The organism is Nonomuraea sp. NPDC050643 (assembly GCF_040654715.1).
In the GTDB taxonomy this organism is placed as follows: domain Bacteria; phylum Actinomycetota; class Actinomycetes; order Streptosporangiales; family Streptosporangiaceae; genus Nonomuraea.
Window position 1 is genome coordinate 228592 of sequence record NZ_JBFAIM010000001.1, and the last position, 55440, is coordinate 284031.

At 71.2% G+C, this 55440-nt stretch carries 54 protein-coding genes and 3 tRNA genes (2 of these 57 cut by a window edge); 40 read left to right on the forward strand and 17 right to left on the reverse strand.

Translation table 11 applies throughout. The features are described 5' to 3' along the window. Both AB0I15_RS00965 and gltX read left to right on the forward strand, forming a co-directional pair. Positions 1-708, forward strand: the 3' portion of a protein-coding gene (locus AB0I15_RS00965) for a fumarylacetoacetate hydrolase family protein (protein ID WP_358088083.1). It extends 69 nt beyond the left edge of the window; 708 of the gene's 777 nt are visible here — the last part of the coding sequence; its start codon lies beyond the left edge, outside the window; it ends in the stop codon at positions 706-708. Then, a complete protein-coding gene (gltX, locus tag AB0I15_RS00970) occupies positions 701-2074 on the forward strand; it encodes a glutamate--tRNA ligase (RefSeq protein ID WP_358088086.1) in 1374 nt (457 codons plus the stop codon). Before AB0I15_RS00965 ends, gltX begins: the two co-directional genes overlap by 8 nt. Here the strand turns inward: gltX and AB0I15_RS00975 are convergent. After that, positions 1968-3212, reverse strand: coding sequence for an MATE family efflux transporter (locus AB0I15_RS00975; protein ID WP_358088089.1), 1245 nt, complete (start codon positions 3210-3212; stop codon positions 1968-1970). The two genes, gltX and AB0I15_RS00975, sit on opposite strands and share 107 nt — an antisense overlap. 52 nt (positions 3213-3264) lie before the next feature. On the opposite strand from AB0I15_RS00975, the gene AB0I15_RS00980 reads away from it, so the two are divergent. Both AB0I15_RS00980 and AB0I15_RS00985 read left to right on the forward strand, forming a co-directional pair. Next, entirely contained in the window at positions 3265-3810 is a 546-nt protein-coding gene (locus AB0I15_RS00980) for a PadR family transcriptional regulator (protein WP_358088092.1), read from the forward strand. A gap of 17 nt (positions 3811-3827) precedes the next feature. Beyond that, complete coding sequence (locus AB0I15_RS00985) at positions 3828-4646, forward strand: NAD(P)H-binding protein (RefSeq protein ID WP_358088095.1); 819 nt, start codon at positions 3828-3830, stop codon at positions 4644-4646. Here AB0I15_RS00985 and AB0I15_RS00990 read toward each other — a convergent pair. Further along, positions 4639-6609 carry a M3 family metallopeptidase gene (locus tag AB0I15_RS00990; protein ID WP_358088098.1) on the reverse strand — a complete coding sequence of 657 codons (1971 nt, stop codon included), beginning with the start codon at positions 6607-6609 and terminating at the stop codon, positions 4639-4641. The genes AB0I15_RS00985 and AB0I15_RS00990 overlap by 8 nt on opposite strands. A 166-nt stretch (positions 6610-6775) precedes the next feature. Here AB0I15_RS00990 and AB0I15_RS00995 point away from each other — a divergent pair. Beyond that, positions 6776-6847 (forward strand) — tRNA-Gln (locus AB0I15_RS00995). A 37-nt stretch (positions 6848-6884) separates the two neighbouring features. Here the strand turns inward: AB0I15_RS00995 and AB0I15_RS01000 are convergent. Next, positions 6885-7811, reverse strand: a complete 927-nt coding sequence (locus tag AB0I15_RS01000) for an alpha/beta hydrolase (RefSeq protein ID WP_358088102.1) — start codon at positions 7809-7811, stop codon at positions 6885-6887. A gap of 110 nt (positions 7812-7921) precedes the next feature. On the opposite strand from AB0I15_RS01000, the gene AB0I15_RS01005 reads away from it, so the two are divergent. From AB0I15_RS01005 to AB0I15_RS01025, 5 genes are all read left to right on the forward strand, one after another. Beyond that, positions 7922-9151 carry a sensor histidine kinase gene (locus AB0I15_RS01005; RefSeq protein ID WP_358088104.1) on the forward strand — a complete coding sequence of 410 codons (1230 nt, stop codon included), beginning with the start codon at positions 7922-7924 and terminating at the stop codon, positions 9149-9151. A gap of 134 nt (positions 9152-9285) precedes the next feature. Beyond that, a complete protein-coding gene (locus AB0I15_RS01010) occupies positions 9286-9894 on the forward strand; it encodes a response regulator transcription factor (protein WP_358088106.1) in 609 nt (202 codons plus the stop codon). A 482-nt stretch (positions 9895-10376) separates the two neighbouring features. Next, on the forward strand, positions 10377-10958 hold the full coding sequence (locus AB0I15_RS01015; protein WP_358088108.1) for a hypothetical protein: 582 nt from the start codon (positions 10377-10379) through the stop codon (positions 10956-10958). Between the two features lie 79 nt (positions 10959-11037). Then, positions 11038-11113, forward strand: a tRNA-Glu gene (locus AB0I15_RS01020). Positions 11114-11131: 18 nt separating this feature from the next. Further along, positions 11132-11204: transfer RNA gene (locus AB0I15_RS01025), tRNA-Glu, on the forward strand. A gap of 247 nt (positions 11205-11451) precedes the next feature. On the opposite strand, the gene AB0I15_RS01030 is transcribed toward AB0I15_RS01025, so the two are convergent. After that, positions 11452-13170 (reverse strand): hypothetical protein, encoded by a 1719-nt coding sequence (locus AB0I15_RS01030; RefSeq protein ID WP_358088111.1) that lies wholly within the window; start codon positions 13168-13170, stop codon positions 11452-11454. A 58-nt stretch (positions 13171-13228) separates the two neighbouring features. Beyond that, positions 13229-13945 carry an IclR family transcriptional regulator gene (locus AB0I15_RS01035; protein ID WP_043618626.1) on the reverse strand — a complete coding sequence of 239 codons (717 nt, stop codon included), beginning with the start codon at positions 13943-13945 and terminating at the stop codon, positions 13229-13231. 62 nt (positions 13946-14007) lie between these two features. On the opposite strand from AB0I15_RS01035, the gene leuC reads away from it, so the two are divergent. From leuC to AB0I15_RS01055, 4 genes are all read left to right on the forward strand, one after another. Beyond that, on the forward strand, positions 14008-15393 hold the full coding sequence (gene leuC, locus AB0I15_RS01040) for a 3-isopropylmalate dehydratase large subunit (RefSeq protein WP_358088114.1): 1386 nt from the start codon (positions 14008-14010) through the stop codon (positions 15391-15393). 11 nt (positions 15394-15404) lie between these two features. Then, positions 15405-15992, forward strand: a complete 588-nt coding sequence (gene leuD / locus AB0I15_RS01045; protein ID WP_358088117.1) for a 3-isopropylmalate dehydratase small subunit — start codon at positions 15405-15407, stop codon at positions 15990-15992. Next, a complete protein-coding gene (locus AB0I15_RS01050) occupies positions 15971-16210 on the forward strand; it encodes a hypothetical protein (protein ID WP_358088120.1) in 240 nt (79 codons plus the stop codon). Before leuD ends, AB0I15_RS01050 begins: the two co-directional genes overlap by 22 nt. 99 nt (positions 16211-16309) lie before the next feature. Then, a complete protein-coding gene (locus AB0I15_RS01055) occupies positions 16310-16609 on the forward strand; it encodes an HU family DNA-binding protein (RefSeq protein ID WP_358088123.1) in 300 nt (99 codons plus the stop codon). Between the two features lie 45 nt (positions 16610-16654). Here AB0I15_RS01055 and AB0I15_RS01060 read toward each other — a convergent pair whose 3' ends face one another. Beyond that, positions 16655-16861, reverse strand: a complete 207-nt coding sequence (locus tag AB0I15_RS01060) for a hypothetical protein (protein ID WP_358088126.1) — start codon at positions 16859-16861, stop codon at positions 16655-16657. 52 nt (positions 16862-16913) lie between these two features. On the opposite strand from AB0I15_RS01060, the gene AB0I15_RS01065 reads away from it, so the two are divergent. Continuing rightward, complete coding sequence (locus AB0I15_RS01065) at positions 16914-18113, forward strand: MFS transporter (RefSeq protein WP_358088129.1); 1200 nt, start codon at positions 16914-16916, stop codon at positions 18111-18113. Between the two features lie 4 nt (positions 18114-18117). On the opposite strand, the gene cofC is transcribed toward AB0I15_RS01065, so the two are convergent. Further along, the gene (gene cofC / locus AB0I15_RS01070) at positions 18118-18753 is read right to left on the reverse strand and encodes a 2-phospho-L-lactate guanylyltransferase (RefSeq protein WP_358088132.1); all 636 of its coding nucleotides are present in this window, start codon (positions 18751-18753) and stop codon (positions 18118-18120) included. A gap of 128 nt (positions 18754-18881) precedes the next feature. Between cofC and AB0I15_RS01075 the strand changes: the two genes are divergently transcribed. The 3 genes from AB0I15_RS01075 to AB0I15_RS01085 all read left to right on the forward strand — a co-directional run bounded on the left by AB0I15_RS01075 (position 18882) and on the right by AB0I15_RS01085 (position 21718). Further along, positions 18882-19544 carry a lysophospholipid acyltransferase family protein gene (locus AB0I15_RS01075; RefSeq protein ID WP_358088135.1) on the forward strand — a complete coding sequence of 221 codons (663 nt, stop codon included), beginning with the start codon at positions 18882-18884 and terminating at the stop codon, positions 19542-19544. Between the two features lie 4 nt (positions 19545-19548). Next, a complete protein-coding gene (locus AB0I15_RS01080) occupies positions 19549-20559 on the forward strand; it encodes an NAD(P)H-dependent glycerol-3-phosphate dehydrogenase (protein ID WP_358088138.1) in 1011 nt (336 codons plus the stop codon). Between the two features lie 64 nt (positions 20560-20623). Beyond that, positions 20624-21718 carry a D-alanine--D-alanine ligase family protein gene (locus AB0I15_RS01085; RefSeq protein ID WP_358088141.1) on the forward strand — a complete coding sequence of 365 codons (1095 nt, stop codon included), beginning with the start codon at positions 20624-20626 and terminating at the stop codon, positions 21716-21718. A gap of 102 nt (positions 21719-21820) precedes the next feature. Here the strand turns inward: AB0I15_RS01085 and AB0I15_RS01090 are convergent, their stop codons facing one another. Continuing rightward, positions 21821-22255 (reverse strand): DUF3515 family protein, encoded by a 435-nt coding sequence (locus AB0I15_RS01090; RefSeq protein ID WP_358088143.1) that lies wholly within the window; start codon positions 22253-22255, stop codon positions 21821-21823. A 13-nt stretch (positions 22256-22268) separates the two neighbouring features. After that, on the reverse strand, positions 22269-22502 hold the full coding sequence (locus AB0I15_RS01095; protein ID WP_106249262.1) for an Lrp/AsnC ligand binding domain-containing protein: 234 nt from the start codon (positions 22500-22502) through the stop codon (positions 22269-22271). A gap of 47 nt (positions 22503-22549) precedes the next feature. On the opposite strand from AB0I15_RS01095, the gene AB0I15_RS01100 reads away from it, so the two are divergent. The 3 genes from AB0I15_RS01100 to thiD all read left to right on the forward strand — a co-directional run bounded on the left by AB0I15_RS01100 (position 22550) and on the right by thiD (position 26312). Continuing rightward, on the forward strand, positions 22550-23518 hold the full coding sequence (locus AB0I15_RS01100; protein ID WP_358088146.1) for a thiamine-phosphate kinase: 969 nt from the start codon (positions 22550-22552) through the stop codon (positions 23516-23518). A 230-nt stretch (positions 23519-23748) separates the two neighbouring features. Continuing rightward, on the forward strand, positions 23749-25500 hold the full coding sequence (locus AB0I15_RS01105) for a hypothetical protein (RefSeq protein WP_358088149.1): 1752 nt from the start codon (positions 23749-23751) through the stop codon (positions 25498-25500). An 8-nt stretch (positions 25501-25508) separates the two neighbouring features. Next, entirely contained in the window at positions 25509-26312 is an 804-nt protein-coding gene (gene thiD / locus AB0I15_RS01110; RefSeq protein ID WP_358088152.1) for a bifunctional hydroxymethylpyrimidine kinase/phosphomethylpyrimidine kinase, read from the forward strand. Positions 26313-26580: 268 nt separating this feature from the next. Here thiD and rpmB read toward each other — a convergent pair whose 3' ends face one another. Continuing rightward, on the reverse strand, positions 26581-26766 hold the full coding sequence (gene rpmB, locus AB0I15_RS01115; RefSeq protein WP_049556934.1) for a 50S ribosomal protein L28: 186 nt from the start codon (positions 26764-26766) through the stop codon (positions 26581-26583). Between the two features lie 200 nt (positions 26767-26966). On the opposite strand from rpmB, the gene AB0I15_RS01120 reads away from it, so the two are divergent. The 8 genes from AB0I15_RS01120 to mutM all read left to right on the forward strand — a co-directional run bounded on the left by AB0I15_RS01120 (position 26967) and on the right by mutM (position 34873). Next, positions 26967-28511: a DAK2 domain-containing protein gene (locus tag AB0I15_RS01120; protein WP_358088155.1), complete on the forward strand. Its 1545-nt coding sequence runs from the start codon at positions 26967-26969 to the stop codon at positions 28509-28511. 66 nt (positions 28512-28577) lie between these two features. Beyond that, on the forward strand, positions 28578-30752 hold the full coding sequence (gene recG / locus AB0I15_RS01125) for an ATP-dependent DNA helicase RecG (RefSeq protein WP_358088158.1): 2175 nt from the start codon (positions 28578-28580) through the stop codon (positions 30750-30752). Positions 30753-31067: 315 nt separating this feature from the next. Then, positions 31068-31634, forward strand: a complete 567-nt coding sequence (rsmD, locus tag AB0I15_RS01130; RefSeq protein WP_358088161.1) for a 16S rRNA (guanine(966)-N(2))-methyltransferase RsmD — start codon at positions 31068-31070, stop codon at positions 31632-31634. A gap of 14 nt (positions 31635-31648) precedes the next feature. Further along, the gene (gene coaD / locus AB0I15_RS01135; protein WP_358088164.1) at positions 31649-32125 is read left to right on the forward strand and encodes a pantetheine-phosphate adenylyltransferase; all 477 of its coding nucleotides are present in this window, start codon (positions 31649-31651) and stop codon (positions 32123-32125) included. Between the two features lie 72 nt (positions 32126-32197). Further along, positions 32198-32749, forward strand: a complete 552-nt coding sequence (locus AB0I15_RS01140; RefSeq protein WP_358088168.1) for a YceD family protein — start codon at positions 32198-32200, stop codon at positions 32747-32749. A 1-nt stretch (position 32750) separates the two neighbouring features. Further along, positions 32751-32930 carry a 50S ribosomal protein L32 gene (gene rpmF, locus AB0I15_RS01145; protein WP_033409409.1) on the forward strand — a complete coding sequence of 60 codons (180 nt, stop codon included), beginning with the start codon at positions 32751-32753 and terminating at the stop codon, positions 32928-32930. Between the two features lie 213 nt (positions 32931-33143). Then, on the forward strand, positions 33144-33863 hold the full coding sequence (rnc, locus tag AB0I15_RS01150; RefSeq protein WP_358088749.1) for a ribonuclease III: 720 nt from the start codon (positions 33144-33146) through the stop codon (positions 33861-33863). Between the two features lie 164 nt (positions 33864-34027). Beyond that, complete coding sequence (gene mutM / locus AB0I15_RS01155; RefSeq protein ID WP_358088172.1) at positions 34028-34873, forward strand: bifunctional DNA-formamidopyrimidine glycosylase/DNA-(apurinic or apyrimidinic site) lyase; 846 nt, start codon at positions 34028-34030, stop codon at positions 34871-34873. On the opposite strand, the gene AB0I15_RS01160 is transcribed toward mutM, so the two are convergent. After that, entirely contained in the window at positions 34821-36017 is a 1197-nt protein-coding gene (locus AB0I15_RS01160; protein ID WP_358088175.1) for an MFS transporter, read from the reverse strand. The genes mutM and AB0I15_RS01160 overlap by 53 nt on opposite strands. A gap of 92 nt (positions 36018-36109) precedes the next feature. Here AB0I15_RS01160 and AB0I15_RS01165 point away from each other — a divergent pair, with 92 nt between their 5' ends. From AB0I15_RS01165 to AB0I15_RS01190, 6 genes are all read left to right on the forward strand, one after another. After that, positions 36110-37012: a LysR family transcriptional regulator gene (locus AB0I15_RS01165; RefSeq protein WP_358088178.1), complete on the forward strand. Its 903-nt coding sequence runs from the start codon at positions 36110-36112 to the stop codon at positions 37010-37012. A 12-nt stretch (positions 37013-37024) separates the two neighbouring features. Next, on the forward strand, positions 37025-37303 hold the full coding sequence (locus tag AB0I15_RS01170; RefSeq protein WP_358088181.1) for an acylphosphatase: 279 nt from the start codon (positions 37025-37027) through the stop codon (positions 37301-37303). A 189-nt stretch (positions 37304-37492) separates the two neighbouring features. Then, entirely contained in the window at positions 37493-37687 is a 195-nt protein-coding gene (locus AB0I15_RS01175) for a hypothetical protein (RefSeq protein ID WP_103959037.1), read from the forward strand. A gap of 175 nt (positions 37688-37862) precedes the next feature. Next, positions 37863-41576 (forward strand): chromosome segregation protein SMC, encoded by a 3714-nt coding sequence (smc, locus tag AB0I15_RS01180; RefSeq protein WP_358088184.1) that lies wholly within the window; start codon positions 37863-37865, stop codon positions 41574-41576. A gap of 53 nt (positions 41577-41629) precedes the next feature. After that, on the forward strand, positions 41630-42805 hold the full coding sequence (ftsY, locus tag AB0I15_RS01185) for a signal recognition particle-docking protein FtsY (protein ID WP_358088187.1): 1176 nt from the start codon (positions 41630-41632) through the stop codon (positions 42803-42805). A gap of 270 nt (positions 42806-43075) precedes the next feature. Continuing rightward, entirely contained in the window at positions 43076-44752 is a 1677-nt protein-coding gene (locus AB0I15_RS01190) for a tetratricopeptide repeat protein (protein WP_358088189.1), read from the forward strand. Between the two features lie 21 nt (positions 44753-44773). Here the strand turns inward: AB0I15_RS01190 and AB0I15_RS01195 are convergent, their stop codons facing one another. From AB0I15_RS01195 to AB0I15_RS01205, 3 genes are read right to left on the reverse strand one after another with little or no spacing between them, the layout of a single operon-like run. Further along, on the reverse strand, positions 44774-45589 hold the full coding sequence (locus AB0I15_RS01195; RefSeq protein ID WP_358088192.1) for an ABC transporter ATP-binding protein: 816 nt from the start codon (positions 45587-45589) through the stop codon (positions 44774-44776). Continuing rightward, positions 45586-46629 (reverse strand): iron chelate uptake ABC transporter family permease subunit, encoded by a 1044-nt coding sequence (locus AB0I15_RS01200; protein ID WP_358088194.1) that lies wholly within the window; start codon positions 46627-46629, stop codon positions 45586-45588. The genes AB0I15_RS01195 and AB0I15_RS01200 overlap by 4 nt, the downstream gene beginning before the upstream one ends. Continuing rightward, the gene (locus tag AB0I15_RS01205; protein ID WP_358088196.1) at positions 46629-47663 is read right to left on the reverse strand and encodes an iron ABC transporter permease; all 1035 of its coding nucleotides are present in this window, start codon (positions 47661-47663) and stop codon (positions 46629-46631) included. Before AB0I15_RS01205 ends, AB0I15_RS01200 begins: the two co-directional genes overlap by 1 nt. Before the next feature lie 99 nt (positions 47664-47762). Between AB0I15_RS01205 and AB0I15_RS01210 the strand changes: the two genes are divergently transcribed. The 4 genes from AB0I15_RS01210 to AB0I15_RS01225 all read left to right on the forward strand — a co-directional run bounded on the left by AB0I15_RS01210 (position 47763) and on the right by AB0I15_RS01225 (position 51783). Further along, complete coding sequence (locus AB0I15_RS01210) at positions 47763-48734, forward strand: iron-siderophore ABC transporter substrate-binding protein (protein ID WP_358088198.1); 972 nt, start codon at positions 47763-47765, stop codon at positions 48732-48734. Between the two features lie 196 nt (positions 48735-48930). Continuing rightward, positions 48931-50910 carry a DUF6571 family protein gene (locus tag AB0I15_RS01215; protein WP_358088201.1) on the forward strand — a complete coding sequence of 660 codons (1980 nt, stop codon included), beginning with the start codon at positions 48931-48933 and terminating at the stop codon, positions 50908-50910. Beyond that, complete coding sequence (locus AB0I15_RS01220; protein WP_358088203.1) at positions 50907-51464, forward strand: hypothetical protein; 558 nt, start codon at positions 50907-50909, stop codon at positions 51462-51464. The genes AB0I15_RS01215 and AB0I15_RS01220 overlap by 4 nt, the downstream gene beginning before the upstream one ends. A 13-nt stretch (positions 51465-51477) precedes the next feature. Further along, complete coding sequence (locus tag AB0I15_RS01225; RefSeq protein ID WP_358088205.1) at positions 51478-51783, forward strand: hypothetical protein; 306 nt, start codon at positions 51478-51480, stop codon at positions 51781-51783. Here AB0I15_RS01225 and AB0I15_RS01230 read toward each other — a convergent pair. After that, complete coding sequence (locus AB0I15_RS01230; RefSeq protein WP_358088208.1) at positions 51780-52853, reverse strand: PLP-dependent cysteine synthase family protein; 1074 nt, start codon at positions 52851-52853, stop codon at positions 51780-51782. The two genes, AB0I15_RS01225 and AB0I15_RS01230, sit on opposite strands and share 4 nt — an antisense overlap. A gap of 248 nt (positions 52854-53101) precedes the next feature. Here AB0I15_RS01230 and AB0I15_RS01235 point away from each other — a divergent pair, with 248 nt between their 5' ends. Continuing rightward, the gene (locus AB0I15_RS01235) at positions 53102-53686 is read left to right on the forward strand and encodes a sigma-70 family RNA polymerase sigma factor (protein WP_358088210.1); all 585 of its coding nucleotides are present in this window, start codon (positions 53102-53104) and stop codon (positions 53684-53686) included. Here the strand turns inward: AB0I15_RS01235 and AB0I15_RS01240 are convergent. Both AB0I15_RS01240 and AB0I15_RS01245 read right to left on the reverse strand, forming a co-directional pair. After that, positions 53683-54591, reverse strand: coding sequence for a sensor histidine kinase (locus AB0I15_RS01240; RefSeq protein WP_358088213.1), 909 nt, complete (start codon positions 54589-54591; stop codon positions 53683-53685). The genes AB0I15_RS01235 and AB0I15_RS01240 overlap by 4 nt on opposite strands. 54 nt (positions 54592-54645) lie before the next feature. Further along, positions 54646-55440: the 3' portion of a DMT family transporter gene (locus tag AB0I15_RS01245; protein ID WP_358088216.1), read on the reverse strand. 45 nt of this gene lie beyond the right edge of the window; 795 of the gene's 840 nt are visible here — the last part of the coding sequence; the start codon falls outside the window, past its right edge — the gene reads right to left on this strand; the stop codon is at positions 54646-54648.

Genomic DNA, 55440 nt, shown 5'->3' on the forward strand with positions numbered 1-55440 from the left:
GAGTTCATCTCCGGGATCTCCGGCCACCCGTTCGGCCAGGTGCAGTTCACCGGCGAGCGCTTCCCGCTGTCCCAGGTGAAGCTGCTGGCCCCGATGCTGCCGAGCAAGGTCGTCGCCATCGGCAGAAACTACGCCGAGCACGCGGCCGAGCTGGGCAACGAGGTGCCCGAAGAGCCGCTCATCTTCATGAAGCCGTCCACCACGGTGATCGGCCACGGCGAGAACATCGCCTATCCCACGTCGCTGTCCGACCGCGTCGACTACGAGGGTGAGCTGGCCGTGGTGATCGGCAGGCTCTGCCGGGAGGTGCCGGTCGAGCGGGTCAAGGACGTCATCTTCGGCTACACCTGCGCCAACGACGTGACGGCCCGCGATCTGCAGAAGAAGGACGTGCAGTTCACCCGGGCCAAGGGGTTCGACACGTTCTGCCCGCTCGGGCCGTGGATCCAGACCGACCTCGACGCGAGCGACCTGGCGCTGACGACCACGGTCAACGGCGAGATCCGGCAGAGCGGGCGCACCAGTCAGCTCGTCAACGACATTCCCGCGCTGGTGGCCTACGTCAGCGCGGTCATGACGCTGATCCCCGGCGACGTCATCCTGACCGGCACCCCGGCGGGCGTCGGCCCGCTCGAGATCGGCGACGAGGTCAGCGTCGGCATCGAAGGCATCGGCACACTCACGAACAAGGTGGTCTCCCGTGACTGACGTACGGGTGCGGTTCGCCCCCTCCCCGACCGGCATGTTCCATGTGGGCAGCGCCCGCGCCGCGCTGTTCAACTGGGCGGTGGCCGAGCGGTCCAAGGGGCGGTTCATCCTGCGCATCGAGGACACCGATGCCACCCGCAACCGGCCCGAGTGGACCGAGGGCATCATCTCGGCCCTCGACTGGATCGGCATCAACGGCACCAATCCGGTGTTCGAGGGCCCCTACTTCCAGTCGGCCTACGAGCCGCAGCACCGCGAGGCCGTGGCCAAGCTGCTGGCCGACGGCAAGGCCTACTACTGCGACTGCACCCGCGAGCAGGTCCAGGAGCGCACCGGCTCCAAGGAGAAGGGCTACGACGGCCACTGCCGCGACCGCGGCCTCACCGCGGGCGCTGCCCGCTTCCGCACGCCCGACGAGGGCGTCACGGTGGTCGACGACCTGGTGCGCGGCCGGGTGGAGTTCCCGAACAACGCGCAGGAAGACTTCGTGATCGCGCGCAGCGACGGCTCGCCCCTCTACGTGCTGGCCAACGCCGTCGACGACATCACCCAGGGCATCACCCACGTGGCCCGCGGCGAGGAGCACCTGCCCAACGCCGCCCGCCAGGAGCTGCTCTGGCCCGCGCTGGGGGCCAACCCGCCGGTCTGGGCGCACCTGCCGGTGATCGTCAACGAGCAGCGCAAGAAGCTGTCCAAGCGCCGCGACAAGGTGGCGCTGGAGGACTACCGCGCCGAGGGCTACCTGCCCGAGGCCATGGTCAACTACCTCATGCTGCTCGGCTGGGGCCCCGGCGAGGACCGCGAGATCCTGCCGTGGTCGGAGATGGCGGAGCTGTTCCGGCTGGAGGACGTCAACGCGTCCAACGCCTTCTTCGACGAGAAGAAGCTGCGCGCGTTCAACGGCGAGTACATCCGGGCGCTGCCGCTGGAGACGTTCGAGGAGCGCTGCGCGCCCTACCTCGACGACTCCTGGGACCGCGAGCTGTTCAGCAAGGTCGCCGGGCTGGCGCAGACCCGCATCTCGGTGCTGTCGGAGATCCGGCAGAACGTCGACTTCCTCTTCCTCGGTGAGCCGGTCTTCGACCAGCCCTCCTGGGACAAGGCGATGAAGAACGCGCCCGAGGAGATCCTCACCGGCTACCTCGGGCGGCTCGAGAGCGTCAACTGGGACCCGGAGTCGCTCAAGCAGGCGCTGGAGGAGGTCGGCGCGGCCCACGGGCTCAAGCTCGGCAAGGCCCAGGCCCCGGTGCGGGTGGCGGTCACCGGCCGGACGGTGGGCCTGCCGCTGTTCGAGTCGATCGAGGTGCTGGGCCGCGAGCGGGCCCAGGACCGCCTGCGCGCGGCGCTCGCGCGCCTGCGAGGCTGACCGCGGCGCCCGCCGCCATCGACAGCCACACCCCGGTGAGGCCGAGCCAGGCGCTCAGCGCGTACGCGAGGGGCAGTTGCACCGCGAATCCCGCCAGCGTGGCGGCGAGCAGGCGGCTGCCCCTTCCGCTCGCCTGGAGCACCCCGCCGACGGCGATCAGCCCGCCGAACGGCACCAGATAGAGCGTCATCCACCGCAGGAACCCCACGGCCACCGCCGGATCGCCGGTGAACAGCCCGGCGACCGGCACGGCGACCACGTTGAGCACGGCGGCGACGGCCACGCCCGACCCGAGCCCGAGCAGCAGCGGCGACCTGACGGTCTCCGACCGGGCGGTGCGGATCATCGCCGCCTGCCGCAGCGCGTAGAAGACCATCACCCCGGCCAGCATGATCTTCTGCCCGATCCCGTAACCGGCCACCGCCGCCGTGCCGAACCCGGCCACGAGCTCGACCAGCGCCATCCCCACCAGAGCACGAGCCAGGAAATCTCCGGACATGGGCAGCCCGGTCCTGATCACCTCGCCCGCCATCAGGCCCCGCCCGTTCAGCCTTGCCACCGACCGGAGGGCGATCGCCAGCGTGATCGCCCGCGCGAGCACGGTGGCCGCCGCCGCGCCCTGCACGCCCATGTCCAGGCCGTAGATGAACAGCGGGTCCAGCGCGATCACCAGCGCGTTGCAGAGGAGCGCGTGGCGCATGGGCCGCCTCGTGTTCCCCAGGCCCTTCAGGATCCCGTCCACGACCGTCTGGGCGAAGTACACGGGCAGCCCGGCCAGTGAGACCAGGAAGAAGCCGGCGGTCAGCGCGGGCGTGTCGGTGAACAGGGCCGCCAGCGGCTCGCGCAGCAGCACCCCCGGCACGGCGATGGCGACGGAGAAGACCGCCCACAGCAGCAGGCCCGTCCTGACCACGGGACCCAGCGGCGCGTGCCCGTCGCGGCGCCCGACCAGCACGGTGATCCCCGTCGGCACGGCCAGGAACAGCCCGTACGCCAGGAATTCGACGGTCGTGCCCACGGTGACCGCCGCGATCGCCCCCTCGCCCAGGCCGGAGACCCAGAGCAGGTCGATCACGCCGACCGCGACCACGGCGGTCAGCAACTCCACGTAGATGGGCAGCGCCAGGCGGATCATCATATACCTCGTTTCGATATATCTCGTTTAGAGGTATAGCGTTACGATGCCGCCCATGGCAAGCGGCGGTGACCTGAGCCTCACGATCCTGGGATTCCTCAACGAGCGCCCCATGCACGGCTACGAGTTGAAGTCCCGCCTCACCGCGCTGGCCGGCCACCTGCGCCCGGTCAGCGACGGCGCGCTCTATCCGGCCATCGCGCGGCTGGAGGCGAAGGGCCTGGTCGAACGGCACGAGGAGGCGGGCGCGGCGGCGGCGCGCAGGCAGGTGCTGACGATCACCAGGGCCGGCCGCGAGGAGCTGCTGCGCCGCCTGCGCGAGCCGGCCGACCTCGACATCAGCGACCAGGCCCGGTTCTTCGCGCTCCTGACGTTCCTGTCGGCGCTGCCCGACCCGGCCGGCCAGGCGAAGGTGCTCGCCCGCAGGCTGGCCTTCCTGGAGGCGCCGGCCAGCTTCTTCTACGAGGGCGGCAGGCCGGTCAGGGCCAAGGACGAGCCCGACCCGTACCGGCGCGGCATGCTGCTGATCGCCCGCGCCTCGAGCCAGGCCGAGAGGGAATGGCTTCGCCGGAGAATCGAGGAACTGAACGTTCCGCAATAGTCCCTAGCGTCATCCCCATGACTTATCTGGTGACAGGAGCCACCGGCTCCGTAGGCAGGCACGTCGTCGGCCACCTCCGCGCCGCCGGCCACCCCGTACGCGCCCTCACCCGCGACCCGTCCAGGGCGCGGCTGCCCGAGGGCGTCGAGGTCGTCCAGGGCGACCTGAGCCGCGCCGAGACCCTCGTGCCCGCCCTGGAGGGCGTCACGGGCGTGCACCTCATCGACGCCGCCGGCGCCGACTACGCGCCCCTCACGAACGGCCCGGAGATCGTCGAGCTGGTCCGCGCGGCGGGCGTGCGCAAGGTGACGCTGCTGAGCGGCTGGTCGGAGGGCACACTCGAGCCCGCGGTGACCGGGAGCGACCTGGACTGGACGTACGTGCAGCCCACCGAGTTCATGTCGAACGCCCTGGCCTGGGCGGAGTCCGTGCGGACGAGGGGCGTGGTCGAGGAGCCCTTCGGCGCCACCAGGACCGCGATGGTGCACGAGGCCGACATCGGCGCCGTGATCGCCACCGCGCTGACCGAGGACGGGCACGGGGGCGCCTCCTACGGCCTCACCGGCCCCGAACTGCTCGACGTCCCGGCCAAGGTGCGGATCCTGTCGGAGGCGATCGGCCGCGAGATCGCCTTCGTCGAGCTCACCGTGGACGAGATGCGGAAGCGCTACCGGGCCGAGGGCGTGCCGGAGCAGTTGATCGAGTTCCAGATCCAGGTCTTCGGCGACGTGCCCGAGGACGCCTACCAGGTCACGCCGGTGGTGGAGCAGGTGACGGGGCGGCCACCGCGCACGTTCGCGCAGTGGGCCGCCGAGCACGTCGAGAACTTCAGATGAGGCCGCGGCGGTTGAGCAGCGGCTGGATGCTGGGCTCGCGCCCGCGGAAGTTCCGGAAGGCGGTCAGCGGGTCGAGACTCCCGCCCCGGGAGAGCAGCTCACGGCGGAAGTGGTCGCCGTTGGCCCTGGTGAGCCCGCCGTTCTCCTTGAACCACTCCACGCTCTCCGCGTCGAGCACCTCACTCCAGATGTAGGAGTAGTAGCCGGCGCTGTAGCCGCCGGCGAAGACGTGCGCGAAGTAGTTGGTCCGGTAACGCGGCCTGACCAGCGGGACGGCGATCCCGGCGGTCTCCAGCGCGGCGGCCTCGAACGCCTCGGGGTCGTCCACCGTCTCCCCGGGCTTCAGCCGGTGCCAGGCCCAGTCGAGCAGCGTGGCGGCCAGATATTCGACGGTCTTGAAGCCCTGGTTGAACTTCTCGGCCGCCTGCAGCTTCTCCACCAGCTCGGCCGGCATCGGCTCGCCCGTCTCGTGGTGCTTGGCGTAGTTGGCCAGCACCTCGGGCCAGGTGCCCCACATCTCGTTGACCTGCGACGGGTATTCGACGAAGTCACGCGGCACGCTGGTGCCCGACACCCGCGGATAGCGCACCTGCGAGAACAGCCCGTGCAGCGCGTGGCCGAACTCGTGGAAGGCGGTGTTCACCTCGTCGTACGTCAGCAGCGTCGGCCCGGAGGCCGGCTTGGTGATGTTGAGGTTGTTCATCACCACGGGCCGCAGGGCGAACAGGAACGACTGGTCGACCAGGTTGTTCATCCACGCGCCGCCGCGTTTGGTCGCCCTGGCGTACGGGTCGAGCACGAACAGCCCCAACCGGCTCCCGTCCTCGTCGAACACCTCGGACACGCTCACGTCGGGGTGGTATCCGCCCAGGTCGGGTCGCTCGGTGAAGGTGATCCCGTACAGCTTCGTGGCCGCGAAGAACACGCCGTCCCTGAAGACCCGGTTCAGCTCGAAGTACGGCCGCATCGCGTCGCCGTCGAAGTCGTAGCGGGCCTGGCGCACCTTCTCGGAGTAGTACGACCAGTCCCACGGCTCGATCGCGAACCCGGCCTGCTGGGTCAGCGCCTCGGCCTCCTTGCCCGCGTTGCGCACGGCGGGGCCGACGAGCTGGCCGAGCATCTCCTCGACCGCGTCGACGGTCTTGGCCGTCTGGTCGGCCACCGAGTAGGAGGCGTGGTCGGGGAACCCGAGCAGCGCCGCCCGCTCGGCCCGCAGCGCCGCCATCCTGGCCGCCAGCACGAAGTTGCCCGGCGCCCTGCCCACGCTCAGCTCGTAGAGCCGGCGGCGCACGTCGCGGTCGGTGAGCTGGGCCAGGCCGGGCTGGGAGGTGAAGTTGAGCAGCGGCAGCGCGTAGGTGCCGTCGTCCTGGCGCAACGACTCGATCTTGGCCGCGTCGAAGCCGTCGAACTCCTTGGCGTCGCGCACCACCAGCGCCGACTCCGTGGACGCCTTCAGCAGGCTCTGCGCGAACTCCGTCGAGAGCCTGGACAGCTCCTCGTTGAGCTCGCGCAGCCGCGCCTGCTCCGGCTCCGACAGGTCGGCCCCGGCCCGGATGAAGTCGTCGCGGTATTTCTCCAGCAGCCAGGACTCCTCGGGGTCGTCCGTGGCGACCTGCTTGATGCGGGCCCACAGCGCCCGGTCGAGCCGGATCGCGTCGCTGTGCCTGGTGAGCTGGGGGGAGACCTCCTTCTCGATCTCCATGATGCCGTCGCTCGAGTTGGACGAGGCGATGCTGAAGAAGACCGTGGCCGTGCGGTCGAGGATCCGCCCCGACCGCTCGAGTCCGGCGATCGTGTTGTCGAAGGTCGGCGGCTCGGTGCTGTTCGCGATCGCCTCGACCTCGGCGAGCTGTACGGCCATGCCCCGCTCGAACGCGGGCAGGTAGTGCTCTTCCCGGATGTCCGCGAAGGGCGGCAGCTCGTACGGCAGATCACTAGGGGCGAAGAACGGATTCTCGACCAACGCTTAGGCTCCTCCACGTGGTGTTTTGTCCTCTTCAGCTTGGCACGGCCGGACGCGTGGTGCGGGCGGCGGAGGGCCGGTTCGGCAATCGTTTTGGTCTTAACCCCAGAGCTGGGCTATTCTTTCGGACGTCGCCAAGCGCACTCCGAAGAGGAGTTCCCGGCGGTGGGGTATGGTGTAATTGGCAGCACGACTGATTCTGGTTCAGTTAGTCTAGGTTCGAGTCCTGGTACCCCAGCAAGTAGCGGATGTCTCCTCACCGAGATGTCCGTTTTTTATTTCGCCAGGCGATGCAGAATTTCCGTGATCTGGTCGTACGCCTTCGCCGTCGGCGCGTGCGACGCCTCCACCGTGAAGACCCTGAAAGCGTTGCCCGGCGTGGCCGCGTCCGCCTCCTTGATCATCCGATCCTGCAGCGCGAGCGGGATCACCCTGTCGCGCGAGTGCCTGATGTAGACCCGCTTCACCCGGCCCCACGCCTGCCTGCGCCCCCGGGCCTCCGCGCTCGACACCTGCAGGCTCTCGTCCGGCAGCAGCGTGTTCAGCATGGCGAGCAGCTCCCCGTCGGTCGCGTCGGCCATGTACGCCGCCTTGGCCGCCTGGAGGAACTTCTCGTCGTTCGTCCGCCAGTTGACCCGGATCGCCTTGAGCACCCGGGGATCGCCCACGATGCCCGACATGATGCTGGTCGCCAGGCTCGCCTTCCCCTCCGGGGTCTCCAGGTAGGCGGCCGGCGAGGCGAGCTTCGTGCAGCAGTACGCCGCGTCGTACACGAGCAGGTCGATCAGGTCCGGCACCGCGTCGGCCACCTTCGTGATCGTCGAGCCGCCCAGGCTGCCGCCCACCAGGATCACCGGGCCGTGCCGGGAGACCCGGCGCACGACCTTCTCCGTGGCCTCGACATAGTCGTCCAGCGTCACGCCGGACACGGGAGAGGGGATCGTGGCCAGCTTCGCCAGGTCCTGCGGCGCCTGGTAGGCGCGGTGGAACTGCTCCTCGGGCCCGTGCCCCGGCAGGCCCACGCCCAGCGCGCGATGACCGCGCATCGTCAGCTCGGGGTCGGCCGACGCGACGCCGTTCGAGCCGGTCACGAAGACGAACGTGGTCACCTCCTTCCCCTTGGCGGCGGGCAAGGTGGCGACGGCTCCGGCGCCCGCCGCGGCGGCGAGCTGGAAGGCGGTTCTACGGGTCGGTTCGTTCATGTCTCGATGTTGGCCGAGGTCACGGGCGCGCCACATCGCCCGCCCGGCTGGAGATCCGGTGGATGCCCGGTATCCACCGATCGGTTGATGGTCGTGTCAGGCTTGACCTCATGAGCCGCCTCGACGGCCGCGAGCACTGGGTGTTCACGGCGCTCGCGTACGGACTGCTCGCGGTCTCCTCGATCGCGGCGGCGATCACGGGCGCCGACGCCACCTGGGCGGCGGGCGCCCTCCCGGGCTGGTCGCGGGTGCCGTGGCCGGTGCCCGCCCTGGCCGCCGCCCTCTGGCTCGCCCCCATCCCGTGGCTCTACGCCCGCCGTCACACGCACCGCGCGCTCGTCGTGGCCCACTACCTGGTCCTGCTCGCCGTCGCCGCCGCGCTGGCCGTCCAGAGCGTGGCCTTCGTCCTGTTCGCCTCCGTCGGCTACCCGCTGGCCATCGCCATGCTCCCGGCCCGGCTGGTCATGGCGGGCGTGACGCTCACCGCCGTCGTCAGCGTGGCCGCCCAGGCGGGCCCCGGAGCGCAGACCACCCTGCTCAGCGTGATCGCCGGCGTCGCCGGCCCCCTGGTCCTGGCCGGCTGGTACGTCGCCGCCGAACACGACAAACGCCGCCACCTGGTCGAACGGCTGCGCGCGGCCATGGACGAGAACGCCGACCTGAACGCCAGGCTCCTCGAACAGGCCAGGCACGCGGGCGTGCTCGGTGAGCGGCACCGCATGGCCGGCGAGATCCACGACACCGTGGCCCAGGACCTCGTCGCCCTGATCGGCCAGCTCGACGCCGCCGGGCGCTCCGTCCGCGACGACCCCTCCCGCCGCCACCTCGACCGGGCCGCCGAGCTGGCCCGCCGCGGCCTGTCCGAGGTCCGCAGGTCCGTGAGCGCGCTGCGCCCGGAACCCCTCGAGGACGCGCGACTGCCGGAGGCGCTCGGCCACATGGCCCGCTCCTGGTCCGAGGCCGCCGGCGTGGAACTCCGCCTCGAGATCACCGGCACCCCCGTCGCGCTGTCGGCCGACGTGGAGACCGCCCTGTTCCGCGTCGCCCAGGAGGCGCTGGCGAACGTCGCCAAGCACGCCAGGGCCACCAGGACGGGCCTGACACTCTCGTACGCGGACGAAGCCGTCCTGCTCGACATCCGTGACGACGGAACCGGCTTCGCCCCGCAGCGGCCCGCTGACGGCTTCGGGCTGGACGGCATGCGGCAGCGCGTACGCGGGGTCGGCGGCACCCTGGAGATCGAGTCGGCGCCGGGCCACGGCACGGCCATCGCCGCTGCCGTCCCCGCCATCCCCGCCGGTCCTGCCGTTCCCGCCGAGAGTGATCATGAGACGCTATGACCGAGCCGACACAGAGCCGTCAGGCGAGCCGACACGGAACCGACACGAACCGACATGGAGCCGCCAGGCGAGCCGGCGCGCGACCGGCGCGGAGCTGACAGGCGAGCCGAGATGGAGCTGACAGGGAGGGACCGATGCGGCTGCTGATAGCCGACGATCACCCCATCGTGCGCGACGGCCTGCGCGCGGCCCTCGGCGGCGAGCCCGATCTCGAGGTGGTGGGTGAGGCGGCCGACGGCGAGGAGGCCGTGCGCCTGGCCGCCGAGCTCGAGCCCGACGTCATCCTCATGGACCTGCGCATGCCCGGCCTCGACGGCGTCGGCGCCATCCGCCGGCTGCGCGGCACCGGGCCCCGGGTGCTGGTGCTCACCACGTTCGACACCGACGTCCTGCCCGCGCTCGAAGCGGGTGCCAGCGGCTACCTGCTGAAGGACGCCCCGCCGGAGGAGCTGGTCCGGGCCGTCCGCGCCACCCACCGGGGCGAGACCGTGCTCGCCCCGGCCGCCGCCGGCCGGCTGGCCGACCACCTGCGCAGGCCCGCCCGGGGCAGGCTGAGCAAGCGGGAGCTGGAGGTGCTGCGGCTGGTGGCCGGGGGAGCGACGAACAAGGAGGCGGCGGCCGTCCTGTTCATCAGCGAGGCCAGCGTCAAGACACACCTGCTGCACATCTACGCCAAACTCGACGTCCGCGACCGCGCCGCCGCCGTAGGCGAGGCCTACCGCCGCGGCCTCCTCACCAACTAAGAGCCTTCACGACCACCCTGCCTCCCTCCAGCGGCCCCACGGGCTGCGGCCGACCAGCCTCTCCCCGAGGACCTCTTGTGGGCTGCGACGGCCCACCCTCCGGCTGACCCGTCTCTCCCCGAGACACCTCGCGGGCTGCGGCGACCCGCTCACCGGGATGGTTCGTCTCGCGCCGAGGCGGCCCTGCGGGCTATGGGGGCCTGCCCGCCGGTTACCCGCCTTTCTCGGGGAGCCTCCGCGAGCTGCGGCGCTTCGCTCGCCATGGGGTTCGCCTTTCCGCGAGGGACCGGGCGGGTCGCGGCGACTTGCCCGCCCGGTCGGCCCGTCTCTCCGAGGGATCCCTTGTGGGCTGTGGCGGCTTGCCTGCTGGCCGGCCCGTCTCTCCAAGGGACCCCGCCCGCGTGCCGGCCGTTTTCCTCCCCCGCCAAGAGGGCCTGTGGGCTGCTCGTTGGTTGGTGGTCGGGTAGAGTCCGGGCCCACTTATGGCTGAATTTCGTATTCGCGCGGGCGGCTTCCCGCGCTTCCTTGCCCCGTTCATCGCCCCGCTCGCCCTGTTCTTCGCCGTCTGCCTCCTCCTCGGCGCCATCCTCACCGGCAGCACCCCCGGAGGCGTCGCCATCGGCGCGCTGGCGACCGCCGCCCTCCTGGCGGCCCTGGCGGTCAAGCACCGCCGCCTGACCGCCGGCACCGTCGCCCGCTTCTCCGCCGACGGCGTCGAGCTGACCGACGCGCTCGGCTTCCGCGTCCGCCTCCGCTGGCCCGACATCGCCAGGATCGACATCGTGGACACCCGGCTCGCCAGCCCCCGCCGCATCGGCCGCCCCGGCGGCGCACGGGTACGCGTCCAGCCGCTCCGCTCCGTGGGCCTCATCGGCTGGGGTGAGCGCACGGTACCGCCCCGCATCCCCGGCTGGATGCGCGACCGCCTGTCCCGCGTCCCGACCGACCCCGCCACGGGGCGGCCGGAGGTGGCGATCCCGCTCGGCGAGTTCGATCCGCTCTGGGAACGCGGCCCGATGGGTGATTGGGTCCGGCGCCACAGGCCCGATCTGATGGGCAGATAAGCGGTTTGGTTGTGGTCTTCCGGGTGCGGTAGAGTTACCTGCGTCGCCGGGGAGACCCGGCACAGCAGCTTGTGGACAGGGTCCCGTCGTCTAGTGGCCCAGGACGCCGCCCTCTCAAGGCGGTAGCGCCGGTTCGAATCCGGTCGGGACTACCACTGTCGCAAGCTTACGAAGGTCCCGTCGTCTAGTGGCCCAGGACGCCGCCCTCTCAAGGCGGTAGCGCCGGTTCGAATCCGGTCGGGACTACATCTGCCGCACACCGCTCCGGTGCTCTCGAGCCCGGGGCGTTTCGTATTTCCGGGCACCCGTCGATGGGCCACGTTACGCACGTAACGGCGCCCGGCCCCGTGAACCGGAGGAGCGTTTCCCTGGACGGGGCCCGGCCACGGTCGGCGGGTGGGGCCGGGCGACCGTGAGCGTAGAAGCCGGATCGTTAGGGAGCCGCACGAAACCGAAGCCCCCGCCGGAAACGAACGGCGGGGGCTTCGGCGCGTCACTCGGACGTCGCCGAACGGGCCTTGAAGAGGGCGCGCCGCGCCGTCTTCGCGACCTGCTTGTCCGGGTGGACCTGCGAGATCAGGTCGAGCAGCTCCTCCACGTGCGCGTGCGGGATCTTCCAGATCACCTCGAGCAGGCTGTTGACCATCTCGGGCCCGATGTCGCGCAGACTGCTCACGAACTCCGACCGGCCCAGACCCGCGGAGATCGTCCACATGTCCAGGATCAGCCAGTGCGTGTCGTCCTGCGTGGGCTCGGGCGCCCCCTCGATCCCGAGCTGGCTCAGATGCGTGGCCGCGTAAGGCCGCAGCGACGGCTGTTTGAGCGCCGCCTGCCAGGCCGGCGTGGCGTCCTCGCCCAGCGTGCCGACCACGCTCGCCGCCTGCACCCTGATCAGCGCGTCGCTCTCGTCCTCCGCCGCCGCGTCCAGCAGTTCCTCGGCCGCCTTGGCCGGCTCACGGAGCCGCATCCAGGCCGCGAACTCCGCGTCTGCCTCCTCCTCGGGCAGCTCGGCGCTCAGCGCCAGCAGCTCGTGCGCGCTCATGGACTCGATCGCGGGCCTGGCGTCCACCTCGATGTCGGCGTCGTCGACCAGGTGGACGACGCCCTCGGTGCCGAGCGGCGTGAGACGCAGGGTCGTGCCGTCGACCTCGACCATGCCGTAGCCGATCAGCCAGTCGATCGCGGGCGCCAGCGGCTCGCCCGCCGCCTCCCACGCGTCGGAGCCCAGCTCGTCGAGGTCGGCGGCGGCCTCGGACAGCTCCCGCGCCAGGTCGTCGAGCTCGCGCGAGCCGCCCGCCAGCAGCAGCCGGACCAGCAGGCCCCGGGTCAGGCCCGCCAGGGCCATCGTGAGGTCCTCGTCGTCCAGCTCGGGATCGCCGTAGTCGACCGAGTGCAGCCCGAGCATCCAGGCGTCGAGCACGTCCTCGTCGTCGTCGAACGGCCACTCCGAGGTGTCGTCCTGCACGGCCACCGTGTTGGAGTCGCCCGGCTCGAGGAACTCGAGGTCGACGGCGAGGTTCCAGATGTTCCAGAGCTGGGGGACGGCCTCGGCGAGCGGGCCTTCGGTCTCCGGCCTGGGCAGGCCGGTGGCCGCCAGCGCCTCCTCCACCTCGGCGTCGGTGAGCAGGGTGTCCTCGCCCACCCGGCGACCCGACCCGACCCACACGGCCAGGTCGCGCGCCTTGGCCACGAGCGGCACCTGGCGGGCGGCCGCGGCCAGCTCCGAGTCGGGGCGCAGCCGGATCGTGTCGAGCTCGGCCAGGTCGTCGGCGAACGGCTCGAAGTCGCCCAGGTCGCCGGTCTCCTCCTCCTCGTCGTCGCCCTCGGTGTCGTCCAGTAGGTCCTCCATGAGGTCGACGAACTCGTCCTCGACGTCGTCGAGCTCGGCCTGCAGATCGGCGAGGGAGTCTGAGCCCTTGGCCAGCCTGCCCGTCTGAGAGAGGAACGTCAGGTACGCGTCAACGGCCGGGAGCATCCCGTCCGCGGCGGCGTCGGGATCCTCCACGACCTTGGGCATGCGGTCTAGCAGCAGGTTGCGCAGGTCGGCACGCTTCCACGTGCCGAGGTCCTGCGAGAAGGCGAGACGGTGCCACAGTGCGGCGGGCCCCACGAGCTCGGGGTCACTCTCTGGTGCGTTCGAACGCGCCCACATGATGAACTCTTCGAGCAGGGGTCGCAGCTCAGTGGCGGCTACCTCGATGCGATCTGTCACGCACTCAGGCTAGTGCGCCCACGCGGCACTCGGCTCCCCAAATACATCCTTTTGCTGATCATGACGTGCGACGCATCGCCTCCGTGATGCGTTCGGCGGCCGCCATGACGGGCACCGCGTGGAGTCGTCCGGGCGCCCGGGTGAGCCGCTCGATGGGTCCTGAGACGGACACGGCCGCGATCACCTTGCCACCACTACCCCTTATCGGCGCGGAGACGCTGGCCACCCCCTGCTCCCGCTCACCCACGCTGTGCGCCCAGCCCCTGCGCCGTACGGACGCGAGGGTCGCGGCGGTGAACTTGGCGCCGCGCAACCCGCGGTGCAGCCGGTCGGGCTCCTCCCACGCCAGCAGGATCTGCGCCGCCGAGCCCGCCGTCATGGGCAGCGCCGAACCCACGGGCACCGTGTCACGCAGACCGCTCGCGCGCTCCGCCGCGGCCACGCAGACGCGCTCGTCGCCCTGGCGGCGGTAGAGTTGCGCGCTCTCACCGGTCAGATCGCGCAGTTGCATCAGCACGGGCGCGGCCACCGCCAGCAGCCGGTCCTCGCCGGCCGCGGTGGACAACTCGGAGAGCCGGGGCCCCAGCACGAACCGGCCCTGAGTGTCGCGACTCACGATGCGGTGGTGCTCAAGAGCGACGGCCAGCCGGTGGGCAGTGGGTCGGGCCAGGCCGGTGGCCTGGACGAGCTGCGCCAGTGAAGCGGGTCCCGCTTCGAGCGCATTGAGTACCAGAACTGCCTTGTCCAGTACTCCGACTCCGCTAGAGTTGTCCATACACCGATACTGCAGTCTCGACATATGAGAAAGCAAGTCGGAGGAGTCTCAAGGAGGAGATCATGGGCCGCACACTGGCCGAGAAGGTCTGGGAGCAACACGTAGTCCGGCGCGCCGAGGGCGAACCGGACCTGCTCTATATCGACCTGCACCTCATCCACGAGGTGACCAGCCCGCAGGCGTTCGACGGGCTCCGTCTCGCCGGCCGGAAGGTTCGGCGGCCCGACCTCACGATCGCCACCGAGGACCACAACGTCCCGACGGTGCTCGGCCCGATCTCCGACCCCGTGTCCAAGACGCAGGTCGAGACCCTGCGCAAGAACGCCGCCGAGTTCGGCATCAGGCTCCATCCGATGGGCGACGCCGGTCAGGGCGTGGTCCACATCATCGGCCCGCAGTTCGGCCTGACCCAGCCGGGCATGACGATCGTCTGCGGCGACTCCCACACCTCGACGCACGGCGCGTTCGGCGGCATCGCGTTCGGCATCGGCACCTCCGAGGTCGAGCACGTGCTCGCCACGCAGACGCTGCCCGCCTACCGGCCGAAGACGATGGCCATCGAGGTCTCCGGCGAGTTGCCCACCGGCGTCACGGCCAAGGACCTGATCCTGGCGATCATCGCCAAGATCGGCACCGGCGGCGGCCAGGGCTACATCGTCGAATACCGCGGCGAGGCCGTGCGCAAGCTCTCCATGGAGGGCCGCATGACGGTCTGCAACATGTCGATCGAGGCGGGCGCCCGCGCCGGCCTGATCGCGCCCGACGAGACCACGTTCGACTACCTGAAGGGCCGCCAGCACGCGCCGCAGGGCGAGGCGTGGGACCAGGCCGTCGCATACTGGTCGTCGCTGCGCACCGACGACGACGCCGAGTTCGACAAGGTCGTGGAGATCGACGCCTCGACGCTGACCCCCTACGTCACGTGGGGCACCAACCCGGGCCAGGGCCTGCCGCTGGGCGCCTCCGTCCCGGCCCCCGACTCCTTCGCCGACCCGGTCGCCCGTTCGGCCGCCGAGCGGGCCCTGGAGTACATGGGCCTGACCGCCGGCACGCCGCTGCGTGAGATCGAGGTCGACACGGTCTTCGTCGGCTCGTGCACCAACGGCCGCATCGAGGACCTGCGTTCGGCCGCCGAGATCCTGCGCGGCCGCCACGTGAAGACCCGCACGCTGATCGTGCCCGGCTCGATGCTGGTCAAGCTGCAGGCCGAGCAGGAGGGCCTGCACGAGGTGTTCAAGGCCGCGGGCGCCGAGTGGCGCGAGGCCGGTTGCTCGATGTGCCTGGGGATGAACCCCGACACGCTCGCCCCCGGCGAGCGCAGCGCCTCCACCTCCAACCGCAACTTCGAGGGCCGCCAGGGCAAGGGTGGCCGCACCCACCTGGTGTCGCCGCAGGTCGCCGCCGCGACCGCCGTCACCGGCCGCCTGACCGCTCCCGCAGACCTGTAAGGAAAGAACCGATGGACGCCTTCACCACCCACACCGGTACGGCGGTGCCGCTGCGCCGCAGCAACGTCGACACCGACCAGATCATCCCGGCCGTCTGGCTCAAGCAGGTCAGCCGCACCGGCTTCGAGAAGGGCCTGTTCGCCGCCTGGCGCGAGGACCCGACCTTCGTCCTCAACGACCCCTCCTACGAGGGCGGCAGCATCCTCGTCTCCGGCCCCGACTTCGGCACCGGCTCCTCCCGCGAGCACGCCGTCTGGGCGCTGCAGCAGTACGGGTTCCGCGTCGTGATCGCCGCCCGCTTCGGCGACATCTTCCGCAACAACTCCACCAAGATGGGCCTGCTCCCCGTCATCCTGCCGGATGACAGGGTCGAGGCCCTGCAGTCGGCCGTCGAGGCCGACCCGAAGCTGGAGATCACCGTCGACCTGGCCGAACGCCAGGTGCGCTGGGCGGACGAGGTCGTTCCGTTCGAGATCGACGACTACACCCGCTGGCGGCTCATGGAGGGGCTCGACGACATCGGGCTGACCCTGCGTCACGCCGAGGACGTGGCGGCGTACGAGAATGGTCGGCAGCCATGGCTGCCGACGACCGTCTAGAAGACGACGAACTGGCGCGGCGGTTGCGCGAGGCGCACCGCCGCGTCCGCCTGCTCCCCGCCGCCGAAAAGGAACGGGTTTCGCGCCGTTATGTCGCCATCTGCGACCTGGCAAAGCGCGATCCGGAAAGGGCGGCCGCCCGCCTGGAGGCGTTTCTGGCCTCGCTTGACGGCCCTCTCGACACGCCACGCGAGGGGGAAAACACGCACGGTGATTGAGTTCCCCCGCGATCCCGCCTACTTTCAAGCGCGTAAAGGGGTTTCTACGTCGAAGTCGTGAGCTGGAACCCCGAGCCGTAACTGGGGGAGCAGGACTTTATGAACAAGCGCGAACTCGTCGACGCCATCGCGGATCGAGTGGGCGACAGGAAGACCGCCACCGAGGCCGTGAACGCGGTCATCGACGCCGTCCAGAAGGCCGTCGCCGGCGGCGACAAGGTCTCGATCACGGGCTTCGGGGCGTTCGAGATGGTGCACAAGCCGGCCCGCACGGCCCGGAATCCGTCCACCGGCGCGGAAATCAACGTCGCGGAGAGCTGGGCGCCCAAGTTCCGGCCCGGCTCCGATTTCAAGGACCTGGTCAACGAGGGCGGCAAGAAAGCCGGCAAGAAGAAGTAAAGCAGCGGACCAGCACGCCCGGGCCGCGGCCCGGGCGTTCCGCTTTCAGGCGCCGGGAACGGGGAAAGTCGACAGCGTGATGTAGCTGATTTCCCCGCCCGACATCGCCAGGTTGACCCGCTGGCCCACGCGCAACAGCAGCAGCGGGCCCGCGTCGAAGGCGGGGGCGCCGAACTCCAGCACGCTCCCGTCGTCGAGGAAGACCGTGCCCGAGCGCGTGGCCTCGTCGAAGCTGCGTACCGTCGCCTGCACGCGACCAGAGTAAACGGTTGCCCGCCCACGGGCGAGCACACATGATCGCGTGATGGGGCCACGAGGGGACTTCTCACGCTTCGCCTGGGCGAACTCGGTCACCCAGCTCGGCACCCAGGTCACGGTCGTCGCCCTGCCGCTCACCGCCGTGCTCACGCTGAACGCCGGCGCCTTCCAGCTCGGCCTGCTGGCGGCCGTCCAGACCGCCGCCTTCCTGGTGATCGGACTGCCCGCCGGGGTGTGGGTGGACCGGTGGCGGCGCCGCCCGATCCTCGTCCGGTCCGACCTGGCCAGGGGCCTGGCCCTGCTGACCGTCCCCGCCGCCGCCTGGCTGGACCTGCTCACCCTGCCCCACCTGTACGCCGTCGCGCTGGTGCTGGGCGTGGGCACCGTGTTCTTCGACGTGGCCCAGATGAGCCTCCTGCCCGCGCTCGTCCCCAAGGAGCGCCTCGAACGCGCCAACGGCCGTCTGGAGGCCGCCCGGCAGGTCTCCGTCCTGGCCGGCCCCGGGCTGGGCGGCTGGCTGGTGGCCACGGTCACGGCGCCGGTCGCGCTCCTGGCCGACGCCTTCGGCTATCTGGCCTCGGCGGCGCTGCTGTCCGGCGGACAGGGGGAGCGGCCGTCCACGGCCCGGCGCGGGCGGTTGCGGGCGGAGGTGGCCGAGGGGCTGGCGTTCGTCCTCAGGGAGCCGGTGCTGCGCAGGGTGGCCGCCGGTGGCGCGCTGACCAGGGTCGCCCTCGGCGTGTGCGCCGTCGGCTACCCGCTCTACCTGGTCGTCGAGCTGCGGGTCGGCCCGGCGGGCTACGGACTGATGCTGTCGGCGGCGGCGGCCGGCGCGCTGGCCGCCGTGGGGCTGACCGCTCGCCTGTCGGCGCGCCACGGGGTGGGCGCGACCCTGTACGGCTCCGCGCTGCTCGTCACGGTCTTCCAGCTCCTCGCCCTGGCCACCGGCCCGGGATGGCGGCTGCTGATCTTCCCCGCGGCCACGGCGCTGGCCGGCGCCGCCGGGGTGATCTTCAACGTGGCCCAGCTCAGCTACCGCCAGCGCATCACCCCGGAGCACCTGCTGGGCCGGGTCAACGCCAGCATGCGCTTCCTCATGTGGGGCACCACCCCGCTGGGCGGCCTGGCGGGCGGCCTGGTGGGGGAGTGGCTCGGCGGCCACGCGGTCTTCGCCGCCGGCGTCGCCCTGATCGGCCTGTCCTACCTCGCCATCGTCACCGCCCCGGCCATCATCCGGGCGGCGGGCTGAGACGTCAGGCGTCGGGCCACAGTTCGCGCACCACCGCCGCCGTGTGCGCGCCCAGCCCCAGCGCGATGGCCGCGCGCAGGTCGTCGGGCGTGTCCACGTCGCGCCTGACCGAGTCGATCCCCGGCACGCACAGCTCCTTCGCCCCTCCGGCCAGGTGCTTGGCCCGCGACTCCCCGCCGAACCTCGGCGCGAACGGGATCCCCGGGCGTACCCCGTAGAAGGTCGTGCCCACATCGAGCGCGTCGGGCACGAACGACTGGTCGAACTCCGCCGCCGCCTCCAGCGCCAGCCCCAGCTCGGCGGGCCGCAGGGCGGGCAGGTCGGCCTGCAGCGCGCCCACCGCGTCACCCGGCGCCAGGCGTACGGCGTGGGCCGCGCCCGTACGCAGGGCGGTGTTGAGCCCGCGATCGGGATCGGGCACCACGTCGGCCCCGAGCGCGCGCAGCGGCCCCGCGGCGGCGGGGTCGGCCGTCACCACGATCACCCGTGCGACACGCGGGCAGGTGAGCGCCGCAGCCACGGTGTCGCTGGCCACGGCGACGGCCAGCCGGGTGCGGTGCGGCCCGGTCGCGGCGGCCAGCCGCGTCTTCGCCGCTACCAGCGTCTTCACCGGAATGACCAGCGACCAGCGGATGCTCATAGGCTTAAGCATCGCGCCTCGACATCCCACGCGGCCAACCGGGAGACTTGGGGCGCATCCCGCACGTGCTGGAGGAGACCATGAGCCGCCCCACGCGACCATCGCGCTTCTGGGAAACCCTGGCAGTAGTGATCGTGAAACCACTGTCCCGGCTCCTGGTCAAGAAAGACTGGCGCAACGGGGAGCGCATCCCCCGCACCGGTGGCGTGATCATCGCGGCCAATCACCTCTCCTGGGCCGACCCTGTCCTGCTCTCGCACTTCCTCTACAACAACGGCCGCTGGCCGGTAATCCTCGCCAAGTCCGCCCTGTTCAAGGTGCCCCTGCTGGGCAAGGCCGTGATCGGGCTGCTGGCCATCCCCGTCGACCGGGGCAGCAGAGAGGCGGCCAGGTCGCTGCGCCTCTCGGCGGAGCGGCTCGACGACGGCTGCGCGATCTTGTTCTACCCGGAGGGCACATGCACCCGCGATCCCGGGCTGTGGCCCATGGTGGGCAAGACCGGCGCGGCCCGGCTGGCGCTGGAGAGTGGCGCCCAGGTGATCCCGGTGGCGCACTGGGGCGCTCAGGAGCTGCTGCCGTACGGGGCGAAGCGGCCCCGGCTGTTGCCCCGCAAGACGTTCCAGGTGAGCGTGGGGCCGCCTGTGGACCTGTCGAAATACGCGAGCGGGGCGGCACACGCCGACGTGCTGCGCGAGGCGACGGCCGACATCATGGCGGCGATCACCGCGCAGCTCGCCGAGCTGCGCGGCGAGAAGGCCCCGGAGACTCCCTACGATCCCGCCGGACGGTGATGGCATGACAAAGGTGGCCGTTTTCGGGACAGGCTCGTGGGGCACCACGTTCGCCATGATCCTGGCGGAGGCGCACAACGAGGTCACGTTGTGGGGCCGCAGGCAGGACCTGGTCGAGTCGATCGACCGCGACCACGTCAACCCCGACTACCTGCCCGGCGTGCGGCTCCCGGCCGCGCTGCGCGCCACGACCGACCCCGAGCGCGCGCTCGACGGGGCGGAGTTCGTGGTCCTGGCCGTGCCGTCGCAGCAGTTGCGCCCCAACCTGGAGGCCTGGCGCGCGCACATCCCGCGCGAGGCCGTCCTGGTGAGCCTGATGAAGGGCATCGAGCTGGGCACGACCAAGCGGATGAGCGAGGTGATCCGTGAGGTGGCCGAGGTGCCCGAAGAGCGGGTCGCCGTCGTCTCGGGGCCCAACCTGGCCAAGGAGATCGCCCACCGCCAGCCCGCCGCCACCGTGGTGGCCTGCACCGACGAGTCGGTCGCCGCGCGGCTCCAGGCGATCTGCCACCTGCCGCCGTGGTTTCGCCCCTACACCAACCCCGACGTGGTCGGCGTCGAGCTGGGCGGCGCGGTGAAGAACGTGATCGCGCTGGCCGTGGGCGTCTCCGCGGGCATGGGGATGGGCGACAACGTCAGCGCCATGCTCATCACACGCGGCCTGGCCGAGATCTCCCGCCTGGGCGCGGCGCTCGGAGCCGACGCCCACACGTTCGCGGGGCTCGCCGGCATGGGAGACCTCGTCGCGACCTGTACGTCACCGCTGTCGCGCAACCGCACCTTCGGCGAGAACCTGGGCCGGGGCATGACGCTGGAGGAGGTCGTGGCCGCCACCAGGCAGACCGCGGAAGGCGTCAAGTCCTGCGAGTCGGTCCTGGAGCTGGCCAGGAAACACGACGTCGAGATGCCGATCACCGAGGTCGTCGTCGGAGTGGTCCACGACGGCATGTCACCGAGCGAGGCCGGCATGCTGCTCATGTCCCGCTCGCCCAAGCCGGAGCGTTACGGCGTGTGAGAATGATCTGTCTACGGCGTGCTCGGCTCGCTGTGACACGGACACCCCGGTAGATTCGGACACCATGAGCAAGCCACGCGTCGCCGTCGTTTTCGGAGGCCGCAATTCCGAGCACGCCGTTTCCCTCATGGGGGCGGGCAGCGTGCTGGATGCGATCGACAGGAGCAAGTACGAGGTGATCCCCATCGGGATCGCCCAGGACGGCAGGTGGGTGCTGGCCGCTTCCGACCAGCGGTACGCCATCGAGGCCGGCGAACTGCCGGTCGTCGACACCACGGGCGCGGCGCTGGCCCTGCCCTCGGGTGGCAACTCACTGGTGGCCTACGACCCCGGCAGCATCCCGGTGGAGCTCGGCTCGGTCGACGTCGTGTTCCCGGTCATGCACGGGCCCTTCGCCGAAGACGGCACCATCCAGGGCCTGCTGGAGATGGCCGGCGTGCGCTATGTCGGCTCGGGCGTGCTGGCCAGCGCCGTGGGCATGGACAAAGCCCACATGAAGACCGTCCTGGCCGCCGACGGCCTGCCGATGGGCCGCTACGTGGTCGTACGCGACCGCGACTGGCGGCTCAACCGCGACCGCGTGCTCAAGGAGGCCGAGGAGCTCGGCTATCCGGTGTTCGTCAAGCCGGCCAGGGCCGGCTCCTCGCAGGGCATCTCCAAGGCCTCCGACCGGGCCGAGCTCGAGTCGGCCGTGGAGTTCGCCCGGCAGCACGACCCGAAGGTGCTCATCGAGGCGGCGATCGTCGGCCGCGAGATCGAGTGCGCGGTGCTGCAGTCGCTCGGCGACGAGCCGGCGGTCGCGTCGATGCCCGGCGAGGTGAAGGTCGAGGGCGGGCAGGACTTCTTCGACTTCGAGGCGAAATACTATCCCGACCAGATGTCACTCACCGTGCCCGCCGACATCCCCGAAGAGACGGCCGAGGAGCTGCGGGCGATGGCCGTGCGCGCGTTCGACGCCCTCGACTGCGAGGGGCTCTCGCGGGTCGACTTCTTCTACACGCCCGACGGCAAGCTGATCCTCAACGAGATCAACACCATGCCGGGCTTCACGTCGCTCTCGGTGGCGCCGCAGCTCTGGGCGGCCTCCGGCCTGTCCTACCCGGCGCTGGTCGACCGCCTCATCCAGCTCGCCCTGTCACGGTCACCGGGCCTGCGGTGAAGTCCGCCTCGGTCACCGGGCCTGCGGTGAAGTCCGCCTCGGTCACCGGGCCTGCGGCGGAACCCGCCCCGGTCACCGGGCCCGTGATGGGATCCGCCGCGGTCACTGTGCCGGGGGCGGCGCGACCTGGGCGATCGGCTTCGACAGGGCGGCGAGCACCTCGCCGGCCACGTGCTCGCCGCCGATCGTGACCTCCACGTAGACGATGTCGGTCACGGCCGTGAACAGCGCGGGCTTGTCCGGATCGGCGAACCAGCCCACGCCGCTGATCTCCTGGAGCCGGTCGGTCGGCGCCATCCTGACCGGCCGGGGCACACCGCAGCGCAGCGCGATGATGCCATCGCCCCAGACGGCCACGTACGGCGACTCGGGCGCGGACGTGCCGCGTTCGTCGCCGTCGAGCGTCCGGGGCAGCAAGGTGGCCAGCTTGTCGCAGGCCGCGACCGCCTCGCCCTGCGGGACAGGCGGTTCGACCCGAATGGTGCCGCCGCAACCGGCGAGTGCTAGGAGAACGAGCAGGACGGCGGCGGCACGCATGCGACGACTACCTTCAGATGTGGACGATCGGGCACGTAAGCGTACGTGTGATGCCCTCAACTGCCTGAATCTGCGCGACGACGAGCTTGCCCAGCTCATCGACGTTGTTGGCCTCCGCGCGCACGATCACGTCGTAAGGCCCCGTCACGTCTTCCGCCTGCGTGACCCCGGGGATCCCGGAGATCTCGCGAGCGACGGCGGCGGCCTTGCCGACCTCGGTCTGGATAAGGATGTAGGCCTGCACCATTACGTCCTCCCGGGCGATTGGATCACGCCGAAGGGTAACCGTACCCTGTGTGCGTCAGGAGGTGCGTCATCACAGTCGGAGATCTCGGCGAATTCGGTGTGGTAAATCGTATTACCGGACGTCTGCCCCAGAGCGCGGCGGTAATGCTCGGCCCGGGTGACGACGCCGCCATGGTCAGAGCGCCTGACGGTCGTGTGGTGGTCTCAACGGATCTACTACTCGAGGGTAGGCATTTCCGCCGCGATTGGTCCAGCGGCTATGACGTAGGACGTAAGGCCGCGGCCCAGAACCTGGCCGACGTGGCCGCCATGGGCGCCACGCCGACGTCGATCGTGGTGGGCCTCGGCATCCCCGCCGACCTGCCCCTGGCCTGGCTGGACGCGTTGACGGAAGGGTTCGCCGACGAGTGCGCGCAGGTCGGCGCGAGCGTGGCCGGGGGCGACGTCACCCGCTGTGACCTGGTCGTCATCGGGGTGACCGCGCTGGGCGACCTCGGCGGGCGGGCCCCGGTCCTGCGCTCGGGGGCCGAGCCGGGGCACGTGGTGGCGGTGGCGGGCCGGCTGGGTTACGCCGCCGCCGGCTGGGCCCTGCTGGAGGCGGGCACCCCGCTGGACTCCCCGGCCCTGCGCGAGGCCGTGACCGGGCACCGCAGGCCCTGTCCTCCCTACGCGGCCGGACCCCAGGCCGCCGAGCTGGGCGCGAGCGCGATGCTCGACGTCAGCGACGGCCTCCTGCAGGACCTCGGCCACGTCGCGGAGGCCAGCGGCGTACGCATCGAGCTGGATCCCCAGGCGTTCGCGGTGGGGGAGCCGGTGGCGGCGGCGGCCAAGGAGCTCGGGAGCGATCCGCTGGAGTGGGTGCTCACGGGTGGCGAGGATCACGCCCTGGCCGGAACGTTCCCACCAGAGGTACGACTGCCGTCGTCGTGGCGCGTCGTGGGCCGGGTGATCGAGGGCGATGGGGTCCTCGTCTATGGCCGTGAAATTGGACAACGCGGGTGGGATCACTTTGGGTGATGAGTTGTCCCGATTTACGTGATAATTCGCTGATTTGGGGTACGACTAGTGGGATTGCTGTGACAACGGCGTAGCAAAGGTGTTATGAAGATTGGCGGCCACTGTAACCGGCAGAAAGGGCAGCCATGGGCCGCCACGGCACAGGTGGATCCGATGACGGGGATGAACGGGGGAACGGTAGCGCTTTCTGGGGACCTGACGAGCAGGCTGAGCCGCCAGGCTGGCCCTCGTTGCCCGACCAGCCCGAGGTGACGGGGCAGTGGGCCCCGATGCCACGGCGTACCGACGGGCCGCATTCGCGCGCGCCGCAGTCGGAGCCGTTCGAGACCACCGGGGCTTTCGCGCTGCCCACCGACTCCGCCAGCGGCTTCCCACCGGCCAACGACCCGGCTGGCGCCTTCTCACCGCCCCCAGGGCGGCGGGGAGGAGAGGCCGGTCCGTTCGAGACGACGGGCGCCTTCGCCCGCCCGCTCGACTGGGACCAGCAGGGCGACCGCCCGCACTCCATGACGGGACCGGGCCCCTTTGACGGCCTTCCCGGCCCCTTCCACGGCCCCGGCGGCCCGCAGGGCCCCGGAGGTATGCCCGGACCAGGCGGTATGCCCGGACCCGGCGGCCCGCAGGGCCCCGGTGGACTGCCCGGACCCGGCGGTCCCGGCGGCATGCCGGGTCCCGGAGGTATGCCTGGCGGTATGCAGGGCGGCCCCGGCGGTATGCCCGGTGGTCCGCAGGGGCCCGGCAGGACGCTCGGGCCCGATGGTGTCCCCGGCCCTGACGGGCAGGCCGCGCCCGGGCATCCGGGCGCCTTCGACGCCCCCGCCCAGAACGGCTTCTTCGACCGTCCAGGGCCCTTCGACGGCCCCTTCGGCGGGCCGGCGGGCGATCAGCGCGACCCGTTCGACGGGCCCGCCGACCGTACCGCCAGGTTCGACGCCCCGGCGGGCCCCGGGCAGGGTGGCCCGCCGGAGCCTGGCGACATCAAGGTGGCCGGCGAGCCGACCGTGGCCCTCCAGGCGCCCGCCTGGGCGGAGGCCGAGACCGGCTTCCTGAGCTCCGGCTGGTCGTCCGACTCGGGCATGGACGAGCCCGACGAGCCCAAGGGCCGCCGAGGTCGCCGCAAGGGCGGACGCGGTGGCGGCGGTGGTGGTGGAGACGACGTGCTCGCCGCTCCCACCGGGGCCGGCAAGGGCCGGGTGGCGCTGCTCTCGGTCGCCGCCGTGGCGGTCGTGCTCGGTGGCACCGTGGCGGGCGTCAAGTTCATGAGCTCGTCGACCGACCCCGGCAAGTGCCAGGGCACGACGTGCGCCGCCTCCGTACAGACCACGACCGGTCAGCCGGCGCCTGAGGTCTCCGAGGATTCCGAGCCCGCCGAGGACGCCGGACCGGTCGAGGAGGAGCCGACGGAGGAAGAGGAGAGCGCGCCCTCCGACACTCCGACGCCCACGGCCTCGTACAGCGTGCGCCAGCCGCGCAAGAGCGCCTCGCCCACGCCGACGCCCACCAAGTCCAAGAAGGTGTCGCAGAAGCCGACCAAGGAGCCGACGGACGACCCGCTGCCCGAAGAGGAGGTGACGGAGTCGCCGAGCGAGGAGGCTTCGACACTGGACGCGGACACGGGCGTCGAGCCGACCACCGGCGCCACCCCCGACCCCACCAGCTCGGGGACCGACGGAGGGCCGAGCGGCGGCTCGGTGAGCGTGCAGCAGACGATCAAGCAGCGTCTGACCAGCTACACGGCCGACCTGCAGCTCTCCAACACCTCTCCGGCGACGCTGCAGAGCCCCACGATCTCCGTTCCTGTGGACGGCAAGGTCCTCGACGTGGCCGGCGCCGAATGGACCCAGGACGGTGACCTGCTGATCCTGGACCTGTCGGTGCCGCTGGGGGCCGGAGACTCGGTCGACGTCTCGTTCACGGCCACCGGCAAGGGCTCGAAGGCGCAGAACTGCGGGCTGGTCAGCGGGGAGTGCGCCGTCAGCTGAGTGGTTGGATGGGGGACATGACGGTTTCGACCCCTCCACGCGTACTCACCGTCGCCGGCTCCGATTCCGGGGGCGGCGCGGGCATCCAGGCTGACCTGAAGACCATGCTGGCCATGGGCGTCCACGGCATGAGCGTGATCGCCGCCGTCACGGCCCAGAACTCGCTGGGCGTCCAGGGCTACTGGGAGCTGCCGCCCGAGGCCGTACGGGCGCAGCTCGACGCCGTGCTGGGCGACATCGGCGCGCAGGCGGTGAAGACCGGCATGCTGGCCTCTCCGGTGCTCGTGGAGCTGGCCGCGGACGTGCTCGGGGCCTACGCCGCGCCTCTCGTCGTGGACCCGGTCGGGGTGTCCAAGCACGGCGACACGCTGCTCGTGCCCGAGGCCGTCGAGACGCTCCGCACGCGGCTGCTGCCCGTGGCCACCGTGGTGACGCCGAACCTGTGGGAGGTCGAGCAGCTCACGTCGGTGAAGGTCGAGGACGAGAGCGGGCTCAGGAGGGCGGCGGAGGCCGTACTCGAGCTGGGGCCCGTCTGGGTGCTGATCAAGGGCGGTCACCTGCCCGGGGCGCCGGTGGACCTGCTCACGGACGGCACGGCCGAATACCGCTTCACCGCCGAACGCCTGGACAACCGCCACACCCACGGCACCGGCTGCACCCTGGCCTCGGCCATCGCCTCCCGTCTCGCGCTGGGGGACGACGTGCCGTCGGCGGTGGGCCGGGCGAAGGAGTACGTGACGGGCGCGATCGGCCGCGGCTTCCCGTTGGGCGGCGGCATCGGCCCGGTGGACCACGCCTGGCGCTGGCGCTGACCCGCACGACCGCATCCGGCCCGGGCCCAACGTGTAACGACCACGTCCGGTGCCTGGGTCCCCGCGTAACGGCCATGTCCGGCGCCCGGGCCCACGCAGGACGACCACGTCCGGCGCTCAGGTGCCGCGTGGACGACTTTCCGGGCGACCGCGACGAAACAGTGACGCCACACGGCCGTCCGGGCCGGGGAGGCCGTGTGAAGGGGCGCCTGGGACGGCGAAAGCCCGCCACTCCAGCCGGAGCGACGGGCTTGCGCGGAAGTGGGAACTAGCGGGTGACCTTGCCCGCCTTGATGCACGAGGTGCACACGTTCAGCTTCTTCGGCGTGCCGCCGATGACCGCGCGAACCGTCTGGATGTTGGGGTTCCAACGACGGCGGGTGCGGCGGTGAGAGTGGGACACGTTGTTGCCGAAGGTCGGCCCCTTGCGGCAGACATCGCAGACGGAAGCCACGGTATCGCTCCTTTAAACAGTCGATATAGCCCTGTCCGCTGATGCTTTCCGGGCGGAGGGCATGCCGGGACAACCGGCGAGCCACACGAGAATATCCGATCCACCCCGATGGACGCGAACCAGAGCATCTGGACCGAATCCTGGGCGGCGATATTCTCCTCCAACAACGGTAGCGCATTCGGGGAGGTCGGAGGGCCCAGATGAAGATCCTCGACCCACCCGCCGTGCGAAGGTGGGCCCGCCTGGCCGCCGACGCGCTCGGCCAGGCCAGGACGGAGATCGACGCGCTCAACGTGTTCCCCGTGGCAGACGGCGACACGGGCACCAACCTGCACTTGACCATGCTGTCCGCGGCCGAGGCCGTCGAGTCGCTGCCCGACGACGTGGACGTCGCCGTGGTGTGGCAGACGCTCTCGTACGGCGCGCTGGTGGGGGCGCGCGGCAATTCGGGGGTCATCGTCAGCCAGGCGCTGCGCGGTCTCGCCGAGGTGCTGAAGGACGGCCCCGATCTGCGCGCCGGGCTGCTCAGGGCCGCCCTGCTGGCCAGGGAGGCGGTGGCCAGGCCGGTCGAGGGCACCGTGCTGAGCGTGCTGGAGTCGGCGGCGCGGGCCGTGCAAGGGCTGGACGGGGACCTGCACGAGGTGGCGCGGCAGGCGGCGGGGGAGGCGCGGGCCGCGCTGCGGCGTACGCCCGACCAGCTCGAGGTGCTGGCCCGCAGCGGCGTCGTGGACGCGGGCGGCGCGGGGGCGGCGATCGTGCTGGAGACGCTGGCCGCCGTGATCTCCGGCTCCCACATCGGCCATTACGACGTGCCGCCGCCGACCGCCCGGGTCTCGCCGATGACGGAGGTGGGGGCGGGTTACGAGGTGATGTACCTGCTCGACGCCGACGACCGGGCGGTGGCCGCGCTGCGCGAGGAACTCGACGGCATGGGCGACTCGCTGGTCGTGGTCGGCGGCGACGGGCTGTGGAACGTCCACGTGCACGTGGCCGAGGCGGGTCCCGCCGTCGAGGCCGGGCTGCGGGCGGGCCGTCCGCACCGGATCAGGATCACGTACCTGGCCGAGCGCACCCACCGCGGCGGCGCGGGCAGGGGCGTGGTGGCGGTGGCGGCGGGCGACGGGATCGCGGCACTCTTCGAGGAGTGCGGCGCGATCGTGGTACGCCGCACGCCCGGCACCCGGCCCACGCTCCCCGCCCTGCTGGCCGCGATCAGGCAGGCGGGCGGCGAGGTCGCGGTCCTGCCCAACGACGAGGGCGTCAGGTCCGTGGCCGCCGCCGCGGCGGAGATCGCCCGCGAGGACGGGGTGGCGGTCAGCGTGCTGCCCACGAAGGCGACCGTGCAGGGCCTGGCGGCGCTGGCCGTGCACGATCCGCTGCGCCGCTTCGACGACGACGTGGTGGCGATGACGGACGCGGCCGGGCACACGCGGTACGGGCACGTGACGGTGGCCGACAAGGAGGCGTTCACGAGCGCGGGGGTGTGCCGGCCGGGAGACGTGCTCGGCATGATCGACGGGGACGTGGCGGTGATCGGCGACTCGGTCGACGGCGTGGCCACCACGGTGGTGGACCGCATGGTGGCGGGCGGGGGCGAGCTGGTCACGCTGGTCACGGGCGCGCGGGCGCCGGAGGGTCTGGCCGGCCGCGTCGAGGAGCACCTCGGGCGTACCCGGCCGGACGTCGACCTCGTGGTGTACGACGGCGAGCAGGGCGGCTACCCGCTCCTGATCGGCGTGGAGTGAGGGAAAGCGGCGAGTGAGGGGCTCGAACGGGATTCCTGTCGGCCGCAGGCGGTAGAACTTAATGCCGTGAGCCGTTTCGACGAGCCCCTGACGAAGGCGCTCGACCCGAAGACCGCCAAGCTGCTGCACAGTGTGCTCGGCCTGGAGACGGTCGGCGACCTGCTGCGCCACTACCCGCGCCGCTACGCCGAGCGAGGCGAGCTGACCTCGCTGGACGCGCTGGAGGTCGACGAGCACGTCACCGTGGTCGGCGAGGTGACCAGGGCGATGCGCAAGCCCATGCGCAACCGGGGCGGCACCTGGCTGGAGGCCGAGGTCGTCGACGGCAACGGCAACCGGATCTACCTGGCGTTCTTCGGCAAGGGCTCCCACGTCGCCGAGTCGCGGCTCAAGCCGGGGCGGCGCGGCATGTTCGCCGGCAAGGTGGGCCTGTTCGGGGCGCGGGCCAAGCCGCGCTGGCAGCTCGCGCACCCCGAGTTCGAGCTGTTCGAGGAGAGCGAGGCGAGCGCGGAGGAGTTCGCGGCCGCCCCGGTGCCGATCTATCCGGCGGGCAAGGACCTCACGCCGTGGGCGATCAGGCGCGCGATCGGCGTCGTGCTCGACACGCTCGGCCCGCTGGACGACCCGCTGCCGGCCGGCCTGCGGGCCCGCCACGGGCTGCAGGACCTCGGTGAGGCGCTGGTGGCCATCCACCGGCCGAAGGACTTCGCCGAGATGGGGCGGGCGCGCAAGCGGCTGAAGTTCGACGAGGCGTTCGTGCTGCAGGCCGTGCTGCTCCAGCGACGCCAGGCGGCCACCGCGTGGCCCGCCAAGGCCCGGCCCAGGCGCTCCGACGGGATGTTGTCCGACTTCGACGGGCGGCTGCCGTTCTCGCTGACCGAGGGGCAGGCGCAGGTGGGCGAGGAGATCGCCGCCGACCTGGCGCTGGAGCACCCGATGCACCGGCTGCTGCAGGGCGAGGTCGGCGCGGGCAAGACCGTGGTGGCGCTGCGGGCCATGCTGCAGGTGGTCGACGCGGGCGGTCAGGCGGCGCTGCTGGCGCCCACGGAGGTGCTGGCCCAGCAGCACCATCGCTCGATCACCAACATGCTGGGCGACCTGGCGCAGGGCGGCATGTTCGGCGGCACGGCCGTCACGTTGCTGACCGGCTCGATGGGCGCGGCCACCCGCCGCGCGGCCCTGCTCGACGCGGCCTCCGGCACGGCGGGCATCGTCGTGGGCACCCACGCGCTGCTGCAGGAGCACGTGCAGTTCGCCGACCTGGGGCTGGTGGTGGTGGACGAGCAGCATCGGTTCGGCGTGGAGCAGCGCGACGCCCTGCGCGAGAAGGCGGGCGGGGGCCGGCCGCACGTCCTGGTCATGACGGCCACGCCGATCCCGCGCACGGTCGCCATGACGGTCTTCGGCGACCTGGAGGTCTCGACGCTGTCCCAGCTCCCGTCGGGCCGTGCCCCCATCACCACCCACGTGGTCCCGGCCGCGGAGAAGCCCCACTACCTCGAGCGCACCTGGCAGCGGGTCAGGGAGGAGGTGGGGCTGGGCCGGCAGGCCTACATCGTGTGTCCCCGCATCGGCGACCTGGAGGGCGACGAGGGCGATCTGGCGGCGGCCACGGACGACGAGCGCCGCCCGCCGCTCGCGGTCCTGGAGGTGGCCGAGATGTTGTCCGAAGGGCCCTTCCACGACCTGCGCGTCGGCACGCTGCACGGCAAGCTGCCGCCGGAGGAGAAGGACGCGCTCATGCGCTCGTTCACGCGGGGCGAGCTCGACGTCCTGGTGGCCACGACCGTCATCGAGGTGGGCGTCGACGTGCCCAACTCCTCCGTCATGATCATCATGGACGCCGACCGCTTCGGCGTCTCCCAGCTCCACCAGCTCCGCGGCCGTGTGGGCCGGGGCGGCCTGCCCGGCCTGTGCCTGCTGGTCTCCGACTTCCCCGAGGGCACCCCGGCCCGCGCCCGCCTCGACGCGGTGGCGGCCACGCTCGACGGGTTCGAGCTGTCGAGGGTGGACCTGGAGCAGCGGCGGGAGGGCGACGTCCTGGGGGCGGCGCAGTCGGGCAAGCGGTCGTCGCTGAAGCTGCTGCAACTGCTGAGAGACGAGGACGTGATCGCCACCGCCCGGGAGGAGGCGGCCGCGCTCCTGGCCGAGGATCCCGAGCTGACGGCCCACGAGGGCCTGCGGGCGGAGATCGACCGGCTGCTGGCGGACGAGCGGGCGGAATATCTGGAGAAGACCTGACGCGGGCGGGCGAGGGCTTCCTGGCGCTCGGAAGGGCGCGGGCGGCCGGGTCTCCCGTGAAGAAGAAAGAACCCAGCCGCGGGGACGGCCTCCCCCCGAATGCCGTCCCCGGCTGGGCCCACCCTCGGGTCAGGTGCCGAGGGAACCGGCGTGCGGAAGGGCTCACGATCACGCCGGTCGGCCTTCATGTGGGTCACCTTGAAGGCCGCAGACTCATCATGCGGGCCCGCCGGCCGGATGTGAATCACCCTTGCGCACTCGAGGCAGACACTTGTCCACTCTTGACCTGCGTGAACATGCGGAACAATGGGTCACATGACGCGGATCATCGCAGGCACCGCCGGTGGACGGCGGTTGGCCGTGCCGCCAGGGCGCGGGACGAGGCCCACCAGCGATAGGGCGCGAGAAGGGATCTTCTTGACGCTCGATTCACTGTACGGACTCCACGACGCCCGGGTCCTCGACCTGTACGCCGGTTCGGGGGCCATCGGCCTCGAAGCCCTGTCGCGGGGCGCGGCCGAGGCCGTGCTCGTCGAGTCCGACCCGAAGGCCGTGCGCACGATCAAGGCCAACATCCAGTCGCTCGACCTCGAAGGAGCCCAGGTCGTGGCCGACAAGGTCGAGCGGGTGCTCGGGAAAACGCCTGATGAGCCGTACGACATCGTGTTCGCCGACCCGCCCTACGCCGTGCCCGACGGCGAGGTGGACCGGACGCTGTCCCTGCTACGCGACAACGGCTGGCTGGTTGGTGGGGCTTTGGTGGCGTTCGAAAGGGAAAGCAGGGGAAAGTCCCTGATGTGGCCTGAAGGCTACGTTGAGGAGAGGGTCCGTCGTTATGGCGAAGCATCCGTTTGGTACGGTCGCGCCGCCGGGAACCCGTAGACCTGGGAGGCGTCTTGCGCCGCGTAGTCTGCCCGGGGTCGTTCGACCCCATCACCAATGGTCATCTCGACATCATCGGCCGCGCAGCGCGGCTGTACGACGAGGTGACCGTGGCAGTCCTCATCAACGTCGAGAAAAGCAGCCTGTTCACGGTGGACGAACGGATTGAGATCCTGCAGACCGTGACCAAGGAGTACCCGAACGTCAAGACGCGGAAGTTCCACGGCCTGCTGGTCGACTTCTGCAGGCAGAACGACATCCCCGCCATCGTCAAGGGCATCAGGGTCGTCAGCGACTTCGACTACGAGCTGCAGATGGCGCAGCTCAACTACCGTCTGTCGGGGGTCGAGACGCTCTTCATGCCCACCAACCCCGAATACTCGTTCCTGTCCTCCTCCAGGGTGAAGGAGATCGCCCGATATGGCGGGGACGTCTCGGGTCTCGTGCCTGACCTCGTACACAAGCTGCTCATCGAGCGGCTCAGGGGCTGACCGCGACCTGCTATCCTTTCATTTCGGCCTTGTACGACGGCGATCTTTTTCGCCATGCCTAGCGAGAGCAGGATGACTCAGCACCTCGACCCCCGCTCCCCTTGGGTGATCTCGACTCACGACCTGGGTAGGCGGCCGGGCACGATGCGGCAGATGACCCTGACCCTCCCGGCACCGGTGGACCTCGGCGTCGACATGATCGGTGTCCCCAAGGACGCCGAAGTCGAGCTGGATCTCCGGTTCGAGGCAGTGATGGAAGGCGTGCTCGTGACAGGCACGGCGCAGGCCCCGCTCGCCGGGGAGTGCGCGCGGTGTCTCGACCCGGTCACCTCGGAGATCGAGGTCGACCTTCAGGAGCTCTTCTTCTACTCCGACGAGGACGCCTCGGAGGAGGATTCACTGCTCGACGGAGAGCTGCTCGACCTCGAGCCGACGTTCCGTGACGCGGTGGTGCTCGCACTGCCGCTGAGCCCCGTGTGCCGCGAGGAGTGCGAGGGTCTCTGCACGGAGTGCGGGATCAAGCTGGCCGAGGCCGGCGACGATCACCGGCACGAGAAGATCGACGCCCGTTGGGCGTCGTTGCAAGGTCTGACCACCGACAAAGATAACGATCAGGAGAAGTGACGTGGCCGTCCCGAAGCGAAAGATGTCGCGGAGCAACACCCGCGCCCGTCGCTCCCAGTGGAAGACGACTGCTGTCGCCCTGGTGAGCTGCCCGCAGTGCCGTTCGCCCAAGCAGCCGCACATCGCGTGCCCCACCTGCGGCACCTACAACCGTCGTCAGGTCATCGAGCCGTCCGCCTGATTCGCTAGGTTGACGTGATGCCGACCGGGTGCAATTGTGCCTCGGTCGGCGTTACCGTCTCAGATGCGTGCGGCGGCGGTTCGCCCGCGGCCGTGGTGGACGCCGGGGCTACGCGTTACCCCGACGCCCACCACGTTTTCGGGCATCATTCGCAGCCGACGCGCCATGTGAAGATGTCCGAGGAGGAAGCACGTGGGCGCAGGTCCTAAGCCGGTGGCCGTCGAGGTCGCCAGAGACGAGCTGGAGCGGGTCCTGGCGGTCGGCCTGGACTCCGACATTCTCGAGCGGGCGCTGACGCACCGCTCCTACGCGTACGAGAACGGTGGCCTGCCCACCAACGAGCGCCTGGAGTTCCTCGGCGACTCGGTGCTGGGCCTGGTGGTCACCGACACCCTCTACCGCAACCACCCTGACCTGCCGGAAGGCCAGCTCGCGAAGCTGCGTGCCGCGGTGGTCAACATGCGGGCGCTGGCCGACGTGGCCAGAGACCTCGGCCTCGGCCGGTTCCTGCGGCTCGGCAGGGGCGAGGAGGGCACCGGCGGGCGCGACAAGTCCTCCATCCTGGCCGACACCCTCGAGGCGCTGATCGGCGCGATCTACGTCGACAAGGGCCTCGACGAGGCGTTCAGGGTGGTCCACCTGCTGTTCGACCCGCTGATCGTGCGCTCGGCCTCGCTCGGCGCCGGGCTCGACTGGAAGACCTCGCTGCAGGAGCTCACCGCCTCCGAGGCGCTCGGCGTGCCCGAATACCACGTCGAGGAGAGCGGCCCCGACCACGCCAAGTCGTTCACGGCCATGGTGCGCGTCGGCGGCGAGGCCTACGGGTCGGGCACCGGCCGCAGCAAGAAGGAGGCCGAGCAGCAGGCGGCCGAGGCGGCCTGGACCCGCATCAGGGCCCGCAGGGAGCAGCGCGAGAGCCAGCCCGCGGGCTGAGCGCGGGTGCCCGCGCTCGGCGATCCGCACCGGCCTTCGGGCGTCGCATTGCACGCGAGCCGGACAGGCTCCGACGACGCGCCCCGGAAGCCGGGACGGGCATGTGAGTGTTGTCCAAAAGGTGAGAGTTAGGTTGCCTGAGCGTTCAGAGGGCGAGGTCCGAAGTGCCTGAGCTGCCGGAGGTCGAGGTCGTCAGGCGCGGCCTCGCGCAATGGGTGATCGGACGTGAGATCGCCGCGGCGGAGGTGCTGCACCCCCGCGCGATCCGGCGCCACATTCAGGGCGCCGACGAGTTCACCGCACGGCTCAAGGGCCGCGCGGTGCTGTCCGCGGAGCGCCGCGGCAAATACCTGTGGCTCCCGCTGTCGGGCGCCGACGAGGCCCTGCTGGCCCACCTGGGCATGAGCGGCCAGCTCCTGGTCGTGGACCAGGACTCGCCGCCGGAGAAGCACCTGCGCGTACGCCTCCGCTTCGAGGACGGCGGCCCCGACCTGCGCTTCGTCGACCAGCGCACGTTCGGCCACGTCATGCTCACCTCCCTGGTGGGCGGCGTGCCGCAGCCGATCGCCCACATCGCCCCCGACCCGTTCGAGGCGGCGTTCGACGAGGCCGAGTTCACCCGCAGGCTCAGGCTCAAGCGCACCGAGATCAAGCGGGCGCTGCTCGACCAGTCCCTGATCAGCGGCGTCGGCAACATCTACGCCGACGAGGCCCTGTGGATCGCGCGGCTGCACTGGGCCCGGCCCACGCACACGCTCACCCGTCCCAAAGTGGCCGAACTGCTCACCGCCGTGCGCACGGTCATGGGCGCCGCCCTGCAGCAGGGAGGCACGTCGTTCGACAGCCTCTACGTGAACGTCAACGGCGAGAGCGGCTACTTCGACCGCTCGCTCGAGGCGTACGGCCGCCGCGACCTGCCCTGCTCCCGCTGCGGCACCGCGATCAGGCGGGAGGCGTTCATGAACCGTTCGTCCTACTCCTGCCCCAGATGCCAGCGACCGCCACGCTGACCACCGCCAGCCCGGTCCCCGCCCACATCACCGCGGGGATCGACACCCCGTCCACGATCCGGCCGCCGGCGAACGCGCCCAGCGCGATGGAGACGTTGAAGGCGCCGACGAAGAGCGCCGTGCCGAGCTCGCCGCCGCCGGAGCGCATGATCCACAGTTGCAGGGTCACGCCGACGCCCCCGTAGCCCAGGCCCCACACCACCAGCGCGACCAGGGGCTGGCCGATCAGCGGCAGGGCCGCCGTGGACACCGCCATGAGCGAGGCCAGCACGACCAGGACCAGCCTGGGGTTCCTGGCCGCCCACGCGCCCGCGGCGAAGTTGCCGGCCACGCCGGCGGCGCCGTACAGGAGGAGCGCGGTGCCGACGAGGGCGGGTCCGGCGTGTGAGACCTGCTCCAGGAACGGGCGGACGTAGGTGTAGGCGGCGAAATGGCCGGAGACGATCAGCGCGGTCAGGACGAGGACGACCCGGAGCGGCCCTGAGAGCCACGTGAACCGCCCGCCCTGCCCCCGGCGTGCCCCGGGGGACGGGCGGTCCTCAGATGGCGGCTCAGCGCCCGGAAGGGACGGCAGGGTCGCGGCCAGCAGCACGAGCAGGGCGAGCGCCACCGCCCCCATCGCGGCGAACGCGCTGCGCCACCCCGCGAACGATGAGACGAACGTCGCCGCCGGCACCCCCAGCACCGACGCCACCGACACCCCGGCCAGGATGATCGACGTGGCCCGCCCCACGGACCGCTCGGGCACCAGTCGCACCCCCAGCCCCGCCGCGAAGGCCCAGAAACCGCCGATGCTCACCCCGGTCAGCACCCGGGCGGCCAGCATGACGGGATGGCTCGGGGCGAGCGCCGCCGCCAGGTTCGCCACCGCCAGCACCGCCATCAGCCCCAGCAGGAGGACGCGCCGGTCGAGGCGGCGCGCGGTGACCGCCAGCACGGGCGCGGACACCGCGGCCACCAGGCCGGGCGCCGACATCGTCAGGCCCGCCGTGCCCGCTGACACGCCGAGGTCGGCGGCGATCGAGGTCAGCAGGCCGACGGGCAGCATCTCGCTGGTCACGATGGTGAAGGTGCCCAGCGCGACCGAGGCCACGGCGAGCCAGCGCGCCCGTACGGGGCTGGGGAGATCGGTCATGGTCGTCATGCCGTCCAGCCTCCGGCCGTCCCGGTGGCGGGAACAATGACGAAGGTCGAAGGCTTGGTTTAGGTGGGCTAAGCGATCTGCCGGAGGCGGGGATGGAATTCAGGGAGCTGGAGTGCTTCATCGTGCTGAGCGAGGAACTGCACTTCGCGCGTACGGCCGAGCGCCTCTACCTGTCGCCGGGCCGGGTGAGCCAGGTGCTGCGCTCGCTGGAGACGAGGATCGGCGGCCGTCTCTTCCACCGGACGAGCCGGCGCGTCCGCCTCACCCCGCTGGGCGAACGTTTCCTGGCCGATCTGCGTCCTTCCTACGACGGCCTGGCCGAGGCCGTGAGCCGGGTCAAGGCGGCGGCCAGGGAGGTGACGGGGGCGATCAGGGTCGGGTTCCTGGCCACGCCCACCGACGTGGTCACGGGCAGCGTGCGCGCGTTCGAGCGGCGCCATCCCGAATGCGCGGTCGAGCTGGTCGAGATCCCGCTCTCCGACCCCTTCGGCAAGCTGCGGGCCGGGCACGTGGACATCGCGTTCACCCTGCTGCCGCTGGCCGAGCCCGATCTGGCGACCGGTGGGGAGCTCAACCACGTCTCCCACCGGCTGGGCGTCTCCGTCCGCCATCCTCTCGCCGGCCGGGCCGGTGTCGGGGTGGAGGAGCTGGCCTCCGTACCGCTGATCGGGCTGGACGGGCCGGCGCCGCGCTCGTGGCACGAGCGGATCGCACCCTCCGTGACCCCTTCCGGACGTCCGATTCCCCGCGCCGGTAGGGTGGCCACCACCCAGGAGGGCCTGACCCAGGTGGCGCTCAACAGGGGCGGCATGCTGTTCTGCACGCCCACGGCCGCCCAGCACGAGCGCCCGGACATCAGCTTCGTCCCCGTCACCGGACTGCCCGCGTCGATCTTCGGGCTGGCCTGGCTGAAGGCCGGGGAGACGGCCGCCATCCTGGCCTTCGGCGAGGCGGCGGCCGATCGGGCGGCCGTCGCGCAGGCCCTGGTCGCGTGAACGGGAGACGAGATGACGGAGAACACCCGGCTGACCGCCTGGGTACGGGGCAGGGTCCAGGGTGTGGGGTTCCGATGGTGGACCCGGGCGCGTGCCCTCGAGCTGGGACTCGCGGGGTGGGCGCGCAACACCGAGGACGGCCGGGTGGAGGTGGTCGCGGAGGGGCCGCGGGAGGCGTGCGTCAAGCTGCTGGAGCTGCTCAGAGGTTGCGACACGCCGGGCAGGGTGGATGGAGTAGTAGAACGTTGGAGCGAACCCCGAGGTAGTTTGGGCGGGTTTGTGGAGAGGTAGGGCTTTCGATTAACCGCCCAAATAGGGTATAGTTGTATGTCGGGAGTGCCTACCAGTGGGGCTCAGCGGTTCGTTCGACTTGACCGCCCACACTGCCGGTGCGACTCTTGTTAGGTACCACGCGCACCCCTCCCGCGGAATAGAAGTGCGCGAACCAGTCTGGTCACTCAGCGTGGAGGACCCTTTACCATGGCGAAGGCTCTACTCGGCCACGTCGGCGGTCCTGACCCTCGGATGGTCTCGGAGATGCGCCGCCTGCAGCAGCGTATCCGGGATCTGGAGGCAGAACTCATCCGACTTCAGGCCACCAATGACGCTCTTGCGGCGCAAACCCGCGAAGAGGCGCTAAGCCGCATGCAGGAGCGCGAGCCGGCACTCACCTGAGAGTGATCGGAGCGCAAGACCCTAGGGACGTCTCGAAGAGGCGTCCCTTGTTATTTGCCCTCCTTCGGAAAGCTTCCTTTACCCAGCTCGGCGCGGTGCGACTGTAGGTGCCCGCGTGGGGCAGTGAGGACCAGTAGGCTTTTCCGAAGTCCGTTCAGGGAGAAGGGGGCCGCGCTTGTATTTGAAGACCCTCACCCTGCGCGGCTTCAAGTCCTTCGCCTCCGCGACCGCTCTGCGTTTCGAGCCGGGCATCACCTGCGTCGTCGGTCCCAACGGCTCGGGCAAGTCCAACGTCGTCGACGCCCTGGCCTGGGTCATGGGCGAGCACAGCGCCAAGTCGCTGCGCGGCGGCAAGATGGAGGACGTCATCTTCGCCGGCACCTCTTCGCGGCCCCCGCTGGGCCGCGCCGAGGTGACCCTGACCATCGACAACTCCGACGGCGCGCTGCCGATCGACTACACCGAGGTCACGATCAGCCGGCTGATGTTCAGGTCGGGGCAGAGCGAATACGCGATCAACGGCGACACCTGCCGCCTGCTCGACATCCAGGAGCTGCTGTCCGACTCGGGCATCGGCCGTGAGATGCACGTGATCGTGGGGCAGGGCCAGCTCGACGCCGTGCTGCACGCGGGCCCGGAAGACCGGCGGGCCTTCATCGAAGAGGCCGCGGGCGTCCTCAAGCACCGCAAGCGCAAAGAGAAGGCGCTGCGCAAGCTCGACGCCATGCAGGCCAACCTGACCCGCGTCCAAGACCTGGCCACCGAGCTGCGCCGCCAGCTCAAGCCGCTGGGCCGCCAGGCCGAGATCGCCCGCAAGGCCGCCGTCATCCAGGCCGACCTGCGTGACGCCAGGCTGCGGCTGCTGGCCGACGACGTGTGCATCCTGCGGAGCAAGCTGGAGCGCGAGGCCGCCGACGAGGCGGCGGTCACGACCCGGCGGCAGCAGGTCGAGGCCGAGCTGGCCGAGGGGCAGCAGCGCGAGGCCGCGCTGGAGAGCGCCGAGGCCGAGGCCCAGCCGCGCCTGACGGCCGCGCAGGAGACCTACTTCAGGCTGTCGTCCCTGCGTGAGCGCATCACCGGCCTGGAGCAACTGGCCGCCGAGCGCCACCGGCACGCGGTCGACGCCGCCTCCATCGAGCGCCGTGGCCGCGACCCCGAAGACCTCGAACGCGAGGCGGCCGAGGCGCGCGAGCAGGAGCTGATCCTCAAGGCCGAGCTCGAGCAGGCCCATGAGCTGCTGGAGGACGCCGTCCAGCGGCGGGCCGCGACCGAGGCCGAGTTGAGCGCGGAGGAGCAGCGTCTCGCGCTGGCCGCCAGGGCCGCCGCCGACCGCCGCGAGGGCCTGGCCAAGCTGCGCGGCCAGGTGGACTCCGTACGCAGCCGCTCGCGCGCCGCCGAGGACGAGATCGGGCGGCTCCAGCAGGCCGTGGCCGACGCCGGCGAGCGCGAACGCCAGGCCAGGGACGACCTGGAGACCCAGCGCATCGAGGAGCCCGCCGTCGACCCGGCGCTCGCCGAAGAGCTGGCCACCGCGCAGGCCGTGGTCGAGGAGGCCAGACTGGCCGCCGACGAGGCCAGGGCGGCGGCCGAGGAGGCCAAGTCCGCCCTCGACGCGCCGCGCGCCGCCCTGCAGTCCGCCAAGGCCGGGGTCGGCGGCGCCCGCTCCGCCGACCAGGAGGCCCAGCGCGCCGTCGCGGCCCTGGCCGCCCGCCGCGACGCCCTTGAGCTGGGCCTGGCCAAGGGCGACGGAGGCGCGGCCCTGCTGGACGCCGACCTGGGCGGGGTGCTGGGCCCGCTGGCCGCCTCGATGCAGGTCACGCCGGGGGCCGAGCCCGCGGTGGCCGCCGTGCTCGGCCCGGTCGCCGAGGCGATCGCGGTCAAGGCGCTCGACACCGCCGTCGAGGCCCTCGACCTGCTCCGCACCGAGGCCGCGGGCCAGGCGACGCTTCTGGTGGCGCTGGCGGGCGGCGGAGACCACGCTCGCGCCGAAGAGCGGCGCATCGCGGCGCGGCAGGCCCGCCCGGCGGCCCCCGACGGCGGGCGGTGGGTGGCCGAGCTGGTCACGGTGCCCGACCATCTGCGGCCCGCCCTCGACCACGTGCTCGAAGGCGTCGTCCTCGTGACCGGCCTCGAAGAGGCCAGGTCGCTGGTGGAGCGCCGCCCCGAGCTGAGAGCGGTCACCGAGGGGGGTGACCTGGTCGGCGCCCACCTGGTCACCGGCGGATCGGCTGGCGGCACGTCCGTGCTGCAGGTCAGGGCCGCGCTCGACGAGGCCGTCAGAGACCTGGAGGAAGCGGAGGCCAGGGCCGAGGAGACCGCGCTGGCCCTGGACGAGGCGATCGCGCGCGAGCAGGCCGCGCAGGTGGCGCTGGAGGCCGCGCAGGCCCACGTCGGCGAGGTCCAGACCGCCGTCACCACCGCCCAGGCCGGGGTGAGCGCCGCTCAGGGCGCGCTCGACCAGGTCAGAGGCCGTCAGCGGGAGGCCGACCAGCGCAACGCCGCCGCGGCCAGGCGCCTGGCCCAGCTCGAGGCCGCCGCCAACGCCGCCCGCGCCGAGGCCGAGCGGCTGGCCGGGAGCGTCACCAGGGCAGAGGAGGCCCGCGCCGAGGGCCTCGAAGAGCTGGCCGAGCTGGAGATCCGGCTGGCCGAGGCCGAATACGCCCAGGAGCTGGAGTCCGAGCCCACCACCGACCTCCGCGACGACCTGGCGATCGCCTGCGAGGGCGCCAGGCAGCGCGAGATGGACACCCGCCTGCAGGTGCGCACCGCCGAAGAGCGTGTCAGGGGCATCGAGGGCCGCGCCGACGGACTGCTCAGGGCCGCCAGACGGGAGCGCGACGAACGCGCCCAGGCCGCCGCCGCGCGGGCCAGGCGCCGGCGACAGGCCGCCGTGGCCGAGGCCGTCAGCAAAGGTGCCAAGCAGGTGCTCCGGGCGCTCGCGGCGTCCGTCCAGCTCGCCTCCAGGGAGCGCGACGAGGCCGACCTCGCCAGGGTGGCGATCGACGCCGAGCTCAAGCAGGTGCGCCTGCGCGTCCGCGAGCTGGGCCAGGAGCTCGACAAACTGGTCAACCGGGTGCACGGCAGTGAGGTGGCCCGCACCGAGCAGCGGCTGCGGCTGGAGCAGATGGAGCAGCGGGCGCTGGAGGAGTTCGGCGTCGAGGTCGAGGCCCTGATCTCCGAATACGGTCCCGAGGCCCCGGTCCCCGGCGACCCGCCGGTCCCCTACCTACGCGAGGAGCAGGAGAAGCGGGCCCGGGCGGCCGAGCGGCAGATGAACCAGCTCGGCAAGGTCAACCCGCTCGCCCTGGAGGAGTTCGCGGCCCTGGAGGAGCGGCACGCCTTCCTCAACTCCCAGCTCGAAGACCTCAAGAAGACCCGGCGCGACCTGATGACCGTGGTCAAGGAGGTCGACGACCGGGTCGAGCAGATGTTCGCCTCGGCCTACGAAGACGTGGCCCGTGAGTTCGAGCAGATCTTCACCAGGGTCTTCCCCGGCGGCGAGGGCCGGCTGGTGCTCACCGAGCCCGCCGACATGCTGACCACCGGCATCGAGGTCGAGGCCAGGCCGCCGGGCAAGAAGGTCAAGCGGCTGTCGCTGCTGTCGGGCGGTGAGCGGTCGCTGACCGCGGTGGCGTTCCTGATCTCGATCTTCAAGGCGCGGCCGTCGCCGTTCTACGTGATGGACGAGGTCGAGGCCGCGCTCGACGACACGAACACGCAGCGGCTGCTGAGGTTGTTCGAGGAGCTGAGGCAGAGCTCACAGCTCATCGTGATCACCCACAACAAGCGCACGATGGAGATCGCCGACGCCCTCTACGGCGTGTCGATGCGCGGTGACGGCGTGACACAGGTGGTCAGCCAGCGGCTCAGGGAGCGCGAATCGGCCTGATCGGTGTGGCCTTGTGCGTGACCATGCCGGTCGATCTGGAAAACTGACATCTTGTGGATTACCTCGGCGTCATCGTGATCGTGGCCGTCGTCGCCCTGCTGGCGGCCGGCGGTCTCTTCCTGCTCTTCAGGCCGGGGCGTAAGGCGCCCCCGCCGGTCCAGCCGCCCGAGGCCCCCACGCTTCCCGAGGAGAAGGAGAAGCGGCCCGCCGGCGCGGGCGAGGAGGGCGAGGGCGCCACCACCACGCTTCCCCCGCCGGTCAAGCCGGCCGAGCCGGTCGTCGTCAAGCCCGAGGTCGAGGTTCCGCCGCCGTCCGCGGGCCGGATGGTGCGGCTGCGCGAGCGCCTGTCCCGCTCGCAGAGCGCGCTCGGGCGCGGCCTGCTTGAGCTGCTCTCCCGCGACCGCCTCGACGACGAGGTGTGGGACGAGATCGAGGAGCGCCTGATCACGGCCGACGTGGGCGTCGCGCCGACCCACGCGATCGTCGAGGAGCTGCGCACCAAGGTCAAGGTGCTGGGCACGCGCTCGCCGCAGGAGCTGCGGGCCCTGCTGCGCGAGCAGCTCCTGGCCCAGATCGACCCCGGCCTCGACCGCACGCTGCACGTCCAGAAGCACGGCGAGCGGCCCGCGGTCGTGCTCGTGGTGGGCGTCAACGGCACCGGCAAGACCACCACCACCGGCAAGCTGGCCCGCGTGCTCATCGGTGACGGCAAGAAGGTCGTGCTCGGCGCCGCCGACACCTTCCGCGCCGCCGCCGCCGACCAGCTCCAGACCTGGGGCGAGCGGGTGGGCGCCGACACGGTGCGCGGTCCCGAGGGCGGCGACCCGGCCTCCGTGGCCTTCGACGCCGTCGCCAAGGGCATCGAGCAGAAGGTCGACGTGGTCATCATCGACACCGCCGGCCGTCTGCACACCAAGACCGGGCTCATGGACGAGCTGGGCAAGGTCAAGCGGGTCATCGAGAAGAAGGCCACGGTCGACGAGGTGCTCCTGGTCCTCGACGCCACCACGGGCCAGAACGGCATGCGCCAGGCCCAGGTGTTCGCCGAGGTGGTCAACATCACCGGCATCGCGCTGACCAAGCTCGACGGCACCGCCAAGGGCGGTATCGTGATCTCGGTGCAGCGGGAGCTGGGGGTGCCGGTCAAGCTCGCCGGGCTGGGCGAGGGGGCCGACGACCTGGCGCCGTTCGACCCCGAGGTGTTCGTGGACGCGATCCTGGGTGAGTGACCGGTTTCGGCCGTACCGTAATCATTGCGACACTGCCCGTTACCAGATAAGTCTTGATCCGTCACTTTCCGTTGTGTTGACATGTTGCGGTCATCAATGATCGCTCGGTCCCGCAATGTACGTGAAAGGGCGCCATGAAGAAGATCGTCGTCCACAAGCCCGGCACCGTGAAGCCGACCGCCGCGGCTGCGCCGAGGCACCAACCCTGAGCAGCCCGGGCCGGCGTCCCGGACGGGGACGCCGGCCGTCCGGACCACGGAAGAGGATCACGTGGACACGATCATCCTCGACGCGGACCGTCGCATCGGCGGCCCCTACACCCTGGCCGCCGGGCTGCTCGGCCACCTGGTCCCGGCCGCGCTCGCACGCTGGCCCGAGCTGGCCGCCGCGCACGACATCGAGATCCGGGCGGCCGCTCCCGAGCTGCGCGCGGCCGTGCCCGCACGCCGGCGTTCGCTGGCCGACGGCCTGCCCAGGGCGCAGCGCATCCTGATCCCCGGCGCCCGCCGCAGCCTCCGGCTGGCCAACGGGCTGGCCGAGTTCGTCCGCGACCATCTGGGCCGGTCGGGGCCCCTCACCGTGATCGTCGAGAACCTCGCCGCGGCCGACCCCACCGACGCCGAGCTCGTGGAGGTGCTGCGGCGCCGGCTCGACCCCGGTCTCCTGCGGGTCGAGGAGGGCCGGTCGGCGCCCGCGGCGGGGCCGCTGCGCGCCGACTTCGACCGCTACCGCGACGAGGGCTTCCACCACGCGATGGCCGAGTCGGGGCTGGAGAGGCTGCGCGGGCTGGCGTACGAGGACGATCCCGAGCTGTGGCAGCGGCTCATCCAGCGGGTGGCCGCGTCGCTGGAGGCCGTCGAGCGGGAGGACGAGGCCCGCGCGCTCTACGACCGGGGCAGGCGTGAGAGCACCGATCCCCGGCACCGCGCCACCATGGCCTACGCCACCGCCATGATCCTCGTACGCCACCACGACCGCTCCCGCCGCGACCCCGACGAGGCCCTGGCCTGGGTCAACGAGGCGATCACGATCACCTCCCTGCTGCCCGACCCCCGGGAACGGGCCTTCCACCTCGGCTTCGACCTCAACGGCAAGGCCCTGGTCGAGCTGCGCAGGGGCCGCCGCGAGGCCGCCATGGACCTGGTACGGCAGGCCATCGAGCTGGCCGAGACACACCTGCCCGGTGAGCACCCGATCCACAAGCTGGTCCTGTACGCCAACAGGGCCCACCTCCTGGCCATGGCCGGGCGGCGGGAGGCGGCGCTGGCCGACCTCACCCGGGCCGTCGAGGCCGACCCCGGCTACCCCGACCACTACCTCGACCGCGGCAACCTGCTGCACGAGCTGGGCCGGGAGGAGGAGGCGCTGGCCGACTACGAGGCGGTCATGCGGCTCAGCCCGCCCTTCCCGGAGGCGTACTACAACCGGTCCGAGCTTCGTTACGCCGCCGGAGACCTCGGCGGGGCCCGGGCGGACCTGGACCACACGCTGGAGCTCGACCCGGAGTTCGTGCCCGCGTACGTGAACCGGTGCGGCCTGCGCGTGGCCGCGGGCGAGTACGCCCGTGCCCGGCAGGACGTGGAGCTGGGCCTGGCGCACGCGCCCCGCGACCCCCACCTGATGTGCGTGCTCGGGCAGGTGGAGCTGGCCGAGGAGCACTACCCGGAGGCGCGCATCGCCTTCGACCGAGCGCTGGAGGGCGATCCCGACCTGGTGGCGGCCTGGGCGGGCCGGGCCGAGCTGGCCTTCGAGCGCGGCGACAACGAGGCGGCGCTGGCCGATCTGACGCAGGCGCTCAAGCTGGAGGAGACGGCGGAGCTGCTGTTCAACAGGTCGGTGGCGGGCCGGGCGGCGGGGCTGGCCCATCAGGCGCGGCAGGACCTGCTCAGGGCCGTGAAGCTGGCGCCTGACGACGAGGACGTGCGGCGGGCGCTCACCGAGGGGTGACGCCCGGACGGGTCCGGTGGGTCAGGCGCGGGGTTCGGCGGGCTCCGGGCGCTGGTGGGAACGTGTCCCGATCGGGACCACCAGAGGGGTTCCCGCCACCGGGTCCGCGATGACCTTGGCGTCCAGCTCGAACACCTCGAGCAGCAGCTCCTCCGTCAGCACCTCGTGCGGGGTGCCCGAGGCGATCACCCGGCCGTCGCGCATGGCCACCAGCCGGTCGGCGTAGCGGGCGGCCAGGTTGAGGTCGTGCAGGACCATGACGACCGTGCGGCCCGCCTCCTGGTGCAGGTGCCGTACGAGCTCCAGGACCTCGACCTGGTGGGCCAGGTCCAGGAACGTCGTGGGCTCGTCGAGCAGCAGCAGGTCGGTGCCCTGCGCGAGGGCCATGGAGATCCACGCCCGCTGCCGCTGCCCGCCCGACAGCTCGTCCAGCGGCCGTTCGGCCAGGTCGGCCAGGCCCGTCATGTCCAGCGCCGCGGCGACAGCGCCCTCGTCGTCCGAGGACCACTGCCGGTACCAGGTCTGGTGCGGATGCCGGCCCCTGGCCACCAGATCTGCCACGGTCAGGCCCTCCGGGGCGGTGGGGGCCTGGGGGAGCACGCCGAGGACCTTGGCCACCTCGCGGGTGGGGATCTTGTCGATGCGCTTGCCGTCCAGCAGCACCTCGCCGCCCTGCGGCTTGAGCAGCCGGCCCAGGGCGCGCAGCAGCGTGGACTTGCCGCACCCGTTCGGGCCGATGATCGTGGTCACGGTGCCCGCCTCGATGCCGAGGTCGAGCCCGTCGACGATGAGGCGGTCGCCATACCCGAGCTTGACGTCGGCGGCCTGCAGTCTCACTTTCGCGACCTCCAGATCAGATGGATCAGGTACGGGGCGCCCAGCACGGCGGTGACGATGCCGACGGGCAGTTCGAGCGGGGAGAAGGTGGTCCTGGCGATCAGGTCGGCGCCCGTGGTGAGCACGCCGCCGATGACCGCCGAGCACAGCAGCGGCGGCTGGGCCGAGCGGGCGAGCCGCAGCGCGATCTGCGGTGAGGCCAGCGCCACGAACGCGATCGGGCCGGCCGACGCGGTGGCCACGGCGGCCAGCAGCACGGCGGCCAGGATCATCAGCGCTCGGGCCAGGTTCATGCGGACGCCGAGCGCGGTGACCGTGTCGTCGCCGAAGCGCAGGGCGTCGAGTGAACGGGTGCCGAGCAGGGTCAGCGGCACCAGTACGGCCAGGGCCAGCGCCGTGGGTGTCACGTGCTCCCAGCCGCGGCCGTTGAGCGAGCCGCTGATCCAGACCATGGCGCGGCTGGTGTCGTTGACGTCGCCGACGGTCAGGAGCCAGAACTTGACGTTCGTGAACACGGCGGCCACGCCGATGCCGACCAGCACCAGGCGGTAGCCGTCCAGGCCGCGCCGCCAGGCCAGGCCGTACACGACGGCCGCGCCGATCAGGCCGCCGAGCAGGGCGAGCGCCGGGATGCCGAGGGTGGACAGCAGGCCGCTGACGCCGCCGTACGCGCTGCCGCTGGCCACCACGCCGGCCACGACCGTGACCGAGGCGCCGGTGGTGACGCCGAGGATCTCGGGGCTGGCCAGCGGGTTGCGCGCGATGGACTGGATGATCGCGCCCGACAGCGCGAGCGCGGCTCCGACCAGGGCGCCGGTGAGGGCGCGGGGCAGGCGCAGCTCCATGATGACGAAGTGGGCCGGGCTGTCGACGTCGAACGTGCCCGCGACCACCGCGGCCAGCGTCATCGGCAGGTCGCCGATGCGCATGTTCAGGGCCATGAGCAGGGCGAGCAGGACCAGGCCGGTCAGGGTGAGGGCGAGGCCGCGCAGCCGTACCTGCCAGGACAGGCCGGCCACGCGCAGGGGGAGAGTGGTCATCACAGTCGTACGGGCTTCCTGCGGCGTACCAGGGCGACGAAGAACGGGGCGCCGAGCAGGGCGAGCACCACGCCCACCTCCAGCTCGCCCGGCGGGGCCACCACGCGGCCGATCACGTCGGCGAACAGCAGCAGCGCCGCGCCCACCAGTCCCGAGTACGGCAGCAGCCACCGATGGTCGGTGCCCGACAGCGGGCGGGCCAGGTGCGGCACGATGAGCCCGACGAACGCCAGCGAGCCGCACGCGGCCACCGACGCGCCCGACAGCAGGGTGACGGCGGCGACGCCGACGGTCCGGGTCATGGCGATGTTCTGGCCGAGGCTGCGGGCCACGTCCTCGCCCAGCGAGAGCGCGTTCAGGCCGGGGGCGTTGATCATGGCCAGCACCAGCCCCACCAGGATGAACGGCAGCACCTGCCACACCACGTCGGCGCCCCTGGCCGCGATCGAGCCCGCCTGCCAGAAGCGGAACACGTCCATCGCCTGCTCGTCGAGGAGCACGATGGCCGAGGTCAGGGCGTACAGGAAGGCGCTGACGGCGGTGCCCGCGAGCGCGAGCGTGACCGGCGTCGGGCCGCCCCTGCCGCCGACCATGCCCAGCGCGAACACCGCCACGCTCGCCACCAGCGCGCCGGCCAGGCCGAACCAGATGTAGACGAGCAGGCTGGAGGCGCCGAGCAGGATGATCGAGGCCACCATCGCGAACGCGGCACCCTGCGTGACGCCGAGCAGGCCCGGGTCGGCGAGCGGGTTGCGGGTGTGGCCCTGCATGAGCGCGCCCGCCACCCCGAGCGAGACCCCGGCGAGGATGCCCAGGACGGTCCTCGGGACACGCAGGGAGCGGATGACGATGTCGTTCTCGGTACCGGTCGGGGCCGTGAGCGCGGTCCAGGCGTCGGCGAGCGGCACGGACTTCGAGCCGATCGTGATGCTCAGCACCACGGCGACCAGTACGGCGGCGAGGAGCGCGAGCAGGACGCCGAGCCGGCGGGTCCTGATGCCCTGGAGGCGTGGGGCGACGGCGGTTGCGCTCACCCGTGTCCTCCTCCATTCGGTCGATCCTGCTGAAGTATGCCAGCTTAGGCTGGGCTAACCTAATTTAGGTTTGCCTAAATTTCTCTGGAAAGGGATGCGATGAGACCGTTGCGCGTGCTGGTCGGCACTCTCCTGATGGCGGGCCTGGCCGCCTGCGGTTCGACCTCGACCCCGGCCGCCGGGCCGGCGAGTTCCGCGGCCCCTTTCCGGACCATCGAGCACGCGATGGGCCAGACGGTGATCCCAGCCCAGCCGAAGCGGGTGGTGGCGCTCGACCAGAGCTTCGTCGACGCGGTGCTCACGCTGGAGACGCCGGTGGTGGGGTACACGACGTACCGGTCGATCGACGACAAGCTGCCCGACTACCTCGGAACCGTGGCCGAGCAGTACGGCAAGGAGGCCACCCCGGTCGGCACGCTGGAGCAGCCGAGCCTGGAGAAGGTGATGGCGCTCAAGCCGGACCTGATCGTCTCGGCCAAGGTCCGCCACGAGGCCCTGTACGACAAGCTCTCCAAGATCGCGCCCACGGTGTTCAGCGAGACCACCGGCGCCATCTGGAAGGACAACATCCGCCTCATGGGCCGGGCGCTGGGCAAGGAGGACCTGGCGGAGACGCGCATCAAGGCGTTCGAGGAGCGGGCCGCCACGATCGGCACGGCCGTCAAGGAGAAGCAGGGCGGCACGCTGCCGACGATCTCGGTCGTGCGCTTCGCGGGCGAGCCGACGGTCCGGCTGTACGTCGAGAACTCCTACTCCGGCGTGGTGCTCAAGGACGTCGGCTTCCCGCGCCCGAAGAGCCAGCCGGCCCAGCCGGACGCGATCGCGGTGGACGTGAGCCAGGAACGGATCGCGGACCTGGACGCCGACCACATCTTCGTGGCCACCTACCCGGACCCGACGTCGGACGGCCCCAAGGAGAAGTTCGTCGGCAACCCGCTGTGGGGCAAGCTCAAGGGCGACAAGCACGAGGTCAGCGACCTGACGTGGATGAGCGCGGTGGGGATCCAGGGGGCGCACGCCATCCTGGACGACCTCGCGAAGCTGTTCGAGGTCGACCCGGCCAAGACCTGACCCCCGGGTCTGGGCGCCGGGTCTCGGGCGCCAGGCGTTGGGCCCCCGGGGGCCGCGTCGTGCGCCCGGGGCCCGTCTCATATCGCTTCGATATGACGGCTCGATCGCGTCGCCGGGCGCGGATAACGTGTCCGCTCGTTCGGATGCGCCCCGCTGACGTTCGGATACCCCGCTGACCCGCGCTGGAGACCTCCCCATGAGTGAGCCGTCCCCCACTCCGCAGGTCAGCCCGACCCCACCGCCCGCCGACTGGGCCTACTCCGGCATCGACCCCACGGCGATGGCCGCCTTCGAAAGCGCCCTCGCCCGCGCCGAGACCACCCTGGGCGGCCACGAGGCCCGGGTCCGCCGCCTCCTCCAGCACCTCGGCCTGGACACCTCCGGCCTGCTCGCCCTCCACCGGACCCGGCACTGGCTCACCGCCAAACGCCCCGAACTCCGCCGCCGCAACGAGACCATCCAGGCGGTCCGTACGGAGTGGGGCGCCACCCCGGAGACCAACGGCGCTCTTGTGGCCTTCGACGAGAACCTCTACAACCGGGCCTCCGACAACCCCGAGGCGTACGCCGCCGCCGTCAGGCTGATGGAGCCCGGCGACCCGGACGACCGAGCCCTCGCCGCCCTCGAACGTCACATCGGCGATCCCGCCTTCGACACCCTCCTCATGCACGCCCTGGGCGCCGCGAACCTCCGTACCGTGCTCACCAGGGCGGCCGAGAACGACACGACCGAGAACCGCCGCCTGCTGACCGCCCTGGGCAAGGCCCTCGGCACGGCGAGCCCCCACCTGGACGCCACCTGGCGCGCGGCCTTCACCGGCGACCTGTCACGGGACAGGGGCTACGGGATCTCGCTCGCCCTCTCCCACGGGACGTTCGACGCGGCGTTCCTGGTCGAGGTGGCCCGCAGGATCGACGCCGAGGACCGCAGACCACCGGCCGAGGGCGGCCGGGTCTTCGTCAACTACCACCGGGATCCGCTGGTGGGGGTGATGATGGCGCTGAGCCGTCATCCTGAGGCGGCCCAGGACTTCCTGGCGGGGGATCCGGGGGCGCTGAAGCGGTTCATGACCGAGCGGACGACACTGGACCACCAGGTGTTCGGGAAGGTGCTGGAGGCGGCGACCCTGCACTTCCGGGACCGGGAGGGCACTCCGGAGCAGCCGTCACGTGGATATTCGTCGGCCCGGCTGGCGGCGCAGTTCATGCAGTTGGAGGCCCAGCGGCTCCGGGAGGGCCGGCCCACCGTGCCCTTTGTGCCCTCCCGTACGACAGGCCTCATCCTGGCGCACTACATCGCCGACGTCTCGCGGGCCGCTTTCCAGGAGAACACCGACGCGTCGCTCGTCTACGGGCAGGATCGGCCGAGCGTGCCGGGTCGTGATCCGTGGGGCGCCAAGTTCAACGTCAATGACCTGCGCCTGGTGATGATCGAGTTGTTCGGGAAGGACGCCAAGTCGTTCGGGGCAGTCTTGGCCGCGCAGACCTCTTGGGCGAACATTCTGGTGAACGAGGGCGCCGACCAGATGGTCGGCGGCAAGGGCGAGGCGGCCCTGATGACCAGCGCGCAGGAGGTGGGCGCCGGGTTCGGGCTGCTGACCGACGCCGCCAGCATCGGCACGTTGAAGGAAGGTGCGGAACGCGACGAGGCGCAAGAACGCAACATGAAGACGTTCATGGCGGTGATCAACACCTCGCTGGCCATTCCGCAGGCAGGGGCGTGGCCGATCGGGGCGGGTGTCGTCGGCGCGTGGACCGGCTTGATCGAGGACAGTGCGAAGACCGATCTGAACAAGAACAAGGCGGCGTTCGAAGCCAACACCTCTGTGGCGAAGGCGGGGTTCATGGTCAACCAGCTCGTCATCCAGGCGATGTTGCGGCGCGAGATGTTCGGCGAGTCCGACCCGCCCGCCCGTACACACCCGTGGAGTTCGCTCGACGGGCTGAAAGCGGGGGAGGACCCGCGCGAGTCACCGAACAACTTCCTCCACGACGACGGGAAGACGCTGATGACGTTGGACGAGATGGCGCCGGAGAACGCCGAATACCAGCCGCGCATCGATGCCTACCGCCGATGGCACGAAGAGGGCTTCGCCGGAGGCTCCTGGAAGGCGATCAAGGAGCGGCTGGACGAGGGCTTCGGAAGAGGCTTCGCGACGTACACGCCGTCGTCATGAAAGCGCGCCTCGCCCTCTTCCTGGCGGCTGCCGGCGCACTCGCCCTCGGCACCGGCTGCCGGCAGGAGCCGAGCTCTCCGGCGGACACCCGGCCGCTCCCTTCCGTAGCGGCCTCACCGTTCGTGTGCGGCCATGTGCCGGCGGACGCCGTCGCACGGATCACGGGGGTGCGCGACCCGCTCGTGCGCGGCTTCTTCGACCTGACCAGCGCGAACGGCCTCGGAGACGGCTCCTGCACCGCTTACGAGCCGGACGGGGAACGGCCGAAGGTTTTGAGCATCCTGCTCGATCCCACGGCCCCGGAGGGTGAGGTGGCGTGGGAGCTCCGCAACGGCGGCGCGAAGCCGATGCCGCAGATCGTTCCCGGAGCGGAGGGCTATTACGTGCCGGACGCGCACGAGAGAACAGGCGTGACCGCGGTGCTGGTGAGAGGACATGTCCGGCTCTCCGTTGTGCTCCTCAAAGGCGTGGAGGGGCGGGACAAGGTCGCCGACGTGGTGGCGTTGATGAGGCTTATCGCGCCGAAACTGGTCGGCGAGCGGGGAGATGGGTGAGTCGATGGTCCGGATGACGGCGAATCCGCTCCATGAGGCCCTTCGCGAGGCTCTGCGCCGGATCGAGCCCATGTTGCGGGAGGTCGAGGACGACATCGAGGCCCCGTTCAGGGACTTCCGGACCGGGCGCGTCTGGACCGGGCCCAAGGCCGTGCTCTTCCAGGAGCAGTTCGGGCAGTGCCGTGACCAGGTCAGGAGGGCCGCGGAGGCCGTCGTCGGCGAGTTGCGGGCCGCCGCCGCCCGTACGCCGCCGCAGGTCACCGAGGAGGAGGCCGCGGCGCTCAGGAAGCGGTACGAGCTGCCCCTGCCCCCTGGCTAGTTGGGCAGGAAGGCCCGGAGGTCGGCCAGGTGGGGGGCGGTGTCCAGGTCGTTGGCCGAGAGCCAGCGCGGGTCGCCGTACGTGCCCTTGTAGCGGTCGCCGCTGTCGCAGATCAGGGTGACGATGCTGCCGTGTTCGCCCGCCTGCCGCATCTCCTGCAGGAGGTCCACGCAGGCCGCCACGTTCGTCCCGGTCGAGCCGCCCACGTCCAGGCCGGTCACCTCGCGCGTCCAGTGCATGGCGGCGATCGACCGGGCGTCGGGGACGGCGATCATGCGGTCGATGACGGCGGGCTGGAAGGAGGGCTCGACGCGGGGGCGGCCGATGCCCTCGATGCGGGAGCCGGGGGCCGTGACCGAGGTGTCGCCCGAGACCCAGCTCGGGTAGAAGGCCGAGCCCTCCGGGTCCACGACGGCCAGGCGGGTGGGGTGGCGGCGGTAGCGGATGTAGCGGCCGATGGTGGACGACGTGCCGCCGGTGCCGGCGCCGACGACGATCCAGGCCGGCTCCGGGTGCGGCTCCAAGGACATCTGGGAATAGATGGATTCGGCGATGTTGTTGTTGCCACGCCAGTCGGTGGCGCGTTCCGCGTAGGTGAACTGGTCCATGAAATGGCCGCCGGTCTCGGCCGCCAGACGGTGAGATTCGTCATAGATCGCCGTGGGGTCCGTCACCAGGTGACATTTGCCGCCGTAGAACTCGATGAGGGCGATCTTCTCGGGTGACGTGGACGCGGGCATGACGGCGATGAAGGGCAGACCCAGCAGGCGGGCGAAGTACGCCTCGCTCACGGCCGTGGATCCGCTCGACGCCTCCACCACCGTCGTGGCGGGGCCGATCCAGCCGTTGGCCAGGCCGTACAGGAAAAGGGACCGGGCAAGACGGTGTTTGAGTGAACCGGTGGGGTGTACCGATTCGTCTTTCAAGTAGAGGTTTACTCCCCAATGCGAGGGCAGCGGAAAGACGTGCAGATGTGTGTCACAACTCCGGTTGGCGTCGGCTTCGACCTTACGTATGGCCTCAGCCACCCAGCGGCGTGTTCCCGTGTCGTGCCGGTCCAGGAAACTCATCCCCATACGCTATCCCATGTGACTCTCGCCACTCTTACTGCGCAATTGGATAGGTAGTGTTATGATAATGAGACTTGTCCGGCCGTGGACGTGACCACGCACGCCGCGAGCAGATGGACGGAACCCCCCTCTGGCCAAGGCGAAACCTCACTAACGCGTCCCTTACCTGGGACTTGCGATGATGGAACCGCCGTCAGGCGGCTTGTGCCGAAACGGGGGATAGCGCAAGGGGGAATGACTTGATCACGATGACCGATGAGCAGCGGCAGGACTGGTTCGAACGCGATGTCGTGCCGGTGACGTCACAGTTGTTCGCCTCCGCCATGCGCCTGACCCGTAACGCCGCGGACGCGGAGGACTTGGTGCAGGAGACGGTGGCGAAGGCGTACACGTCGTACCACCAGTTCCGGGAGGGCACCAACCTCAAGGCGTGGCTCCACCGGATCTTGACCAACAACTTCATCAACGACTATCGCAAGAAGCAGCGTTCGCCGAAGTTGTCGGCCGCCGAGGACATCGAGGACTGGCAGTTGCACGCCGCCGAGTCCCACAGCTCGACCGGGTTGCGGTCGGCTGAGAACGAGGCGCTCGACCGGTTGCCCGACAGCGTGGTGATGAACGCCCTGCGTTCCCTGCCCGAGGACTTCCGCGTGGCCGTCTACCTGGCCGACGTCGAGGGGTTCGCGTACAAGGAGATCGCCGAGCGCATGGGCACGCCCATCGGCACCGTCATGTCGCGGTTGCACCGTGGCCGGCGCCAGTTGCGGGGGATGCTGGAGGAGTACGCTCGCGAGGAGGGCGCCGTCCGCGTCCCCGCCCAGAGCGCGGCCTAGGACTCCATGGACAGATGAAGGCGGACGCGTAACACGCCGCCTTCCGTGCGCAGCTCCACGAGATCACAGAGCTGCCGGCTGATCCAGAGCCCGTATCCCCGAGGGGATTCGGGCTCGGGTGGTATGTAGCCGGGTAAGGGGTCGTCCAGGGCGCCGCCGGGGTCGGCGATCTCGCAGATCAGCTCCCCGTCGGTCACCCACATCGCGATCGTGCCGTACCCGGCCCCGTGCTCGACGCTGTTCGCGGCGATCTCGGACACGCTGATCACCAGCGAGGTGATGAGGTTGCGGTCCATGCCCGCCGCCCTGGCGTAGTCGCCGACGCTCTGGCGCAGCCGTTTCAGCTCCCTGCCGGTGAAGCGGATCGTCTCCGCGTCGTCGCCGGGCTTCGGCAGCGGGGCGCGGTCGCCGTTGAGCACCAGCTCGTGGGGTTCGACGAACCCCCTGCTGGTCACCTCGCCGTCCACGCCGAGCAGCACGGGGTGGTTGACAGGGCCGAACTCGAGCACGCTCTCGGGTACGCGGCGGACGTCGTACAGGCAGAACATCGTCGCCGCCGTCGCGCTCAGCGCGGCGTTGACCACGGACTCGTAGCGGATCAGCTCTCTGACCTCGCGCTCGCTCCTGCCCGCCCAGGGCGGCTCGCCGATCAGCAGGGTGCGCCTCCCACGCGTGTACTCGTGGGAGGCGGCCAGCGTGCGGTACGGGTGGCCGTACCAGGCGGAGGAGATGCGGCTGTCGATGTGCCCCGCGTCGGGGCCGAGGGCCTCGCTCAGCAGGGCGAGCTTGGTCGCGCAGGTGATGAGCAGCACGTGCCTGCCCTCGTCCAGCGCGGAGCGCACGCGCGGCACGATCAGGCCCAGCAGGGCCTCATCCGAGTCATAGGGCACCGCGACGTGCTTCAACGACTCACCATCGGAACGTGCCCGGTCAGGGCGCACGGGCGAAACGTAGCAAGGCTAGGGGTGCTGCGCAACGGCTATCAGGGCCACCGCTACGAGCGCGCAGGCCACACCGGTCACCTGCACGGCCCGCAGCCGCTCGCCGAGCACACGGTTGGCCAGCAGCAGCGTGCTGGCGGGGTAGAGCGAGACCAGCACGGCGACCAGGCTGAGCAGGCCGTCCTGCTGGGCCAGCAGGTAGAGCACGTTGGCCGCCATGTCCAGCACGCCCGCCGCCACGATGATGTGCAGCGAGCGGGGGCCGGGCCTGAGCGCGCGCCGCGTGAGCAGGGCCAGCAGCGCGACCAGGGTCACCGAGGAGAGCCGGGCGCCGACCAGGGGCCACAGGCCGGCCTCGTGCGGGGCCATGGTGAGCAGGATGAAGAAGCCGCCGAACCCGGCCCCGGCGGCCAGCGAGATCAGCACCGACGAGAGCGAGACCCGCCCGCCGCCGGACCTGTCCTGGCTGACCAGCAGCACCGAGCCGAGCGCCAGCGCCACCCCCACCAGGGCCCAGGTCTGGGGCCGCTCGCCCCGGGCCAGGCCGAACATCACCGGCAGGGCCGCCGAGGTCACCGCGGTCGTGGGGGCGACCACCGACATGACGCCCGTGGCCAGCGCCCGGTAGAACAGCACCAGTCCCGCGGCCCCCGACAGGCCGGCGGCCAGCCCCCAGGACAGCGCGAGGCCGCTGAAGGCGCCCGGCAGCAGGGGCAGCAGGCCGAGGATGACCGCCAGGCCGGCCATCTGGGAGAGCACGACGACCGACAGGACCTGGGATCGCCGCGTGGCCAGGCCGCCGAAGAAGTCGGC

Bases quoted from the DNA above. Each gene is read 5' to 3' on its own strand.
- AB0I15_RS01055 (WP_358088123.1), top strand. From the start codon at position 16,310: ATGAACAAGCGCGAACTCGTCGACGCCATCGCGGATCGAGTGGGCGAC.
- AB0I15_RS00980 (WP_358088092.1), top strand. From the start codon at position 3,265: ATGGCAAGCGGCGGTGACCTGAGCCTCACGATCCTGGGATTCCTCAAC.
- leuC (WP_358088114.1), top strand. From the start codon at position 14,008: ATGGGCCGCACACTGGCCGAGAAGGTCTGGGAGCAACACGTAGTCCGG.
- AB0I15_RS01140 (WP_358088168.1), top strand. From the start codon at position 32,198: ATGACTCAGCACCTCGACCCCCGCTCCCCTTGGGTGATCTCGACTCAC.
- rsmD (WP_358088161.1), top strand. From the start codon at position 31,068: ATGACGCGGATCATCGCAGGCACCGCCGGTGGACGGCGGTTGGCCGTG.
- AB0I15_RS01015 (WP_358088108.1), top strand. From the start codon at position 10,377: ATGGCTGAATTTCGTATTCGCGCGGGCGGCTTCCCGCGCTTCCTTGCC.
- AB0I15_RS01090 (WP_358088143.1), bottom strand. From the start codon at position 22,255: ATGCGTGCCGCCGCCGTCCTGCTCGTTCTCCTAGCACTCGCCGGTTGC.
- AB0I15_RS01085 (WP_358088141.1), top strand. From the start codon at position 20,624: ATGAGCAAGCCACGCGTCGCCGTCGTTTTCGGAGGCCGCAATTCCGAG.
- thiD (WP_358088152.1), top strand. From the start codon at position 25,509: ATGGGGGACATGACGGTTTCGACCCCTCCACGCGTACTCACCGTCGCC.
- AB0I15_RS01035 (WP_043618626.1), bottom strand. From the start codon at position 13,945: ATGGACAACTCTAGCGGAGTCGGAGTACTGGACAAGGCAGTTCTGGTA.
- AB0I15_RS01225 (WP_358088205.1), top strand. From the start codon at position 51,478: ATGACGGCGAATCCGCTCCATGAGGCCCTTCGCGAGGCTCTGCGCCGG.
- AB0I15_RS01230 (WP_358088208.1), bottom strand. From the start codon at position 52,853: ATGAGTTTCCTGGACCGGCACGACACGGGAACACGCCGCTGGGTGGCT.
- AB0I15_RS01220 (WP_358088203.1), top strand. From the start codon at position 50,907: ATGAAAGCGCGCCTCGCCCTCTTCCTGGCGGCTGCCGGCGCACTCGCC.
- AB0I15_RS01215 (WP_358088201.1), top strand. From the start codon at position 48,931: ATGAGTGAGCCGTCCCCCACTCCGCAGGTCAGCCCGACCCCACCGCCC.
- AB0I15_RS01235 (WP_358088210.1), top strand. From the start codon at position 53,102: ATGACCGATGAGCAGCGGCAGGACTGGTTCGAACGCGATGTCGTGCCG.
- AB0I15_RS01065 (WP_358088129.1), top strand. From the start codon at position 16,914: ATGGGGCCACGAGGGGACTTCTCACGCTTCGCCTGGGCGAACTCGGTC.
- AB0I15_RS00975 (WP_358088089.1), bottom strand. From the start codon at position 3,212: ATGATGATCCGCCTGGCGCTGCCCATCTACGTGGAGTTGCTGACCGCC.
- AB0I15_RS01160 (WP_358088175.1), bottom strand. From the start codon at position 36,017: ATGACGACCATGACCGATCTCCCCAGCCCCGTACGGGCGCGCTGGCTC.
- AB0I15_RS01170 (WP_358088181.1), top strand. From the start codon at position 37,025: ATGACGGAGAACACCCGGCTGACCGCCTGGGTACGGGGCAGGGTCCAG.
- AB0I15_RS01005 (WP_358088104.1), top strand. From the start codon at position 7,922: ATGAGCCGCCTCGACGGCCGCGAGCACTGGGTGTTCACGGCGCTCGCG.
- AB0I15_RS01010 (WP_358088106.1), top strand. From the start codon at position 9,286: ATGCGGCTGCTGATAGCCGACGATCACCCCATCGTGCGCGACGGCCTG.
- AB0I15_RS01080 (WP_358088138.1), top strand. From the start codon at position 19,549: ATGACAAAGGTGGCCGTTTTCGGGACAGGCTCGTGGGGCACCACGTTC.
- leuD (WP_358088117.1), top strand. From the start codon at position 15,405: ATGGACGCCTTCACCACCCACACCGGTACGGCGGTGCCGCTGCGCCGC.
- AB0I15_RS01210 (WP_358088198.1), top strand. From the start codon at position 47,763: ATGAGACCGTTGCGCGTGCTGGTCGGCACTCTCCTGATGGCGGGCCTG.
- AB0I15_RS00985 (WP_358088095.1), top strand. From the start codon at position 3,828: ATGACTTATCTGGTGACAGGAGCCACCGGCTCCGTAGGCAGGCACGTC.
- AB0I15_RS01200 (WP_358088194.1), bottom strand. From the start codon at position 46,629: ATGACCACTCTCCCCCTGCGCGTGGCCGGCCTGTCCTGGCAGGTACGG.
- cofC (WP_358088132.1), bottom strand. From the start codon at position 18,753: ATGAGCATCCGCTGGTCGCTGGTCATTCCGGTGAAGACGCTGGTAGCG.
- AB0I15_RS01175 (WP_103959037.1), top strand. From the start codon at position 37,493: ATGGCGAAGGCTCTACTCGGCCACGTCGGCGGTCCTGACCCTCGGATG.
- AB0I15_RS01095 (WP_106249262.1), bottom strand. From the start codon at position 22,502: ATGGTGCAGGCCTACATCCTTATCCAGACCGAGGTCGGCAAGGCCGCC.
- AB0I15_RS01000 (WP_358088102.1), bottom strand. From the start codon at position 7,811: ATGAACGAACCGACCCGTAGAACCGCCTTCCAGCTCGCCGCCGCGGCG.
- AB0I15_RS01120 (WP_358088155.1), top strand. From the start codon at position 26,967: ATGAAGATCCTCGACCCACCCGCCGTGCGAAGGTGGGCCCGCCTGGCC.
- AB0I15_RS01050 (WP_358088120.1), top strand. From the start codon at position 15,971: ATGGCTGCCGACGACCGTCTAGAAGACGACGAACTGGCGCGGCGGTTG.
- AB0I15_RS01165 (WP_358088178.1), top strand. From the start codon at position 36,110: ATGGAATTCAGGGAGCTGGAGTGCTTCATCGTGCTGAGCGAGGAACTG.